Origin of the sequence: Dyella sp. BiH032 (genome assembly GCF_031954525.1) — a bacterium.
Classification (GTDB): domain Bacteria; phylum Pseudomonadota; class Gammaproteobacteria; order Xanthomonadales; family Rhodanobacteraceae; genus Dyella_D.
Window position 1 is genome coordinate 4,221,863 of sequence record NZ_CP134867.1, and the last position, 57,311, is coordinate 4,279,173.

51 protein-coding genes, 1 tRNA gene and 1 riboswitch (1 of these 53 cut by a window edge) are annotated in these 57,311 nt (G+C 67.8%); of the genes, 9 read left to right on the forward strand and 43 right to left on the reverse strand.

The features are described 5' to 3' along the window. From ribD to RKE25_RS18610, 5 genes are all read right to left on the reverse strand, one after another. Positions 1–167: the beginning of a bifunctional diaminohydroxyphosphoribosylaminopyrimidine deaminase/5-amino-6-(5-phosphoribosylamino)uracil reductase RibD gene (gene ribD, locus RKE25_RS18590; protein ID WP_311842431.1), read on the reverse strand. It extends 898 nt beyond the left edge of the window; 167 of the gene's 1,065 nt are visible here — the first part of the coding sequence; it begins with the start codon at positions 165–167; the stop codon falls past the left edge of the window. Between the two features lie 85 nt (positions 168–252). Continuing rightward, positions 253–1,017, reverse strand: a complete 765-nt coding sequence (locus tag RKE25_RS18595; protein ID WP_311839575.1) for a hypothetical protein — start codon at positions 1,015–1,017, stop codon at positions 253–255. Positions 1,018–1,066: 49 nt separating this feature from the next. Then, positions 1,067–1,582, reverse strand: a complete 516-nt coding sequence (nrdR, locus tag RKE25_RS18600) for a transcriptional regulator NrdR (protein WP_311839576.1) — start codon at positions 1,580–1,582, stop codon at positions 1,067–1,069. A 231-nt stretch (positions 1,583–1,813) separates the two neighbouring features. Further along, positions 1,814–3,067, reverse strand: a complete 1,254-nt coding sequence (glyA, locus tag RKE25_RS18605) for a serine hydroxymethyltransferase (RefSeq protein ID WP_311839577.1) — start codon at positions 3,065–3,067, stop codon at positions 1,814–1,816. A 162-nt stretch (positions 3,068–3,229) separates the two neighbouring features. After that, positions 3,230–4,102, reverse strand: a complete 873-nt coding sequence (locus RKE25_RS18610; protein WP_311839578.1) for a DUF817 domain-containing protein — start codon at positions 4,100–4,102, stop codon at positions 3,230–3,232. A 204-nt stretch (positions 4,103–4,306) separates the two neighbouring features. Here RKE25_RS18610 and ettA point away from each other — a divergent pair, with 204 nt between their 5' ends. The 3 genes from ettA (at position 4,307) to RKE25_RS18625 (ending at position 8,029) form a co-directional block, all read left to right on the forward strand. Then, the gene (ettA, locus tag RKE25_RS18615) at positions 4,307–5,974 is read left to right on the forward strand and encodes an energy-dependent translational throttle protein EttA (protein WP_311839579.1); all 1,668 of its coding nucleotides are present in this window, start codon (positions 4,307–4,309) and stop codon (positions 5,972–5,974) included. Positions 5,975–6,190: 216 nt separating this feature from the next. Then, the gene (gene pyrF / locus RKE25_RS18620) at positions 6,191–7,003 is read left to right on the forward strand and encodes an orotidine-5'-phosphate decarboxylase (protein WP_311839580.1); all 813 of its coding nucleotides are present in this window, start codon (positions 6,191–6,193) and stop codon (positions 7,001–7,003) included. Between the two features lie 63 nt (positions 7,004–7,066). Continuing rightward, the gene (locus RKE25_RS18625) at positions 7,067–8,029 is read left to right on the forward strand and encodes an MBL fold metallo-hydrolase (RefSeq protein WP_311839581.1); all 963 of its coding nucleotides are present in this window, start codon (positions 7,067–7,069) and stop codon (positions 8,027–8,029) included. Between the two features lie 6 nt (positions 8,030–8,035). On the opposite strand, the gene RKE25_RS18630 is transcribed toward RKE25_RS18625, so the two are convergent. From RKE25_RS18630 to RKE25_RS18655, 6 genes are all read right to left on the reverse strand, one after another. Then, on the reverse strand, positions 8,036–9,205 hold the full coding sequence (locus RKE25_RS18630; protein WP_311839582.1) for an acyltransferase: 1,170 nt from the start codon (positions 9,203–9,205) through the stop codon (positions 8,036–8,038). Continuing rightward, positions 9,177–10,337, reverse strand: coding sequence for an aminotransferase class I/II-fold pyridoxal phosphate-dependent enzyme (locus RKE25_RS18635; RefSeq protein ID WP_311839583.1), 1,161 nt, complete (start codon positions 10,335–10,337; stop codon positions 9,177–9,179). Before RKE25_RS18635 ends, RKE25_RS18630 begins: the two co-directional genes overlap by 29 nt. 117 nt (positions 10,338–10,454) lie before the next feature. Next, positions 10,455–11,243: an AcvB/VirJ family lysyl-phosphatidylglycerol hydrolase gene (locus RKE25_RS18640; protein ID WP_311839584.1), complete on the reverse strand. Its 789-nt coding sequence runs from the start codon at positions 11,241–11,243 to the stop codon at positions 10,455–10,457. Next, complete coding sequence (gene mprF / locus RKE25_RS18645; RefSeq protein ID WP_311839585.1) at positions 11,240–13,843, reverse strand: bifunctional lysylphosphatidylglycerol flippase/synthetase MprF; 2,604 nt, start codon at positions 13,841–13,843, stop codon at positions 11,240–11,242. Before mprF ends, RKE25_RS18640 begins: the two co-directional genes overlap by 4 nt. A 316-nt stretch (positions 13,844–14,159) precedes the next feature. Further along, a complete protein-coding gene (locus RKE25_RS18650) occupies positions 14,160–16,151 on the reverse strand; it encodes an oligopeptide transporter, OPT family (protein WP_311839586.1) in 1,992 nt (663 codons plus the stop codon). Between the two features lie 172 nt (positions 16,152–16,323). Then, entirely contained in the window at positions 16,324–16,860 is a 537-nt protein-coding gene (locus tag RKE25_RS18655; protein WP_311839587.1) for a hypothetical protein, read from the reverse strand. Positions 16,861–16,912: 52 nt separating this feature from the next. Between RKE25_RS18655 and RKE25_RS18660 the strand changes: the two genes are divergently transcribed. After that, positions 16,913–17,419, forward strand: coding sequence for a helix-turn-helix transcriptional regulator (locus RKE25_RS18660; RefSeq protein ID WP_311839588.1), 507 nt, complete (start codon positions 16,913–16,915; stop codon positions 17,417–17,419). Between the two features lie 74 nt (positions 17,420–17,493). Here the strand turns inward: RKE25_RS18660 and RKE25_RS18665 are convergent, their stop codons facing one another. From RKE25_RS18665 to RKE25_RS18760, 20 genes are all read right to left on the reverse strand, one after another. Continuing rightward, positions 17,494–17,841 (reverse strand): RcnB family protein, encoded by a 348-nt coding sequence (locus RKE25_RS18665; protein ID WP_311839589.1) that lies wholly within the window; start codon positions 17,839–17,841, stop codon positions 17,494–17,496. A 194-nt stretch (positions 17,842–18,035) separates the two neighbouring features. Further along, positions 18,036–18,111: transfer RNA gene (locus tag RKE25_RS18670), tRNA-Lys, on the reverse strand. Positions 18,112–18,208: 97 nt separating this feature from the next. Further along, positions 18,209–18,904, reverse strand: a complete 696-nt coding sequence (gene queC / locus RKE25_RS18675; protein ID WP_311839590.1) for a 7-cyano-7-deazaguanine synthase QueC — start codon at positions 18,902–18,904, stop codon at positions 18,209–18,211. 113 nt (positions 18,905–19,017) lie between these two features. Continuing rightward, positions 19,018–19,689 carry a 7-carboxy-7-deazaguanine synthase QueE gene (gene queE, locus RKE25_RS18680; protein WP_311842432.1) on the reverse strand — a complete coding sequence of 224 codons (672 nt, stop codon included), beginning with the start codon at positions 19,687–19,689 and terminating at the stop codon, positions 19,018–19,020. Positions 19,690–19,720: 31 nt separating this feature from the next. Continuing rightward, on the reverse strand, positions 19,721–20,596 hold the full coding sequence (gene ybgF, locus RKE25_RS18685) for a tol-pal system protein YbgF (RefSeq protein WP_311839591.1): 876 nt from the start codon (positions 20,594–20,596) through the stop codon (positions 19,721–19,723). 2 nt (positions 20,597–20,598) lie between these two features. Continuing rightward, on the reverse strand, positions 20,599–21,108 hold the full coding sequence (pal, locus tag RKE25_RS18690; protein WP_311839592.1) for a peptidoglycan-associated lipoprotein Pal: 510 nt from the start codon (positions 21,106–21,108) through the stop codon (positions 20,599–20,601). 246 nt (positions 21,109–21,354) lie between these two features. After that, complete coding sequence (gene tolB, locus RKE25_RS18695) at positions 21,355–22,671, reverse strand: Tol-Pal system beta propeller repeat protein TolB (RefSeq protein WP_311839593.1); 1,317 nt, start codon at positions 22,669–22,671, stop codon at positions 21,355–21,357. Between the two features lie 8 nt (positions 22,672–22,679). Beyond that, positions 22,680–23,618, reverse strand: coding sequence for a cell envelope integrity protein TolA (locus RKE25_RS18700; protein WP_311839594.1), 939 nt, complete (start codon positions 23,616–23,618; stop codon positions 22,680–22,682). Next, positions 23,605–24,051: a protein TolR gene (gene tolR, locus RKE25_RS18705; RefSeq protein ID WP_311839595.1), complete on the reverse strand. Its 447-nt coding sequence runs from the start codon at positions 24,049–24,051 to the stop codon at positions 23,605–23,607. The genes RKE25_RS18700 and tolR overlap by 14 nt, the downstream gene beginning before the upstream one ends. A 17-nt stretch (positions 24,052–24,068) precedes the next feature. Then, complete coding sequence (gene tolQ, locus RKE25_RS18710; RefSeq protein WP_311839596.1) at positions 24,069–24,755, reverse strand: protein TolQ; 687 nt, start codon at positions 24,753–24,755, stop codon at positions 24,069–24,071. A gap of 24 nt (positions 24,756–24,779) precedes the next feature. Further along, positions 24,780–25,214, reverse strand: a complete 435-nt coding sequence (gene ybgC, locus RKE25_RS18715) for a tol-pal system-associated acyl-CoA thioesterase (protein ID WP_311839597.1) — start codon at positions 25,212–25,214, stop codon at positions 24,780–24,782. Further along, positions 25,207–26,256 carry a Holliday junction branch migration DNA helicase RuvB gene (gene ruvB, locus RKE25_RS18720; protein ID WP_311839598.1) on the reverse strand — a complete coding sequence of 350 codons (1,050 nt, stop codon included), beginning with the start codon at positions 26,254–26,256 and terminating at the stop codon, positions 25,207–25,209. Before ruvB ends, ybgC begins: the two co-directional genes overlap by 8 nt. Positions 26,257–26,390: 134 nt before the next feature. Then, positions 26,391–28,292 (reverse strand): potassium transporter Kup, encoded by a 1,902-nt coding sequence (locus RKE25_RS18725; protein WP_311839599.1) that lies wholly within the window; start codon positions 28,290–28,292, stop codon positions 26,391–26,393. Positions 28,293–28,296: 4 nt separating this feature from the next. Continuing rightward, entirely contained in the window at positions 28,297–28,896 is a 600-nt protein-coding gene (gene ruvA / locus RKE25_RS18730) for a Holliday junction branch migration protein RuvA (protein WP_311839600.1), read from the reverse strand. Next, a complete protein-coding gene (ruvC, locus tag RKE25_RS18735; protein ID WP_311839601.1) occupies positions 28,893–29,414 on the reverse strand; it encodes a crossover junction endodeoxyribonuclease RuvC in 522 nt (173 codons plus the stop codon). Before ruvC ends, ruvA begins: the two co-directional genes overlap by 4 nt. 48 nt (positions 29,415–29,462) lie before the next feature. Next, on the reverse strand, positions 29,463–30,203 hold the full coding sequence (locus RKE25_RS18740) for a YebC/PmpR family DNA-binding transcriptional regulator (protein WP_311839602.1): 741 nt from the start codon (positions 30,201–30,203) through the stop codon (positions 29,463–29,465). Between the two features lie 123 nt (positions 30,204–30,326). Continuing rightward, a complete protein-coding gene (locus RKE25_RS18745) occupies positions 30,327–30,968 on the reverse strand; it encodes an alpha/beta hydrolase (RefSeq protein WP_311839603.1) in 642 nt (213 codons plus the stop codon). A 104-nt stretch (positions 30,969–31,072) separates the two neighbouring features. Further along, positions 31,073–32,842 (reverse strand): aspartate--tRNA ligase, encoded by a 1,770-nt coding sequence (gene aspS, locus RKE25_RS18750; protein WP_311839604.1) that lies wholly within the window; start codon positions 32,840–32,842, stop codon positions 31,073–31,075. A gap of 170 nt (positions 32,843–33,012) precedes the next feature. Further along, entirely contained in the window at positions 33,013–33,591 is a 579-nt protein-coding gene (locus RKE25_RS18755) for a DUF3011 domain-containing protein (protein ID WP_311839605.1), read from the reverse strand. 108 nt (positions 33,592–33,699) lie between these two features. After that, the gene (locus RKE25_RS18760; protein WP_311839606.1) at positions 33,700–33,975 is read right to left on the reverse strand and encodes a zinc ribbon domain-containing protein; all 276 of its coding nucleotides are present in this window, start codon (positions 33,973–33,975) and stop codon (positions 33,700–33,702) included. 250 nt (positions 33,976–34,225) lie between these two features. Here RKE25_RS18760 and RKE25_RS18765 point away from each other — a divergent pair, with 250 nt between their 5' ends. After that, on the forward strand, positions 34,226–36,652 hold the full coding sequence (locus RKE25_RS18765) for a TonB-dependent receptor (protein ID WP_311839607.1): 2,427 nt from the start codon (positions 34,226–34,228) through the stop codon (positions 36,650–36,652). A 36-nt stretch (positions 36,653–36,688) separates the two neighbouring features. Here the strand turns inward: RKE25_RS18765 and RKE25_RS18770 are convergent, their stop codons facing one another. Genes RKE25_RS18770 through btuB form a run of 11 tightly spaced genes read right to left on the reverse strand, consistent with a single transcriptional unit; the run spans position 36,689 to position 47,228 of the window. After that, the gene (locus RKE25_RS18770) at positions 36,689–37,408 is read right to left on the reverse strand and encodes an adenosylcobinamide-GDP ribazoletransferase (RefSeq protein WP_311839608.1); all 720 of its coding nucleotides are present in this window, start codon (positions 37,406–37,408) and stop codon (positions 36,689–36,691) included. Continuing rightward, on the reverse strand, positions 37,405–37,965 hold the full coding sequence (locus RKE25_RS18775; protein ID WP_311839609.1) for a histidine phosphatase family protein: 561 nt from the start codon (positions 37,963–37,965) through the stop codon (positions 37,405–37,407). The genes RKE25_RS18770 and RKE25_RS18775 overlap by 4 nt, the downstream gene beginning before the upstream one ends. Continuing rightward, on the reverse strand, positions 37,962–39,008 hold the full coding sequence (gene cobT, locus RKE25_RS18780; RefSeq protein ID WP_311839610.1) for a nicotinate-nucleotide--dimethylbenzimidazole phosphoribosyltransferase: 1,047 nt from the start codon (positions 39,006–39,008) through the stop codon (positions 37,962–37,964). The genes RKE25_RS18775 and cobT overlap by 4 nt, the downstream gene beginning before the upstream one ends. Continuing rightward, entirely contained in the window at positions 39,005–39,526 is a 522-nt protein-coding gene (gene cobU, locus RKE25_RS18785; protein ID WP_311839611.1) for a bifunctional adenosylcobinamide kinase/adenosylcobinamide-phosphate guanylyltransferase, read from the reverse strand. The genes cobT and cobU overlap by 4 nt, the downstream gene beginning before the upstream one ends. Then, the gene (locus tag RKE25_RS18790) at positions 39,514–40,989 is read right to left on the reverse strand and encodes a cobyric acid synthase (protein WP_311839612.1); all 1,476 of its coding nucleotides are present in this window, start codon (positions 40,987–40,989) and stop codon (positions 39,514–39,516) included. The genes cobU and RKE25_RS18790 overlap by 13 nt, the downstream gene beginning before the upstream one ends. Further along, positions 40,986–41,999 (reverse strand): threonine-phosphate decarboxylase CobD, encoded by a 1,014-nt coding sequence (cobD, locus tag RKE25_RS18795; protein WP_311839613.1) that lies wholly within the window; start codon positions 41,997–41,999, stop codon positions 40,986–40,988. Before cobD ends, RKE25_RS18790 begins: the two co-directional genes overlap by 4 nt. Then, positions 41,992–42,876, reverse strand: a complete 885-nt coding sequence (gene cbiB, locus RKE25_RS18800; protein WP_311842433.1) for an adenosylcobinamide-phosphate synthase CbiB — start codon at positions 42,874–42,876, stop codon at positions 41,992–41,994. The genes cobD and cbiB overlap by 8 nt, the downstream gene beginning before the upstream one ends. A 26-nt stretch (positions 42,877–42,902) precedes the next feature. Continuing rightward, a complete protein-coding gene (locus tag RKE25_RS18805; RefSeq protein ID WP_311839614.1) occupies positions 42,903–44,198 on the reverse strand; it encodes a cobyrinate a,c-diamide synthase in 1,296 nt (431 codons plus the stop codon). Next, a complete protein-coding gene (gene cobO / locus RKE25_RS18810; RefSeq protein ID WP_311839615.1) occupies positions 44,195–44,812 on the reverse strand; it encodes a cob(I)yrinic acid a,c-diamide adenosyltransferase in 618 nt (205 codons plus the stop codon). The genes RKE25_RS18805 and cobO overlap by 4 nt, the downstream gene beginning before the upstream one ends. Further along, positions 44,809–45,384 (reverse strand): hypothetical protein, encoded by a 576-nt coding sequence (locus tag RKE25_RS18815; RefSeq protein WP_311839616.1) that lies wholly within the window; start codon positions 45,382–45,384, stop codon positions 44,809–44,811. The genes cobO and RKE25_RS18815 overlap by 4 nt, the downstream gene beginning before the upstream one ends. A gap of 26 nt (positions 45,385–45,410) precedes the next feature. Beyond that, positions 45,411–47,228, reverse strand: a complete 1,818-nt coding sequence (gene btuB, locus RKE25_RS18820) for a TonB-dependent vitamin B12 receptor (protein ID WP_311842434.1) — start codon at positions 47,226–47,228, stop codon at positions 45,411–45,413. A 159-nt stretch (positions 47,229–47,387) separates the two neighbouring features. After that, positions 47,388–47,607: riboswitch (cobalamin riboswitch) on the reverse strand. A gap of 175 nt (positions 47,608–47,782) precedes the next feature. Between btuB and RKE25_RS18825 the strand changes: the two genes are divergently transcribed. Then, positions 47,783–49,795, forward strand: a complete 2,013-nt coding sequence (locus RKE25_RS18825) for a phospholipase C, phosphocholine-specific (RefSeq protein WP_311839617.1) — start codon at positions 47,783–47,785, stop codon at positions 49,793–49,795. 688 nt (positions 49,796–50,483) lie between these two features. On the opposite strand, the gene clpB is transcribed toward RKE25_RS18825, so the two are convergent. Further along, positions 50,484–53,072 carry an ATP-dependent chaperone ClpB gene (gene clpB / locus RKE25_RS18830; RefSeq protein ID WP_311839618.1) on the reverse strand — a complete coding sequence of 863 codons (2,589 nt, stop codon included), beginning with the start codon at positions 53,070–53,072 and terminating at the stop codon, positions 50,484–50,486. 226 nt (positions 53,073–53,298) lie between these two features. Between clpB and otsB the strand changes: the two genes are divergently transcribed. Genes otsB through RKE25_RS18845 form a run of 3 tightly spaced genes read left to right on the forward strand, consistent with a single transcriptional unit; the run spans position 53,299 to position 57,300 of the window. Next, positions 53,299–54,093 carry a trehalose-phosphatase gene (gene otsB / locus RKE25_RS18835; protein ID WP_311839619.1) on the forward strand — a complete coding sequence of 265 codons (795 nt, stop codon included), beginning with the start codon at positions 53,299–53,301 and terminating at the stop codon, positions 54,091–54,093. Further along, complete coding sequence (locus RKE25_RS18840; protein ID WP_311839620.1) at positions 54,086–55,918, forward strand: glycoside hydrolase family 15 protein; 1,833 nt, start codon at positions 54,086–54,088, stop codon at positions 55,916–55,918. The genes otsB and RKE25_RS18840 overlap by 8 nt, the downstream gene beginning before the upstream one ends. Before the next feature lie 53 nt (positions 55,919–55,971). After that, positions 55,972–57,300, forward strand: a complete 1,329-nt coding sequence (locus tag RKE25_RS18845; RefSeq protein WP_311839621.1) for a trehalose-6-phosphate synthase — start codon at positions 55,972–55,974, stop codon at positions 57,298–57,300. The last annotated feature ends 11 nt before the right edge of the window (positions 57,301–57,311 follow it).

A 57,311-nucleotide genomic window follows, 5' to 3' on the forward strand; every position in this document is an offset into this window, starting at 1 on the left:
CGCTCCCCGGCCGCGCGCAGGGCGAACACTTCGGCATGCGGCTCGCCCGCGCGTGGATGGAAGCCCTCGCCGACGACTTCTTCGCCATGCGCGATCACGCACCCGACGCGCGGGTTCGGCTGGGTGGTGAACAGCCCACGCTCGGCCAGGCGCAACGCGCGCGCCATCAGAAGGTGATCGAGAGCTGCGAAAGCGGGGCTGGACATCGACGTCCCCTTGGGAGTGGGACGGCAGAGTTTAGGGGAACGGCGCTCAGCGCCGCTCGTAGCGGCCGATCACGCCCTGCCCCAGGTTGGCGCTCAGCCGCCCCGGCCCCATCACCTCCAGCTCCATGCGCCGAAAGGCCGCCGATGCGGCGCGGCGATCCACGGCGGTATCCGTGTCGATCAGGAACAGGCGGCGCCCGGCCTCTTCGTTCGCGAACCATTGCACGGGGGCGTCCGGGCGGGAGCTACCCACGCCGACGCGGCGGACGGCCGGCATGCCGGTTCGTACAAAACGCGCGCGGCCGCCTTGGTCCACGGGAAGCGAGGTGCGCTGGCCGTCCGCGTACTCGACCCAGATCGACGCGCCTTCCGGCGCATGGCCCAGCGCCACGACGACGGTGTCGCCCTGCGCGCCCTCGTCGGGATCCGTGGGGGGAACCGGCTGGAGGCTCTCCGGGCTGCTGCTGCCGTCGACCGACACGCGCTTGAGCAACCGCAGGCCCGATTCGCCGGCCCGGGCCGTTTCCAGCACCACTTGCCGGTCGCTACGGCGCCAGCAGCCCTGGGCGCGGGCATCCGAGGCGCCATACGCCAGCAGGTATTCGAAACGGCCATCGGCGCGCAGCAGCAGTTCGGAGCCGACGTCATCGCCGTCGAGGTAATAGTGGCCGGCCAGTGCGGGATCGGCGGGGCCGCATCGCACGACGCCGGCGGCGGGTGCGTTGGCTGCCATGACGGTACCCAGCAGGAGCGCGCCGAACGAGAGTTTCGCCGCGGCCGCGGTCTTGGACCCGAATGCCTGGTGTCGCATGTGTTCCTCCTTGAATCGCGCCGCGGGCGACCCTGCCCGCGCTCATCCGTTATTTCTTGCGCCTGGCGCCGCCCTCGCCGAGCAGCGACAGCTGCAGGTTTTCCAGGCCGGGAAGATCGCGCTCGAGCTTCTCGATTTCCTCGCGGAACGCCTGCACGTCTTCGAACTTACGGTACACGGAGGCAAACCGCACATACGCGACCTGGTCGAGCTTCTTGAGCTCGCGCATCACCAGCTCGCCCACCTGCCGGGAGGGTATTTCGCGCTCCCCGCTCTTGCGCAAGTCGTTGACGATGGTGCGCACCGCCACGTCCACCGCGTCGCTCGCCACCGGACGCTTCTGCAGCGCGCGCTCGAAGCTCACGCGCAGCTTGCGCTCGTCGAAGCTCTCGCGCCGCTCGCCGCTCTTGACGATGGCCGGCAGTTTCAGCTCCGCGGTTTCGAAGGTATTGAAGCGCTCGCCGCATTGTGGGCATTCGCGCCGCCGACGCACCGTGGTGCCGTCGTCGGCCAGACGCGAATCGATCACGCGGGTGTCTTCATGCTGACAAAAAGGGCAATGCATGGGGCGCCATTAGACGTTCAGTCGGGCCGCACTACAACCCGGCGCCAATCGGGGGCTTGCCGCGGAGACTGCTTCCGAGGGCGAAAAAGGCCGCGAAGTGCAAAGGGGAATGGCCGCGCGGGGGGCGATCCATGTGAAGGCAGCGCCAAGCCTGGTGTGCTGCCGGCCCACCTGGGGCCGGCGTGCATGGCGCGGGCGTCCGCCGAAGAAACGCCCGCGCGATAGGGGCGATCAGCCGTAAACCGGGAACTTCCGGCACTGCGCCGTGACCTGGTCCCGCACGCGGGCGATCACCGCCTCGTCGTTCGGCGCGTCCAGCACGTCGCAGATCCAGCCGGCCAGCTCCACCACGTCCGCTTCCTGATAGCCGCGGGTGGTGACAGCCGGGGTGCCGATGCGCAGGCCGGAGGTGACGAAGGGCTTGCGCGGGTCGTTCGGCACGGCATTCTTGTTGACCGTGATGTGGGCCTTGCCCAGCGCCTCTTCGGCGTCCTTGCCGGTGACCTCGCGACCGATCAGGTCCACCAGCATCAGGTGATTCTCGGTGCCGCCGGAAACGATCTTGTAGCCGCGCTCGATGAAGGTCTTGGCCATGGCCTGAGCGTTCTTCACCACCTGCTGCTGGTAGGTCTTGAAGGACGGATCCAGCGCCTCCTTGAAGGCCACCGCCTTGGCGGCGATCACGTGCATCAGCGGGCCGCCCTGGATGCCGGGGAACACGATCGACTGCAGCTTCTTCTCGATCTCCTCACCGGCATCCTTGGCGAGGATGATGCCGCCGCGCGGGCCACGCAGGGTCTTGTGGGTGGTCGAGGTGACCACGTGCGCGTGCGGCAGCGGGCTGGGATACACGCCCGCGGCGATCAGGCCGGCGACGTGGGCCATGTCCACGAACAGGTAGGCGCCGACCTTGTCGGCGATGGCGCGGAAACGCGCCCAGTCCATCACCTGCGAGTAGGCGCTGAAGCCGGCCACGATCATCTTCGGCTTGTGCTCCAGGGCCAGGCGCTCGACTTCGTCGTAGTCGATCAGGCCCTGGTCGTTCACGCCGTACTGCACCGCGTTGAGGATCTTGCCGGAAAGGTTGACCTTGGCGCCGTGGGTCAGGTGGCCGCCGTGGGCCAGGCTCATGCCCAGGATGGTGTCGCCCGGATTGAGCAGCGCGAAGTACACCGCCTGGTTGGCCTGCGAGCCGGAATGCGGCTGCACGTTGGCGTAGGTGGCGCCGAACAGTTCCTTCAGGCGGTCGATGGCGAGGCGCTCGGCCACATCCACATATTCGCAGCCGCCGTAGTAGCGCTTGCCCGGATAACCCTCGGCGTACTTGTTGGTCAGGACGCTGCCCTGCGCTTCGAGCACGCGCGGGCTGGCGTAGTTCTCGGAGGCGATCAGCTCGACGTGGTCTTCCTGCCGGCGCGCCTCGTCGGCCATGGCCTTGGCCAGCTCATCGTCGAAGCCGGCGATCGTCTCGTTCTTGGCAAACATCCTGACCTCTGCGGGTGGCGGCGGGGGGAAGAAGCCCGAAATTGTAGCGCCCAGGGGGCATGGGGAGCCACCGCCGGACGGCCCGGAAAACCGCATACCGGCGCGTATCGGCCGCCCCTTCGCCCGCCGGACGGACGGCCGGAAAGGCCCGGAACGGCCGCCTCAGCGAGCACCGGGGCGACCGGCCCGCTTGGTCGCCGAGACGAGCACGTAGCTGATGATCATCAGCAGAAGCCAGGAGCCCAGCTTGCTCAACGGCACCACGCTCCAGCCGGCGCGCTGCGCCGGATAGCGCCACGCGGCGGCGAAGGTCCCCACGTTCTCGGCCAGCCAGATGAACAGAGCGACCAGCACGAAACCCAGCAGCAGCGGCATGCGCCGGTGTTCGTGGCGGATGCGGAAGAAAATCCAGGTGCAGCCGAATAACGCGGCGACCGCGGCAAACAGCAGCCAGCGCATGTCCGGCAGGAAGTGATGGGCGAAGAAGTTCACGTAGATCGCCAGCGCCAGCCATGCCGTGGCAACGAACGACGGGTGCCGCGTGAAGCGGAAATCGAACAACCGCCAGGCCCGAGCGATATAGCTGCCCACCGAGGCGTACATGAAACCGGTGAACAGCGGCACGCCGCCGATGCGCAGCACCGAGGCCTCCGGGTACTCCCACGAGCCCATCGCGGTCTTGAAGACCTCCATCGCCGTGCCGGTCAGGTGGAAGACCAGGATGACCACCGCTTCCTCGCGCGTCTCCAGGCGCAGGCCCACCAGCAGGCATTGCAGTGCGAGCGCTGCGAGTGTGAGGAAGTCGTAGCGCGCCAGCCACGCATCGCCCGGGTAGAACGCCCAGGTCAGCAGCAACAGCGCCAGCATGCAGGCCCCGAACAGGCAGGCCCAGGCCTGCTTGAGGCCGAAGCAGACGAACTCGTGCAGTGCGCGGGCCCAGGCGCCATGCCCTGCCGCCCAGCCGCCGGCCCATGCATCCAGGCGCCACAGCCCGCGCGGCGGCGGAACCGGCGCTGTCGATATCAGCAGATCCATCTCGGCGTTCCCCTCGAGGGCAGGAACGCGCAAGCCTGAAAGCACGGGATGGCCTCTCCGGAGATCCGGCATGGCGAACCCGGGGCACGGCGCGGGCCGTCACCGGGAAGACGCGCCGACCCGCTATAATCCCGGGTTTTCACCCAACACCCTGTGCCCCCGCCAGCCCCTCGGGCCGGCGGCGCGCACGTCTCCGGAGGCTCCATGAGCTCGCAGTACATCTACACCATGAACGGGGTCAGCAAGATCGTTCCCCCGAAGCGCCAGATCATCAAGGACATCTCGCTCAGCTTCTTCCCCGGCGCGAAGATCGGCCTGCTGGGCCTGAACGGCGCGGGCAAGTCCACGGTGCTGCGCATCATGGCCGGCGTGGATACCGATTTTCAGGGCGAGGCGCGCCCGCAGCCTGGCATCAAGGTCGGCTACCTGGCGCAGGAGCCGGAGCTCGATCCGGAGAAGACCGTGCGCGAAGCGGTGGAGGAAGGCGTCTCCGTCGTCCTCGACGCGCAGAAGCGCCTTGAAGAGGTTTACGCTGCCTATGCCGAGGAAGGCGCCGACTTCGACAAGCTGGCGAAAGAGCAGGAGCAACTGGAAAGCATCCTCGCCGTGAACGATGCCCATGCGCTGGAGCGCCAGCTCGAAGTGGCCGCCGACGCGCTGCGCCTGCCGCCGTGGGACGCCAAGATCGGCCCGCTGTCCGGCGGCGAGAAGCGCCGCGTCGCGCTGTGCCGCCTGCTGCTCTCCAAGCCCGACATGCTGCTGCTCGACGAGCCGACCAACCACTTGGACGCCGAGTCGGTGGACTGGCTGGAGCAGTTCCTGCAGAGCTACCCCGGCACCGTCGTGGCGGTCACCCATGACCGCTACTTCCTGGACAACGCCGCCGAGTGGATCCTCGAGCTGGATCGCGGCCGCGGCATCCCGTGGAAGGGCAACTACACCGAGTGGCTGGAGCAGAAGGATGCCCGCCTCAAGCAGGAAGCCCAGCAGGAGAAGTCGCGCCAGAAGGCGATCGAGAAGGAACTGGAGTGGGTGCGTTCGGCCGCCAAGGGCCGCCAGTCCAAGGGCAAGGCGCGCCTCAACCGCTTCGAGGAATTGAATTCGGTCGAGTACCAGCGCCGCAACGAGACGAACGAGATCTTCATTCCGCCGGGCGAGCGCCTGGGCCAGGAAGTGATCGAGTTCAAGAACGTCACCAAGTCGTTCGGCGACCGCGTGCTGATCGAGGACCTGTCGTTCAAGATCCCCCCGGGCGCCATCGTCGGCGTGATCGGCCCGAACGGCGCCGGCAAGTCCACCTTCATGAAGATGATCATGGGCAAGGAGCAGCCTGACTCCGGCGAAGTGAAGCTGGGCCATACGGTGAAGCTGGCCTACGTGGACCAGTCGCGCGACGCGCTCGATGCGAAGAACAACGTGTGGCAGGAAGTGTCCGGCGGTTCGGACATCCTCACCATCGGCAACTTCGAGATCCAGTCGCGCGCCTATATCGGCCGCTTCAACTTCAAGGGCACCGACCAGCAGAAGATCGTCGGCAACCTCTCCGGCGGCGAGCGCGGCCGACTGCACATGGCCAAGACCTTGCTGCAGGGTGGCAACGTGCTGCTGCTCGACGAGCCGTCGAACGACCTGGACGTCGAGACCCTGCGCGCTCTGGAAGATGCGCTGCTCGAATTCCCCGGCTGCGCCGTGGTCATCTCGCATGACCGCTGGTTCCTGGACCGCATCGCCACGCATATCATTGCGTTCGAGGGCAACTCGCACGTCGAGTTCTTCCCCGGCAACTACAACGAGTACGAGGCGGACAAGAAGCGCCGCCTGGGCGACGAAGCCGCCAAGCCGCACCGCGTGAAGTACAAGAAGCTGGCGTAACCGCTCCATGCTCCCTCTCCCTCCGGGGAGAGGGTTGGGATGAAGGACCGGGCGGAGCGATGAAGCAGCAGCAAGCAAGCCACGCCTTACTTTGCAGCGAACCCCCACCTTCAAAAGAAGCACGCTCCAAACAACCAGTCATCGCAAGACCCGCCCCTAACCCTGCCCTCTCCCCGAAGGGGGATGGGTGAAGGGGTGAGGCTAGGGAGTAAAGACATGCACTTCATGCAATCCCTGCAAGCCGCATGGCAGCGCAACCACTCCCTGGTCTGCGTCGGCCTCGACCCCGAGCCGGCGAAATTTCCCGCTCACCTGCGCGGCGATGCCGACGCCGTCTACCGATTCTGTGCCGCCATCGTGGACGCCACTTCGGACCTGGTGTGCGCGTACAAGCCGCAGATCGCCCACTTCGCCGCCCTGCGTGCGGAAGAGGCCCTGGAACGCCTGATCGCGCACGTCCACGAGCGCCATCCCCGCGTCCCGGTGATCCTCGACGCCAAGCGGGGCGACATCGGCAGCACGGCGCAGCACTACGTCACTGAAGCCTTCGAGCGCTACGGCGCGGATGCGGTGACGCTCAACCCCTATCTCGGCCGCGACTCGATCCAGCCGTTCCTGGATCGCGCCGACAAGGGCGTGATCTTGCTGTGCCACACCTCGAACCCCGGCGCTTCCGATCTGCAGGATCTCGACGTCGGCGGCCGCCCGCTGTACCAGCGCGTGGCCGAGATGGTCGCGCGCGACTGGAACGTGCACGGCAACTGCGCTCTGGTCACTGGCGCCACCTGGCCGGAGCAGCTGGCCGAAGTGCGCTCGCTGGTCGGCGACATGCCATTGCTGGTGCCGGGGATCGGCGCACAGGGCGGCGACGTGGCGGCCGTGGTGCAGCATGGCCGCACGCTGGCGGGTACCGGCCTGATGATCAGCTCGTCGCGCGCCATCCTTTATGCCGGTGACGGCGAGGATTTCGCCGAGAAGGCTCGCGAGGCCACGCAGGCGTTGCGCGACTCCATCAATCTGTATCGCTGAGCGCTTTCCCGGCGCCCGTTCGCGCGGCATAGTCGGGCGACTCCGCCTGCCCAGGAGCCGTGCATGCCGCGTTCCCATCTTGCCGATCCGAGCCGCCGCCGCTGGCTGCGCACTGCCAGCGTCGCGCTGGGCGCGGTCGCGACGGCACCACTCTCTTTCGCCGCGCCGAAGGCATCGCCATCGCGCACGCGGCTGATCCTGCTCGGCACCGCCGGCGGCCCGACGCCAAAGCCCGATCGCGCGGCGCCGGCAAACGCAGTGGTCGTGGACGGCGTGGTGTACGTCGTCGACTGCGGCAACGGGGTGGCCCGGCAGATGGTCAAGGCGGGGCTCGATCTGGGCGCCATCCGGCACGTCTTCCTCACCCACCAGCATTCCGATCACAACGCTGACTACGGCAACCTGCTGTGGCTGGCCTGGGCGGCGCGCCTGCATACCCGCGTAGATACCTGGGGCCCGCCGCCATTGGTCGCGATGACACGCGATTTCCTGCACATGAACGAGGCCGACATCCGCACCCGCATCGTCGATGAAGGCCGGCCGCCGCTCGCCCCGCTGATCGTGCCGCACGAATTGACCAAGCCTGGCGTGGTCATGCGCGACGAACGCGTCAAAGTCACTGCCGCGCTGGTCGCCCATCCGCCGGTCGCGCCGGCCTTTGCCTACCGCTTCGACACATCCGACCGTTCGATCGTGTTCTCCGGCGATACGCGTCCCACCTCCGCGCTGGTGGACCTGGCTCGCGGCGCCGACGTACTGGTGCATGAGGTGATGTACGAACCGGCGCTGGCGAAACTCATCGCCACCGAGCCGAACGCCGGGCGCCTGCGCGAACACCTGCTGGCCAGCCACACCACCACCGAGCAGGTCGGCCGGATCGCCACCGAAGCAGGCGTAAAGACATTGGTGCTGACGCACTTCGTGCCGGGCGGCGACGCGTCGCTGACGGACGAGGTCTGGCGCGGCGCGGTGGCGCCGCACTTCAACGGGCAGCTGGTGATCGGACGGGACCTGCTGGAGCTGTAGGCCGCATCAATCGGCGGCAATCGCCATGGACCCCAGCGCCGGCGCCGGACGCTGCAGCCGCGCGCGGAGCCAGCGCTCGCTGGGCGACGAAACGTAGCGCTCCACCATGGCCCCCAGCGCCCAGCACAGCGCGAGCACCGGCAGGTACCACAGCCAGCCGCGCGCCATGTCGCCACCGGCGGCGCGGAACAGCCGCACGGCGCCGTATACGACGAACATGTGCGTCAGGTAGATCTCGTAGCTGAGCTGTCCCCAGCGGCGCAGCCAACCGAAGCCCGGCAGCGGGTGGCGCAGGCCGGCCCGCTCGGCCTGGTCACAGGCCACCAGCGCGCACAGCGCCGCGAAGGTGAGCAGCAGCATCACGCCGTCCTGCAACCATCGCCACCACCACGGCATGGCGATGAACACGGCGAAAAGGCCGACGACACCCAGGCAGGCCAGCGCTCGCCGCGCCCAGCGCGGCGCCAGCCAGTGCGCCGATGCCAGCGCACCGAGCACGCCCATGGCGATCGCCGCCATGCCAGGCAGGTACGCCTTCTCCTTCCAGATCTCGCTGCCGCCATCCAGCGAGGACAACCACCATGGCAAGGCCATGGCGAACAGCAACAGCAGCGGCGCGAGCACGGCCTCGCGGCGCAACAGCAGGCAAGCCAGCGGAAAGCCCAGGTAGAACACTTCCTCGATGGACAGCGACCACAGCACGTCCCAGTTGCCCGGCAGGTAGCCGGTCTGCCCTTCGTACCAATTGAGGTGCAGGCCGAGCGCCGCGACGATCGCGCGCGGCAGCGACTGCCCTTCCCGGCCGATGACGTAGTCCGCCGCGCCGAGCAGGTGCAACACGCTCAGCACGCCCACCAGCGCCAGCAGGCAAGGCACGATGCGCGCGAAGCGCCGCGCGTAGAAATCGCGCACATCGATGCGCCCGAGCCCGCCCCAGCGCCGGATGGCATGGCTCGCGATCAGGAAGCCGGAGATCACGAAGAACACGAACACCGCTTCGTAACCATTGAAATTGAGCGCGCTCAGCAGGCGCGCCGGCAGCACCTCGGCCAGCGCGGTTTTCTTCAGCGGAATGCGCAGCCCGATGTGGTGCAGCACCACCAGCAGAATGGCGATGCCGCGCAGCAGATCGATGCCGGGATTGCGCTCAGGCGGCGAAGGCTTTGACGATGGCATCGGCGGGTTTGCGCAGCAGGGTTTCGTTGAAGGTGAGCGCGAGGCGTCCATCGCGCGGCTCGGCGATCATGACGCCGGCCTTCTCCAGGCGCTCGCGCAATCCTTGCCGCCGTTCTTCGGCGATCTGAAGAAAATGGATGTTGGTGCCATGCTCCACGCGCCGCACGGCATAGCCATCGACCTTGGCCAGCCCCTCCAGCAGACGATCGCCCGCTTCGCGCACCTTGGCGAAGCGCGCGGCGAAACCGTCGAGCCCATCCAGCGCGAGCAAGGCGGCCTGCCAGCCATGGAAGATCGTGCCGCCGAAGATGTGGCGCGTATCGCGCGCCTTGGCGACCGTGGCCTTGGTGCCTGCGAGGATCGCCCCGAACGGTGCGCCGAGGTACTTGTATAGCGAGACGTAAACCGTGTCGAACGGCGCCGCATACGCCTCTGCGGCAAAGCCTTCCGCCCCGCTGTTGAGCAGCAGGCGGGCGCCGTCCAGATGCATGCCGATGCCCTTGGCGCGAGCCCGCTCGGCGATCGCTTTCACGGTCTCCAGCGGCACCATGGCGCCATCGGCGCGGCGCACGGGGCTTTCGAGCGAGATCGCGCCGATCGGCAGCGGATACGCCGCCTTCTCGGATACGGCGATCGCCGCATCCACTTCATCCAGCGTCGGTGCTGCGCGGCCCGGCGCCAATGGCACTAGGTTGATCTCGCTCAGCGTGGTGACCGCGTCGCTTTCGTCGCAATAGACATGGCTCTCCTGCTGCACCAGCGCGCGCCGCTTCTCGCCGCAAAGCAGACGCAGCGCGACCTGGTTGGCCAGCGTGCCGGTGGGCATGAAGGCCGCATCCTCCTTGCCGAGCAGCTGGGCGAAGCGTTGTTCGAGCTCCTCCACCGCGCCGCGCTTGAGATAGACGTCCCCGGCTTTGTCCCGCGTCTGCAGGATCGCATCCATCCGGGCCAGGGCGTCGCGCCCGTAGCGGGGCACGTCGTCGCCCATCAGGATCACGGTGTGGCGGATATGCTGCGGGTCTTCCGGACTTTTGGGCGAAGACGCCGCCGATGCGGCCGGCGCGACAGCAGTGCCCAGCGCGGCAAGCGAACCCGCGTACAACGACGAACGAAGAAAGTCCCGACGGTCCATCACGCGTCCCCCGCTTGGCTGATTGTCCCGGCACCGTAGCACCGGCGCGCAAGCGGCTTATCGGCCGAAGGTCATGTCCGCCCGACGGCGCATCGGGTGCCCCGCCCAGGCGGCCGGCTAAGGCGTGGCTGCGGCCGCCGGGAGGTCGGCGATCATCTGGCGTGCCAGCCCTTCGTAGTTGTAGTCGAAGTGGTGGTCGCCGGGCTTCTGGTAGACCTTGATCCATGCCGGCAGACCCTGCGTGGCGCAGATCGTGTCGTCCTCGTCGTCCTTGCCGTAGTAGCACATTACCGGCGGGTGGCCATCGAGCGCCAGCAGCGGCGGGCGCGCATCGTAGTGCTTCACCGGATTGACCAACTGGAACAGGTTCTGCGTCTGCGTCTTGAACCAGCCCTCGACCATGTAGCCCTGCATCTCGATTTCGAAGCTGACGTCCTTGCTGGGCGACAGCAGCACGAGCTGCGCGACGCGGGCTCGGTTTTCCGGCTTCAAGTGCTCGATGACCGACGGCAGCACGTCCGCGCCGAACGAAAAACCGATCAGCCACACGCGCCGCTTGCCGAGCTTGGCCGTGTACTGGTCGATCAAGGCGTCGAGATCGGCAGCCGAGGCTTCAGCGGTGCTTTCCCGCCAGTAATACTTGAGCAGACTCACGCCGAGCACCGGCACGCCGTGGTCGGCGAGGATGCCGCCCAACTGCCGGTCGAGGTCGCGCCAGCCGCCATCGCCCGAATAGAAGATGGCGACCACGTCGTCGCGCCCCGCCATCGGCTTGACGCCCGGCTTGGCCGGTACGACGACGAGGGATTCGTCCATGCTGGCGTGATGCCAGGGACGCCAGGCCAGCACGCCGACGGCAGCAGCGGCGAGCGCCAGGCCGCCGATGATCTTGGTGATTCGCTTCATCGGCGCACCATACCGGATAGGCCGCCCGAAATGAGGCTGGCGATATTGGCCAGCACCAGCGGCAGCGCGATGCCCGCCGGCACGGCGAGATAGCGCGGTTCCCACTCGGGATCGAATTTGTCCTTGTACTTGTGCAGGCCACGGAAGTTGTAGAAGCGCTCGCCACGCCCGAACACAAGGGCGCCGAGCCGGCTCCACAACGGCGCGGTGCGCCGGTTCTGCAGGCCGGAGAACGGTGCCATGCCGAGATTGAACCAGCGATAGCCTTCCTGCCGCGCCCACTGCATCAGTCCGATGAACATGAAGTCCATGACACCCGAGGTTCCGTCAGGCAGATGCCGCATCAGGTCGACCGAGGCTTCTTCCTTGCTCTCGGTGAGGAACAGGTTGGCGAAGGCCACCAGCTCGTCGTCCTTCCACACCAGGGCCATGGGCGTGCGCGCCAGGTAGGCCGGGTCGAACGTGCCCAGCGAGAAGCCCTTTTCGCGCACGCCCTTGTCGCGCATCCAGGCATCGGAGATCGGCTTCAGGCGGGGAATCAGCGCGGGAACGCGCTCGGCGGGCACGATCTCCAGGCGCATGCCCTCGCGGGTGAGCTTGTTCATCGTGTTGCGAAGCACTTTCTTGGATTTGCCGTCGAGGTTGAAGCTTTCCAGCTTCACGCGAGCCTCCTCGCCGATCTTCAGCAGGTTCATGCCTACTTCCAGGTACAGATCCAGATCGTCCGGCCGTACCTGGTAGAACAACGGCCAGCCTCCGGCGCGTTCGCATTGCTCGCGGAAGGTCCACACCAGTTCGCGCCGGGCATCCTCGTCCTCGCCGACCGGATCGCCCATCGCGACCCAGCTGCGACCCTCCACGTCGTACATGATGAAGGCCCTGCTCTGCGGATCGAACAGCAGGGTCTTGTCGCCCATCAGCGCGAGGTGGGCCTGGGCAGAGGAATAGTGCTTGATCAGCGGCAACGCGCGCGCGAGCTCGGCTTCGTCCGGTAGCGTGAGATGCGGCCGGGCCGGACGGATCAGATTGGCGAGCGCGAACAGCATGCCCACCGCGGCAGCGCCGACCAGGGCGCGCAGCGCGCGCGGAGCGCCGCCGTGATAGAAACTGAATTCCCACCACAGGTTGGTGCTGTATTCCACGTGCTTGTAGCTGAAGGACACCAGCCATCCGGCGCAGCCGAGCACGGCGAGGATGGCAATGATCCAGCCCACCGAGAATGAGGCGCTGAACAGCGACGCGCGCCGGTAGAACAAGCGGTGCGCCGGCGCCAGGCACAGCGCCAGCAGCGAGAGCAGCGTCGCTTCCTCGTAATCGATGCCTTTGAGCAGCGACAGCACCGCGCCCAGCAACAACAGCACCAGGGTCAGCACGTAGGCCGCATCCAGCCGGCGCTGCAAGCCGCGCGCGAGGATCAGCAGCAGCATGCCGACCATGCTGGCGAAGAAATGGGATATCTCCAGCACCGGCAGCGGCAGCACGTGGCGCAGGATCTCCATACGCCCCGGCAGCGCGGAAGTGGCGCCGGAGAACAGCAGCACCGCCCCCGACACCAGCGTGAGCCCGGCGAAGAACGGCGGCAGCAGGCCGGTGAACCACGGCGCCAGCGGCACCTTGCCGGCCGCGCCGCGGGCCTCGCGCAGCAACACCACCACGGTGGCCGCACACAGCGGCAGGAAGTAGTAGATCAGGCGGTAAGCCGCCAGGGCGCCGAGGATCGGCGCTTCCAGCCCTTCGTTGCCGGTGGCGCCGAAGCCGGCCAGCATCACCGCTTCGAATACGCCCAGGCCGCCGGGCACGTGGCTGACCAGGCCGGCGATCTGCGCCAGCACGAAAATCGCCATGAAGTGACCGAAGCCGGTGTCCACCTCGTTCGGCATCAGCAGGTAGAGCACCCACGCCGCCAGGCCCCAGTCCACCGCGCCGGTGAGGATCTGCCGCGCCGCCGTCGCCGGCGACGGCCAGCTCAGCCGCCAGCGCCACAACTTCAGCGGTTGCCGCAAGACCCGGCTGCCCGCCACCCATAGCAGCGGGATCGCCGTGAGCACGATCGCAACCGGAAGGCGCAGCGCGGCCAGCGGAACCGTGGGCGGCACCGGCACCAGCAGCAAGGTGATGCCGGTGAGCGCGAACAGGCCCAGCCAGAAGCTGGCCGTGCAGTACAGCACGACTCTCGCCACCTCCGCGGTGGATAGGCCGGCCTGGATGTAGAAGCGGTAGCGGATCGAGCCGGAAATCAGCAGGGCCATGCCCAGCGCATTGCTGAAGGCGTAGCTGATGAAGGAGATCAGGGTGACCTGCGCGCGCGGCAGCCGGCGGCCGATCGAGGCGAGACCGAACCAGTCGTAGAGGGTCATCACGCCGTAGCTGGCCGCGGTAAGCAGCACGGCGAGCACGATGCGGTGGTTCTCCAGACCGTGTACGTAGCGCGCGACCTCGCGGTAGCTCACCTGGCTGGCCAGCGAGTGCAGCGCCCACAAGGCCAGGCAGAGCATGCCCACGGACAGCAGGGGGCCGGCGAGCCGGCGCAGCCACGCCCAGCGAGGGCGCGTCAGGGCTTCTCCCGGATCCGGAGCCTCCGCCCCTCTCTGCTCCACCACTCGACCACGGCCTCCACGACACGATTCAGGACATGCGGCGCACGCCGGGCGTTTCCCGCCCCCGCCTTGCAGACCCCACACGCACCGGGCGGACACGAGCGCACGCTCGGCCGCGCCACGGCAGCGGTAAAGCATAGCGTGTCGACCGGCCTCGGTCCGCCGTCAGTTCGCATTCCCCTGCCCGGCAACCGGAGCAGCCTGCGCGATCGAAAAAAACGCGGGCCCGATCGACGGGCCCGCGCAGTGTAGGACGGATGGCGGCGCCGCAGGTGACACCGCCATGGCAGCCGCCGGCCCCGTCGACGTTCGTGCTCGCTCAGGCGTTGCGGCGCGCCAGGCGGGCGACCCAGCGGTACAGCACCGCGATGACCGCGATGAAAGCGACGCCACCCAGCACTTCCGCGGCATTGGCGAACGACGGCGGCACCAGCGCCAGGGGTGTGCCCTTGCCCGAGAACGCCACGATCGCAGCGATCACCACGCCGATGATGCTCTCGCCGACGATCAGGCCCGAGGCGAGCAACACGCCGAGCTGCTTGGTGGCCTCCGGCTTCGGACCGCGATCGGCACGGCGATCGAAGAACCAGCCCACCACCGAGCCGACCACCACCATCAGCGTGCTCGCCGTGGGCAGGTAGATGCCCAGGCCCACCGCCAGCGGCGGGATGCGCATCTTGGTGGTACGCGCCAGAACCTCGTCGATGACGATCAGGCAGACGCCAATCCCGATGCCGACCTCGATGAGGCTCCAGTCGATGTTGTTGGTGATCACGCCCTGCGCCAGGGCCGAGATCAGCCCCGCCTGGGGCGCCGGCAGCGCGGCGGGCCCCACGCCGGGAACGCCGGCGAATCCGTAAGCCTTGTTGAGCAGGTCCAGCACCGGCGGGATCACCGCTGCGCCCGCGACCACGCCGATCACCAGCGCCACCTGCTGGCGCCACGGCGTGGCGTCGACCAGCTGGCCGGTCTTGAGGTCCTGCAGATTGTTGTTGGCGATGGCCGCCACGGTGAAGATCACCGCGGTAGTGAACAGGGCAAAAGCGACCAGCGCCTTGCCGGCCTCGGCCGGCACGTAGGGCTTCACGCCGGCCACCAACAGCAGCGCGGCGCCGATCACCACCAGGATGCCCACGCCCGACAGCGGACTGTTGGACGAGCCGATCAGGCCGGCCATGTAGCCGCACACCGTGGACACGAAGAAGCCCATCAGCACCACGTAGGCCACACCGCCCACAGCCAGCACGGCCAGGTGATCGCCCAGGCCGCTGGTATTGGCGAAATACCCGAGCAGCCACGCGATCGGCACGAAGCAAGCCAGGGTGATCAGGCCGACGATGCCGATCGGGATGTCCTGTTCGGTACGCGGCAGCGTGTCCGCCTTGCCCGCCTTGCGCACGCGCGAGGCGGCCATCGCCGAGGTCAGGCCGCTGATCACGGGCTTGACCAGCTTGGCCAGCGTCCAGATCGCGGAGACGCCGATCGCGCCGGCGCCGACGAAGCGCACCTTGTGGCTCCAGGTGGCCTGGGCCAGCTCCGCCACACCGCCGGCGACCTGCTCGAACGGCGAATAGAACGGCACGCCCCAGCCCCAGCCGATCAGCGCACCGATCAGCATGGCGATGCCTACCGAGAGGCCGACCAGGTGGCCAATGGCAAACAGCGCGAAGGAAAGATTGAAGTCGAAGCCACTGACCGAGCCCTTGCTGCCGACACGGAAGTAGCTGATCACGTCGGCCGCGAACACCTGGGTCGCCACCACCACCGCAAACACCGCCGAAGTGATCGACCCCCACAGCACCGCCATCAGGCCGGCCCTGCCCTCTTCCACGCTGCCGGCGGCCTCGTGTTCGTCGGCGCTGCCCACCTTGAGCACTTCGGCGCAGGCGATGCCTTCGGGGTAAGGCAGGTCGGAATTGGTGACCAGCGCGCGCCGCAGTGGAATGGAATACATCACGCCGAGCACGCCGCCGAGCGCACACACGGCGAACGAGGTCCAGAACGGGAAGCCGGTCCACCAGCCGATCATGATCATGCCGGGCAGCACGAAGATGATCGAGGACAACGTGCCCGCCGCCGAGGCGATGGTCTGGACGACGTTGTTCTCCTGGATGGTCGAACCCTTGAAGTTGCGCAGGATCGCCATCGAGATCACCGCCGCCGGAATCGACGTGGCGAAGGTGAGGCCGGCCTTCAGGCCGAAGAAGACGTTGGCCGCGGTGAACAGCAGCGTGATGACCACGCCGATGACCACGCCGCGGACCGTCAGCTCCTTGCGCGCATCGGCACCGGTCGCGAGATGGGCGCTCACGAGTGCGTTCCTTTCATGATGAAGTCTCCCCGTAGGTTGTGCTGTGGGCGGCATTGGAATGAGACAGCGGCCGCTCGCCAATCGATGACCTGAATCGCCCTAGATTTGCCACACTTTCGTCCCGGAGCAAAGGGCCAGTGCGGCAAGAGCCATGGGACTCGGCTCGGCGCCGTCAGCGGGCGATGGGCCCGCCCCTCGCGCGACGGCTGGCACGGCGCCGTTTTTTCGGGGCCGCGTTATTGTCACCGGCCTTCGATGCCAGGCTCTCGGCGTGATCGCCTTTGCGGGCCCTCGCCAACCAGCTGCGCGCATGCAGCCTGGCCAGCCGCGGATACGCAAGGTACCGAGCCGCGTATTCGGCCAGCTGCCGCCATCGGCGCGCCTCCCGCCGCAGCTGCACGAGGTGCTCGCGCAGCACGCTGCCGGCCGGAACGTTCCGCCAGCCGTCGGCCGCCCAGGCGCGCATGGCCTGCCGCACCGCCGCTGCGGCGATGAGGGCAGCGGCGGCCTGCGCCAGGGCGTCCGCGCGGATCCGGCGCAACCGGGGCCGGTCGAACCGGGCGAGTCCCTCGTCCTCGAACATGAGGGAGCTGTTGCCCTGAAGGTCGTTCAACAACCGATCGAGATGCGTGGACGGATAAATCCACAGCGGTGTTTCCGCGCCCTTGCGCATCTCTCTGAAATCCGTCCTTTTTGCCTTGTCTTCCATGTTTCTATGCACTACCCGAAAAGCCAGTCCACACAACGAAATGCAACCATAAGTGGACTGCTTAAACAATTCGAAATTGCCTACCTTCCCGATCAGATCAACAACAATGAAGACTCCAGTTTTCGATCCACGCGGACCGCGCCGCACCGGCCGTCCGCCGCACAGCGAGAAGGAGTCTCCCTTGGCAATGAATGGGTTTTCGCAGCGCCTGCATCTGGCTATGGATCTGATCGGCATGAGCAAGGGGCGCGGACGCGCGACCAAGCTTGCCGACATGTTCGGCGTATCGCGCGAGACCGCGCGCAAATGGCTCAACGAGATGGCCAGGCCGGAAACCAAACGCTTGACCGAGATCGCGGGGCGCTTCGGCGTGAGTTTCGAGTGGCTCGCCACTGGCCGTGGCGAGCCGAAGGGCTTCATGAAGGTCCAGGACGCCACCGCGCCCTATCGGGTCGACAACCGCGAGCAGGCCCGGCTTTTCGGCATGATCAGCCGACTCACGCGCGAACAGCGGCGCGCCCTGCTGGTGATCCTCGAGCAGATGGTTCGCAAGGACTGAGGCTCAGTCCCATGCAGAGCAAGAAAAAGCCCGCTCGAGAGCGGGCTTTTTTTCTACGCAACGGCGCGAGTCGCTCAGTTGCCGAGCATGATGTCGACGATCAGGCCCGTAGCCACGGCCGTCAGGAAGATCTGGCCATCGTCGCTGCGGATGTAGCGATAGCCCGGTTCCGGCCGGCGCAGGTGATAACGCTCGTAGTCGGTGACGTAGTAGTCGCGCGTGTAGAAGCGATCCGGCAGACGCTCGCCGCGTCGATAAGCCTGCTTCTCCCAGCCGCGGTGCTTGCCGTTGTCGTGGCGCCCCTGGGCCTTGGGGTTGTTGCCCGGACCGTTGTCCCAGTCGTGATCCTTGGGCGCCGCCCATGCGGTTGCGCTTGCTGCCGTCAGCGCCGCGGTCACGGCCAAAGCCAGTAGACGTTTCATGGAGACCTCCAAACCCCGGCGGGGGTAGTCGATGAATCAGGTGACGGGCAGCCCGGCATGCATGCCCTGCAGCGATGCTAGCGGCCGTAAGCGCACTTTCCGCTTAGGTGGATGGCGTAGGAATCGGACTATTCCTACGCTCTGTGCCGCGGTTGGCAAAAAATAAGGACCCGCGTCGCCGCGGATCCTTCGTTTGGTGGGCCGTGACAGATTCGAACTGTCGACCAACGGATTAAAAGTCCGCTGCTCTACCGGCTGAGCTAACGGCCCTGGCATTCAAGCCAAGCGGGCGATTTTAAGGTGAGCGCGCCCGTGGCACAAGCAAAGCATCTTTTCGGCCGATCTTCCCGCTCCTGCGGAACGACGTTCAAACGTAACGCGTGGGATCGGGCAGCCCCGCCTCGCGGAACCCCTGCGCGCGCAGGCGGCACGCATCGCAATGCCCGCAGGCGCGGCCCTGCGCATCGGCCTGATAGCAGCTCACGGTCTCGCCGAAGTCCACGCCCAGGCGATCGCCCTCGCGCGCGATATCGGCCTTGCCCATGCGCATGAGCGGCGCGTGGATGCGAATGCCCGCGCCCTCCACGCCCGCCTTGGTCGCTACGTTGGCAAGGCGCTCGAAGGCCTCGATGAACGCCGGCCGGCAATCGGGATAGCCGGAGTAATCGACCGCGTTGACGCCGCACCAGATGTCACTCGACCCGAGCACTTCGGCCCAGCCCAGCGCGATCGACAGCATGATGGTGTTGCGGGCGGGCACGTAGGTCACTGGAATGCCGCCGGACTCGCCATGCAGGTCCGCATCGAGCGGTACGTCGATGTCGGCCGTGAGCGCCGAGCCGCCGATGGAGCGAAGGTCGACGTGCACCGTCTTGTGCTCGACCGCGCCGAGCATCCGCGCGACGCGCGCGGATGCCTCAAGTTCGGAACTGTGGCGCTGGCCGTAGGCCACGCTCAAGGCGTGCACCTGATAGCCCTGTTCACGCGCGATGGCGATGGTGACGGCGGAATCCATGCCGCCGGAAACGAGCACGACGGCCTTGCGGGGAGAGGTTTCGGACATGATGTCATCCACTCAGGGTCTGGCCGGTCACCGGCCGGAAAACGCCACCGGCGACACAAGCCGGCGCGCGGAAAACCGTCTGCGTCAGCGCGCCAGCCGGCGCGGTGCGCGACTCAATGCCCCGGCTCGTCGTTCCACAGCAGCTTGTGCAGCTGGAGCTGGAACCGCACCGGGAGCTTATCCTCGATGATCCATTCGGCGAGCTCGCGCGGATTGACCTTGCCGTGCACGGGCGAGAACAGCACCATGCAGCGCCGATCGATCGCATGCGAAGCCACCGCCTCGCGCGCCCACTCGTAGTCGGCGCGGCTGGCAATGACGATCTTCACCTGGTCGTGCGGCAGCAGGTGTTCCAGGTTCGACCAGAGATTGCGCTTGCTTTCGCCGGAGTCCGGCGCCTTCAGGTCCATTACCTTGCGCACGCGCGGATCGACCGGTGCCACGTCCAGGGCGCCGGAGGTCTCCAACGACACTTCGTAGCCCGCATCGCAAAGGCGCTCGAGCAGGATCAGGCAGCGCTTCTGCGCCAACGGCTCGCCGCCGGTTACGCACACATGGTGGACACCATGCGAAGCCACCTCGGCCAGGATGTCGTCGATTGCGCGCCAGTCGCCGCCGTAGAACGAATACTCGGTATCACACCACACGCAGCGCAGCGGACAGCCGGTGAGCCGCACGAACACCGTGCGCCAGCCGAGCGCATCGGCCTCGCCCTGGATCGAATGGAAGATCTCGGTGACGCGCAGGCGCTCGGCCACGGCCGGCGTCGACGTGGTGGGCACCACGTTTGCGTTGCCCTCGTTCACCGCCGGAACCTCAGTTGGCCGGCTGCGATTGCAGGCGGCGCAGGCGTTCCTGGGCGAGGCCGGCAGCCTTCGAGCCCGGATACTTGGCGGTGACCGACTTCAGCGTCGCCTTGCCGGCGTCGCCCTGCTTGAGCTCCAGCTGGCTGTAGCCGAGCTTGAGCATCGCGTCCGGCGCCTTGTCGCTCTGCGGGAACTGGGAAAGCAGGCGCTGGAAGGCCTCGAGCGCGACCGGATAGTTCATGGTCACGTAGTAGGACTCGCCCAGCCAGTAATACGCATTTGGCGTCAGCGGGCTGTCCGGATACTGCTGGATGAAGGTGCGGAAGCCGCGCGAAGCCTGCACGTAGTCGCCGCCGCGCAGCGCCTTGAAGGCCGTGTCGTAGGCAGCCTGGGCCGCTGCCTGGTCGCCCGGCGAAGCGGCGGGTGCGGCAGTGGCCTCCTTTCCTTTGCCCTTTGCATCGGCAGCCGCATTGGCTGCCACGGGAGCGGGCGTGCCGGCGCTGCTGCCTGCAGCTGCGGGAGCGCTCGCGCCGCCGGCTGCCGCGGCCTGGCCGCCCGCACCGTGCTGCTCAAGGCGCCCGATACGCGAATCGAGATCGGTGTACTGCGCCTTGTTGGAATCCTTGAGTTCCTGCAGCTGGTGCTGCAGCTCCTCGATCTGGCCTTGCATCTGCCGCATCTGCGATTGCAGCGCCTGCATCTGATTGACCATGCCGACGCCACCCTGGTCCTGGTTCTGCGCCTGCTGCTCGAGCCGCGCGACGCGGTCGGCAAGACTGAGGCGGGAATCCTGCGCCAGTGCCGGGACGGCAAAAAGCATGGCGGACGCAAATGCGCCCGCCATGCTGAGCCTGGCCGTGAAACGATTAGCCAGTGGCTGCTTCATGCTTACTTGGCCGTGTAGACGATCTCGACGCGGCGGTTCTTGCCCCAGCAGTCCTCGTTGTGCTCACGGCACACCGGCTTCTCCTTGCCGTAGCTGACCACGTTCAGCTGGCTGGCCGAGCCGCCGGCGGCGGTCAGGGCGCTGGAAACGGCATTGCCGCGGCGCTCGCCGAGGCCCAGGTTGTACTCGCGCGTGCCGCGCTCGTCGGTGTTGCCTTCCAGGCGGATCTGGGCGGTCGGGCGATCCTGCAGGTACTTGGCGTGGCACGCCATGATCTGCTGGAACTCCGGCTTGATCTCATCCTTGTCGAAATCGAAGTACACGACGCGCTGACGCAGGCACGCGTCACGATCGAGGTCTTCCGGGGTGTACTTGCCCGAGGTCGACGGCTGGGTGGTAGCCACCGGGGTCTGGTCAACCGGCTGCTGCGGCTTGACTTCCTGCTTCTTCGAGCATGCGGCCGCGCCAACGCAGAGCAGGGCGACCAGGGCGACGCGAACGGTCTTCTTCATGGTGAACGTTCCTTCAAACGGGTTTGAGTTCCGACAGTCAATAGCGATTGCGGTTACAGGACAGTGATCGCCGGTGGACCGGCTGTTATTGTGACACCTTGATACCGGCGCCGACGGTTAGCCGCCTCGCCGGCCACCCGCCAGGCCTGTAGCCCGATGGGCGACCGGGCCGGCGAAAGGACTCAAGCCCTTGCGCCGACCCTGATCCTAAAGGCCGCCGCGCCCAAGAGCGCGACGGCCGGGAATTCAACGCTGCCGGTACGGTCCCCAGGAGGGTTCGCGCACGTCGCCGTCGGCAAGCACGAGGCGCTGGCGAACCTGTCCATCGGCCGAAACGGCATACAGCACGCCGCGCCGTCCCTCGGTAGCGGCATACAGCAGCATGCTGGCGTTGGGCGCGAAGCTCGGGGACTCATCGATCGGGCCCGGCGAGAGGAAACGCACCTGCCCACCCAGACTGCGGTCCATGACCGCAATACGATACACGTTCCCGTTGCCCTGCACCATGGCGACCTGCTTGCCGTCGTAGCTGACGTCGGCGCTCAGGTTGTTCTGGCCCTGGAAGCTGATGCGGTTGGCGCCGCCGCCCGAGGCCGGCATCTGGTAGATCTGCGGCCGGCCGGAGCGGTCGGAGGTGAAGTAGATGCTCTGGCCGTCCGGGGACCACACCGGCTCGGTATTGATCGACAGGGTCTTGGTCAGGCGGGTCTCCTGGCGGCTGGCCACGTCCATGACGTAGATCTCGGGGTTGCCCGAGTAGGACAGGGAGATCGCCAGCTTGCTGCCGTCCGGGGACCAGGCCGGCGCGCTGTTGATGCCGCGGGGACGGGCCGATACCAGCTGGCGCTGGCCGGTGGTGATGTCCTGCACGTAGATGGCCGAGTTGCCGCTCTCGAACGACACGTAGGCGATCTTCTTGCCGTCCGGCGACCAGTGCGGCGACAGCAGGGACTCGCGGGAGCGAGCCACCACCTGCGGATTGAAGCCATCCGAATCGGCCACGATCAGCGAATAGGTTGTGTTATTGCCCAGCCCCACGGCCGTGATGTAGGCGATGCGCGTCCAGAAGGCGCCACGGACGCCGGTGATCTTCTCGTAGATCTGGTCGGCGATCTGGTGGGCCACGCCGCGCAGGTCGCCGGCCGGGGCGGTGAAGGCCTGGGCCAGCAGGCTCTGCTGCTTGTTGACGTCCCACAGTTCGTACTCGACGCGGAGCATGCCGCCGCCGGCGTCGCTGATGCGGCCGATGGTGAGGAAGTCCTGCTTGAGCAGGCGCCAGGTCGGGAACTTGATGTCCGCGCCCTTGGACGGCGTTTCCACGATTTCGCTCTTGGCCAGCGAACGGAACTTGCCCGACCGGTTGAAATCGTTGCGGATCACGTCGGCGACGTCGGTCGGCAGCGGTGCCCCGCCCTGCTGGGCGAACGGGACCACGGCGATCGGGGTGGCGGTCTTCAAGCCACCGACGATGTCGACGTTGAGCGACTGGGCTGCGGCCTGGCCGGCGAATAGGCCGGTCACTGCCAGCAGGACGAAGGCGAAAGCTGAGCTCAATTTGCGCATGGGCTTGATCACTGCGGCCTGAAGGTGAAATCAATGTTCCGTTTGAACACGCTCTCGAACCCCTTGTACGGCAAGGGCTGGGCGCGGAGGACGGCGTTCTCGATGGAGCGCTTGCCCGCCTCGTCATAAGGACAGGAGGAGTCGACTTTGGCACTCATCACATCGCCGCCCGGCAGCTGCACGATGTGCACGACGCACGGAATGCTCGGCATGTTATCCGGGCGGAGCCAATTCTGAGTGACGGCGTTCTGAATCGCCGCCTGGTACTGGGCCAGCAGGCTGTTGTCGGGGCCACTCTGGCCGGTCTGGCGTTGGTCGGCCTTGGGTAGATTGGCCTCGCCGTCGTCCTTGGCGTCCTTCAGGTCGTCCAGCTGCTGCTTGGCCTGCTTGGCCTTGTTTTCCAGCTTCTGGCGCGCCTGCTCGGCCTTGTCCATCTGGGCGAACAAGTCGTCCAGCTTCTTCTTTTCTTCCTTCTGCTTGGCCGCCTGGGCGTCCAATTCCGCCTGCCGCTGCCGCTCGCGCTGTTCCTGCTCGCGCTTGGCGTCCTCGGCCTTCTGCAGCGCATCGGCCACCACTTTCTCCTGATCCTTGATGTCAGGATGCTCAGGCGGCGGCGGCAAGGTCTTCACCACCGGCGCCTGCTCCTGCGGGGTCGGCGGCGGCACCGTCGGGGGCGGCGGCGTGGTGTCGGGTATCGGCTTGGCCTTCTGGGCCTTCGGCGGCGGAGCCCCCGTGGGGCCGATCAGAGTCGCTTCGATGATCTGCCCCGGCAGCTGCAGCGGCTTGGCGCAGGCGATCGGGTTCCAGTCCGCCGGCAGGTGCAGGGTCTCGAACAGGCTTTCGTAGAACGAGCAGGGCACGATCGCGAGGGCCAGGAAGCCCACGATGCCCAGGTGCAGGATGGCGGAGAGAACGACCGCCTTGGGCGTGCCCTTACGGTCGTCCATGCTTCCCGCTCGACTCGGGCTGGCTCATCAGGCCGATCTTGGACACGCCCGCTTCCTGCAGGATCGGCAGGATCAGGTACACCTTGCCATAGTTGGCGCGCTGGTCACCCGCCACCAGTACCTGCAGGTCCGGGTTCTCTTTCTGGAAGGCCGTGATCTTCGCCTTGAACTCGTCAGCGCTCACTGCCTCGCGCTTGGACCCCTGGGTACTCAGGTAGATCTGGCCGTTCTCGTCGACCGAGACCACGATCGGGTCCTTCTTGTCCTGCAGCGACTTGGCCTGGGTCTGCGGCAGCTGGATGTCCACGCCGAGATTCATCATCGGCGCGGTCACCATGAAGATGATCAGCAGCACGAGCATCACGTCGATGTAAGGCACGACGTTGATCTCGGACTTGAGCTTGAAGCGCTTGTGGCGCGCGGAACTACGCATGGCTTCGGACCCCCGCCTCAGGCGGCTTCGTCGGTCTGGATCTGACGCTGCAGGACGGAGGAGAACTCCTCCTGGAATACCTCGTAGCGCGACGCCACGCGATCGACCTTGTTGGCGAAGCGGTTGTAGGCCCACACCGCCGGGATCGCCGCGAACAGGCCCATGGCGGTGGCGATCAGCGCCTCGGAGATGTGCGGCGCCACCACGGCGATGGTCACGTCCTTCACTTCGCCCAGGCCCTGGAAGGCGCCCATGATGCCGATGACGGTGCCGAACAGGCCCACGTAGGGACTGATCGAACCGACGTTGGCGAGGAACTCCAGATTGCGTTCCAGGCGGCCGATCTCGCGGGTACCCGCCACGCGCATCGCGCGCTCGGTGCCCTCGATCACTACGCGCATCTCGTGCGTGCGGCGCTGGCGCTGGCGGGCGAACTCGCGGAAGCCCGACTCGAAGACGGTCTCCATGCCGCCGTTCTTGGTGCCGCGTCCGCTCACCTCGCGGAACAGCTGGGCCAGGTCGGCACCGGACCAGAAGCGCTCCTCGAAGCTCTCCGCTTCGTCCATCGCGGACTTCAGCTGCTGGTGCTTGCGGATGATGATCACCCACGACAGGAAGGAGAACACCAGCAGCACGAGCATCACGAGCTGCACCAGGAGGCTCGCTTCCGCGACGAGCTTGAAAATGTTCAGTCCACCGTTCATTGCTTGAGCGTTCTCCGCCGCGGGTTACTTGATTGGGGGTAGGCCGGGAATCAGGTCGGCCGGGATCTTGGCCGGGCGCATGTGGTGGAGGTCCACGCATGCCACGCGCACCTGCGCCTGGATCAGCGGGATACCGTCCGCCCGGCTTATCGTCTGGCCGAACAGGATACTGGCTGCACGGCGCTCTTTGACCTCGACCGTCACGCTCAGTTCATCGTCCAGCACGGCGGCGCGCAGGAAGTCGATGTGCATGTCGCGCACCAGGAAGGCCAGCCCGGTAGCCTCCTTGACCGCCGACTGGTCGATGCCCTGGCCGCGCAGCCATTCGGTGCGGGCCCTTTCCATGAAGCGCAGATAGCTGGCGTGGTAGACCACGCCGCCGGCGTCCGTGTCCTCCCAATAGACGCGGACCGGCCAGCGGAAGCTGCCCGGGGAGGGTTCGAGCTCGGCATCAGACATCGGTATCGCCCGTGGAGAACAGATCGGCCGGCAGCGGCTGGCGCGGCGGCGGGGTAAGGCCCAGGTGGCGCCATGCCTTGGCGCTTGCCATGCGGCCGCGGGCGGTGCGCACCAAGAAGCCTTGCTGGATGAGGTAGGGCTCGACCACGTCCTCGAGGGTGCCGCGGTCCTCGCTGAGCGCTGCCGCCAGGGACTCCACCCCAACCGGGCCGCCATCGAAGTTCTCGATGATGGTGGCCAGCAGGCGCCGATCCAGCTCGTCGAAGCCCTCGGCATCGACCTTCAGCATGTCCATCGCAGCCTGGGCGGCCGCATAGGTGATCTGGCCGCCCGCGCGCACTTCGGCGTAGTCGCGCACGCGGCGCAGCAGGCGGTTGGCGATGCGCGGGGTGCCGCGCGACCGACGGGCGATCTCCTGGGCGCCTTCCACGTCGCAGGGGATGCCCAGGATGCGCGCCGAGCGACGCACGATCGCGGTCAGCTCGTCGGGCGTATAGAACTCCAGGCGGTGCACGATGCCGAAGCGGTCGCGCAGCGGCGCCGTCAGCAGGCCGGCGCGGGTGGTCGCGCCGATCAGGGTGAAAGGCGGCAGGTCCAGCTTGATCGAGCGGGCGGCGGGCCCCTCGCCGATCATGATGTCGATCTGGAAGTCCTCCATCGCCGGGTAGAGCACTTCCTCCACCACGGGGGAAAGGCGATGGATCTCGTCCACGAACAGCACGTCGTGCGGCTCGAGGTTGGTCAGCAGCGCAGCCAGGTCGCCCGCACGCTCCAGCACCGGCCCGGAAGTGGACCGCACGTTGACCCCCAGCTCATTGGCGATCACGTGCGACAGCGTCGTCTTGCCCAGGCCCGGCGGCCCGAAGATCAGCACATGGTCCAGCGCTGCGCCCCGCTTGCGGGCGGCTTCGATGTAGATCGACAGCTGCTCGCGCACCGCCTGCTGGCCGAGGTATTCCGCCAGCCGCTTGGGGCGGATCGAGGCTTCCAGGGCCTCGTCGTCCAGCTGGGCGGCGGACGTGATGATGCGGTGGTCGGCCATGCGGGCGGATGGACTCGGAGGGCGGAATCGGGGGCGCTCGGCGCCGTCGCGGCATTCTACCCGTTCCCACCCCTATTCCCTACCTGACCGGCTCCGGCCCATGGCGGCCGGAGCGCGCCGATCGGTCGCGCGGCTTAAATCTCGACCTGCGCGCCCAGCTCGATCAGCCGGTTGCCGGGAATCTGGAAGAACGCCGTCGCCGGCAGCGCGTTGCGCGCCATGAAGGCGAACAGCTTGTCCCGCCACAGGGCCATGCCCGGGCGGCGCTCGTCGGCGATGATCGTTTCGCGCGAGAGGAAGAACGTCGTGTCCATCATGTCGAAGGCCAGCCCAGCCTTCGAGCAGCGCGACAGCGCCTGCGGGATGTTCGGGTCCTCGGCGAAGCCGAAGCGCAACTCGAGCCCGTAGAAGTCGCCGCCCAGCGAAGTGATGTGGATGCGCTCGTCGGCATCCGCCACCGGCGTCTCCAGCATCTCCACCGTCAACAGCACGTTGCGTTCGTGCAGCACCTTGTTGTGCTTGAGGTTGTGCAGCAGCGCGTGCGGCACCGCGTTCTGGTTGGCGGTGAGGAATACCGCCGTCCCCGGCACGCGCAGCGGCGGATGCTCGCCCACGTTCTCGATGAAGGGTTCCAACGCCAGGCCGGACTGCTTGATCTCGCGCACCACCAGCTCGCGACCGCGCCGCCAGGTGGTCATCACGATGAACACGCCCACGCCAAGTACCAGCGGGAACCAGCCGCCGTACTCGATCTTGATCACGTTGGCGCTCAGGAACGAAAGGTCGATGGCCAGCAGCAGCAAGCCGGCGAACGCCACGGTGAGCCGGCTCCAGTGCCACTGGTAGCGCGCCACCACCAGCGCGAGGATGGTGGTGACCGTCATGGTGCCGGTCACCGCGATGCCGTAGGCCGCGCTCAGGTTCTCCGAACTGCGGAAGCCCAGCACCGCGATCAGCACCATCACCAGCAGGAAGGTGTTCACCCACGGCACGAAGATCTGGCCGGACATCTCGCGCGAGGTATGCACGATCGGCATGCGCAGCGAGTAGCCCAGCGACATCGCCTCGCGGGTCATGGAGAAGGCACCCGAGATGACCGCCTGCGACGCGATCACCGTCGCGATCGTCGCCAGGCCGATCATCGGGTACAGCATCACCTTGGGCACCAGCTTGAAGAACGGATTATCGATGGCGTCCGGATGGTCCAGCAGCAGTGCACCCTGGCCGAAGTAATTGAGCATCAGCGCCGGCAGCACGAAACCGAACCAGGCCAGTCGGATGGGTTTCTTGCCGAAGTGCCCCATGTCCGCATACAGCGCCTCGGCGCCGGTCAACGCCAGCACGACGCCGCCCAACGCAATGAAAGCCTGCATGCCATGGCTCATGAAGAACTTCACGCCATACATCGGGTTCAGCGCCAGCAGCACGTGCGGGTTCTGGGCGATCATCTGCACGCCCAGCCCGGCGATCACCACGAACCAGATCACCATCACCGGCCCGAACAGCTTGCCCACCCGTTCGGTACCGTGGCGCTGCAAGGCGAACAGCAGGAACAGGATCACCACCGACGTCACCGGAATCACCCAGTGCGGCAGGTCCGGCACGGCCACTTTCATACCTTCGACCGCGGACAGCACCGAAATGGCTGGGGTAATCACGCCATCGCCGTAGAACAACGCCGCGCCGAAAATACCGAGGATGGCCAGGATCCAGCGCATCCGCGCATCGCCCCTGGCGCTGCGCAGCGCCAGCGCGAGCAGCGCCATGATGCCGCCCTCGCCCTTGTTGTCGGCGCGCATGATGAAGACCACGTACTTGAGCGAGACCACGATGATCTCCGCCCAGAAGATCAGCGACAGCACGCCGAAGATGCTTTCCGGCGTCGGCTTCATGCCGTCGTGGCTCAGTGTCGTCTGCAGGGTGTACAGCGGGCTGGTGCCGATGTCGCCGTACACCACACCGATCGCACCCAGCGCGAGGGCGGCGAGGCGGCGCTTGATGTCGGCGTCGGTGCCGTGCAGGTTGTCCTGGCTCACGAGCTCAGCTCCCTAATGCGGCGCGCAGCGCCTTGCGGATGATCGCTTCGGCGTTGTCCCCATCCGCCGCCACTTTCTGGACCAGCCGCGTGACTTCGGCCGGCTTGTAGCCCAACTGCTGCAGAGCCACCGTCGCCTCACCGGCCGGATCCAGCGGTGCGCCAGCCCCCTTGCCCATGGCGCCCGGCAGGCTCACCGCGAGGCCGTCGACACGGTCGCGCAGCTCCACCACCATGCGTTCGGCGGTCTTCTTGCCGATACCGGGGATCTTGGTGAGCGCGACCACGTCGCCCGCCTGCACCAGGCGCGCGAAATCGTTGGTGGAGACACCGGAAAGCACGGACAGCGCGATCTTCGCGCCGATCCCGCTGACTTTCTGCAGATTGCGGAACAGCGCGCGCTCGGCCTCGTGCATGAAACCGTAGAGCGCCACGCTGTCTTCTTTCACCGCATAGTGGGTGAGCAGCGTGACTTCCTTGCCGGTGGAGGGAAGGTCGTAGATGGTGGACATCGGCGCCTCGAGCTCGTAGCCCACACCGCCCACTTCGATCATCAGCCAAGGCGGCTGCTTGGACACCAGGATGCCGCGAAGCCGGCCGATCATCGACGGCGCCTCCATGCGGTGCGGGGAATGCCTACGCGGGCGAGGCTTGCGCGCGTATGCGCGTGGGCCACGGCGATCGCCAGCGCGTCCGCGGCATCCGCCTGCAAGGGGCCCTTCAGGCCCAGCAATACGCCGATCATGTGTTGCACCTGGGTCTTGTCGCCACGGCCGCTGCCGACCACCGACTGCTTCACTTCCGTCGCCGCATATTCGTGCACCGCGATCCCCCGGCTGACCACCGCGCAGATCGCGGCCCCCCTCGCCTGCCCAAGCTTCAGCGCCGAATCGGCGTTGCGCGCCATGAACACCCGCTCGATGCCGCACTCGTCCGGCCGATGCTTGGCGATGATGTCACACAGCTCGTCAAATATGCGTTTCAGGCGCAGCGGGAACGCGGCCTCGCCGGCCACCATCAGGGCGCCGTGGAACACGTGCGACAACTTGCCCGCGGCGTCCACGTCGATGATGCCCACGCCAGTGCGCTGGCTGCCCGGATCGATGCCGATGATGCGCGTCATGACTGCGAAGGGCCGCCAGCGATGAAGGAGCGGAAGGCCCGGCGGGCCTTACGCGTCCTGGGCCGGCAGCACGGCGTTGTGGTAGACCTCGTCGACGTCGTCGAGGCTGTTGAGGCGTTCGAGCAGCTTCTCGAACTGCTCCAGCGCGTCGCCGGTCGGCGTCACCAGCGGACCGTTCGGGCGCATCACCACGTCCGAGCCGTCCACTTCGAAGCCCGCGGCCACCAGCGCCTTGCGCATGGCTTCCACGGCGATGGGGTCGGCGGCGAGCAGCACGGTGCCGACGCCGTTCTCGATCACGATGTCCTCGGCGTTGTTCTCGATCGCCGATTCTTCCAGCTTCGCCTCGACGTCCCCGTCACCGCCGGTGTGCACCACCACCTGGCCCACGCGGGTGAACTGGAACGCCACCGAATTGGTGGTGCCCATGTTGCCGCCATTCTTGTTGAGCGCGGCGCGCACGTCGGCCACGGTGCGGGTCTGGTTGTCGGTGACGCAGTCGATGATCAGCGCGGTGCCGGCGGGACCGTAGCCCTCGTAGCGCACCTCGTGCATGTCCGCGCCGCCCTCGGCACCGGAGCCGCGCTTGATCGCGCGCTCGATGGTGTCCTTGGTCATGTTGGCCGCCAGCGCCTTGTCGACCGCCGCGCGCAGGCGCGGATTGGCCGCCGGGTCGGGCGCGCCGCCGCGGGTGGCGATGGTGATTTCGCGGATCAGCTTGGTGAACACCTTGGCGCGCTTGGCGTCTTCGGCGTTCTTGCGACCTTCGATGGACGGGCCTCTACCCATGGCGTATTCCTGGCGTGCTGCGTGCGGAAAGGGGCGAATTTTATCCCCTCCGCACGCCAGCCTGGCAAGGCGGCACCCCGAAACTGCCCTGCCGCGACGAAAAAGCGCATGGGAATGCGCCTTTCAGGGCAGCGCGCGATCGAAACGCCCCTGGCGCAGGAAGCCGGCCACCTGCCGTCCGGTCTCCACGGAGAACAGCAGGCCCGTGTGATTGGCCTCCACCACGCAATGGTCGGCGATGCCGGGCAGCTCGGTCTCCGCGACGGCCACGGTACCGTCATGCTCGCCATCGAACTGGCCGAGCACGCGCCCCAGCCCGATCGGCATGCGGCCGGCGATCACACCTACCTCGCGGGTGCCCGTCCACTGGTCGAAGCCATATTCGAGAAGCGCCCGGTTGTGCCCGAGCAGCGCGCCGCCGCCCCGGCCGCCGAGATTGGCGAAAGCGCGCGCCGCGGCGCTGCCCTTGAGCGGAGAACCCAGGCAGACGATCCGCCCCCTGGGCAGTTCGCGATCGTCAAGGCAGGCGCGCAGGGCCAGCAACCCGCCCAGGCTGTGGCCTACCAGGTGCACCGAGCCGTTCTCCGAGGCCAGGGCGCGCATGCGCGCGTGCAGGCGGCCGATGGTCTGCTCCTGCGTCGCCGCCACACTCATGTAGTCGAAGCGATGCACGCGGAATCCCGCTTCCATCAGGCGGCGGTGCAGCATGAGCAGCGCGAAGCCGCGCATCCACAGGCCGTGCAGCAGGATCACATGGTCGGTCATCGGCGACAGCGGGCATCCGGAGCAAAGAAAGCAACGATAGAACGGGCCAGCCCCAGCGGGCTGACCCGTCCGTCACACATCCCGCCGTTGGACCGCGGAAACGCTCAGCCGTTCGACGGCTCCGCCGCCACGCGCACGTGGAGCTCCTTGAGCTGGACTTCCGGCACGGCCGACGGCGCGTCGGTCATCAAGTCCTGCGCGCTGGTGGTCTTGGGGAAGGCGATCACGTCGCGGATCGACTCCGTACCGGCCATCAGCGCGGCGATGCGGTCGATGCCGAAGGCCAGGCCGCCGTGGGGCGGCGCGCCGAACTTCAGCGCCTTCAGCAGGAAGCCGAACTTCGCCTCCGCCTCCTCCGGGCCGATGCCGAGCAAGTCGAATACCGCGCTCTGCATGTCGGGGCGATGGATACGGATGGAGCCGCCGCCAATCTCGTTGCCGTTGAGCACCATGTCGTAGCCGCGGCTTACCGCGATGGCGGCATTGGCGCGCAGGTCGGCGATATCGTCCACCTTCGGCGCGGTGAACGGATGGTGCAGGGCCACGAAGCGCTGCTCCTCGTCGTCGTACTCGAACATCGGGAAGTCGGTGACCCACAGCGGTTTCCAGGCGTTCTCCACCAGGCCCCGGTCCTTGCCCACCTTCAGGCGCAGCGCGCCCATGAAGTCGGTCACCGTCTTCCACCTGCCCGCACCGACGAACACCATGTCGCCGGACTGCGCGCCCGTCGCCTTGAGCAAGGCGCTCAGCGTGGCGTCGTCGAGGAACTTGGCTACCGGCGAGTTGATGCCATCGCGGCCCTTGTCCAGGTCGTCCACGCGCAGCCAGGCCAAGCCCTTGGCGCCGTACTTGGCGACGTATTCGCTGAGCTGGTCGATCTCCTTGCGCGTCATGCTGCCGCCCGACGGTACGCGCAGCGCGGCGACGCGGCCGGCGGGATCGTTGGCCGGCTCGGCGAATACCTTGAATTCCACTTGCTTGAGCAGCTCGGCTACGTCGACCAGCTCCAGCGCGATGCGCAGGTCCGGCTTGTCCGAACCGAAGCGGCGCATCGCCTCGGCCCAGGTCATGCGCGGGAAGGTGGCATCCAGCTCGACGCCCTGCACTTCCTTGAACACGTGGCGGATCAACTCCTCCACGAAGTCCTGCACGTCCTTCTCCTCGACGAAGGCGAACTCCAGGTCGAGCTGAGTGAACTCCGGCTGGCGGTCGGCGCGCAGGTCCTCGTCGCGGAAGCAGCGGGCGATCTGATAGTAGCGGTCGAAACCGGCCATCATCAGGATCTGCTTGAACAGCTGCGGCGACTGCGGCAGCGCATAGAACTGGCCCGGGTGCACGCGGCTGGGCACTAGGTAATCGCGCGCACCTTCCGGCGTGGCCTTGGTCAGGATCGGCGTCTCGATGTCCTGGAAGCCGCGCGCATCGAGATAACGGCGCAGCGCCTGCACCAGCTTGATGCGGGTGCGCAGCATGCGCTGCATGTCCGGGCGGCGCAGGTCGAGGTAGCGGTAGGTCATCCGCATGTCCTCGTTGGGATTCTCGTGCAGCGCGAACGGCAGGTCCTTCGCGGCGTTGAGGATCTCCACCTTGTCCGCCAGCAGCTCCACCGTGCCGGTCTTGAGCTTGTCGTTGGCGGACAGGCGCTTGCGGATGGTGCCGGTCACGCGCAGGCAGTACTCGTAGCCGATCTCGCCGGCCACCGCGAACGCTTCGGCGTTGTCGCGCTCCACCACCACCTGGGCGATGCCCTCATGGTCGCGCAGGTCCACGAAGGCGACGTGGCTCTGCAGGCGGAGGGTGTTGACCCAGCCGCACAGGGTGACGGTCTGGCCGACCAGCGCCTCGTCGATGAGGCCGCAGTAATGCGTGCGCATGCGCTTGAAACTCCGGGCCGCCGCGGCGGCGTGAGACGTGGAAAAGACTTGGGATGTTAACAGGGCAGGCCTGCCGGAGGGGCTGCGGAGGCGCCGGGGCGCCTGACGCCACCCCGAAAAACGACGGGGCCGGGACCCGCCAAGCGGACCCCGGCCCCGTCGCCGATGGCTCACCAGCGGCGATCGACCTGGAAGATCGCGCGGCAGCCGTTGTTCACCCAGATGCCGCGGCGGTCCCAGCCCCAGCTCTCGCCTTCATTGCAGCGCGAGTCCGAGAGGCGGCGGATCAGCCTGACGCGGCCGCCCCGGCCCAGATCCACCGGACAGTACTGCAGGCGGTTTCCGTTGCTGTCGCAGCGGACCTGCACGGGACGGTCGTCGCCCCAGCCGGGACGATCGTCATCCCAGCCGGGCCGGTCACCGCCCCAACCCGGCCGGTCGCCGCCCCAGCCGCCACCCCAGCCACCGCCGCGCGCCGGTTCGAAGTTGGCGCGGCAGCCCTTGTCGACCCACACGCTGCCGCGGTCGTTGCCCCAGGTCTGGCCGTAGATGCATCGCGTGTCGGAGACCTGCTTGGACAGCTGCGACTGCGGCCACGGCGTGCGGCAGCGGACGAAACGCCCGTTGTCGCTCGCGCAATAGACGGTTCCCTCGCGGTCCCACTGGGCATGCGCGGTCGGCGCCGCCAGCGAAGCCATTCCTGCAGCGAAGGCGACCGCCGCCCACATCCCCCTGCCGATAGCGCTCATCGAATTTCACCCGGTGTTGAAGGTGAGGCCAAGCTACCTCAGCCAGGGCAACCGCGATTGAATATCTTGCGAACCGGCCGCCGTAACTTGCGGCCGGTCGCCGACGGTTCAGTCGCCCGAAGCCGGGGCCGGCGCGGGTGCAGGCGCAGGGGCCGGCGCGGCCGCGCTATCGCCGGCCAGGTTGCGCTTCTTGTCGCCGTCCTTCTTGAAGTCGGTCTCGTACCAGCCGCCGCCGGCCAGGCGGAACTGGGGCGCGCTTAGGCGGCGATGCACCTGCCCGTCCGCCGCGCATTGCGGGCAGGCCGAGGGGTCGGGGTCGGAAAGCTTCTGCAGGCGGTCGAAACGATGGCCGCAGCCGCCGCATTCGAATTCATAGATAGGCATGGTCGCTCCGTCTTTCGGACCGGCGCAGGCGCCGGCAGCCGGTCATTATCGAGTCGGTTCGCGGGATTTCAATGTCCCGCCCGGCCATGCAGGCTACGACCCCAGGGAGGGACGGCGCCCGCGCCGCGAGCCGCGCTAAGGCGGCGCAAACGGGCATATGGACGTCTAGACGGCTATTGACGCCGCGCCGATGCGGGGTCTAGCCTGCGATTGCTGCGTCACAGCAAAACATTCGAAGAGGGAAATCCAGATGCACCAGCGATACCACAAGCTCGCGTCCGCACTGCTGCTGGCCCTGTCCGCCGGCGGCGCCGTGGCTCAGGACGCCACGCCCGCGCCAGCCCCCGACAAGGCCAAGAACCTCGGCACGGTGATCGTCACCGGCACGCGCGCCGACAATCGCACCGAAAGCAGTTCGCTGACACCGATCGACGTGGTCTCGGCCAAGGTGTTGCAGCAGACCGGCACCGCCGAGCTGTCCACCGCGCTGGCGCGCATCATTCCGTCGCTCACCTTCCCGCGCCCCGCCGCCGCCGATACGGCGGACTCACAGCGCCCCGCCCAGCTGCGAGGCCTATCGCCGGACCAGGTGCTGGTGCTGGTCAACGGCAAGCGCTGGCACCCCGGCGCGATCCTGCTCACCAACGGCGTACTCGGCCGCGGATCGCAGGCGGTGGACCTCAACACCATCCCGATGGCCGCGATCGACCACATCGAAGTGCTGCGCGACGGCGCCTCGGCGCAATACGGCTCCGACGCCATCGCCGGCGTGATCAATATCGTGCTCAAGGGCGGCGCCGACGGCGGCGCGGTCGAACTCTCCGGCGGCCAGTACTCGGCCGGCGACGGCCGCCAGTGGCAGGGTTCGGCCAACTTCGGCCTGCCGCTGAACAACGACCAGGGCTGGCTGCGCTTCACCCTGCAGAATGGTCACCAGGACTACAGCAACCGCGCCGGCCCCAATCGCACCCGTGCGTGGGAGGGCACCACGCAGCGCTTCGGCGATCCGGAGGTGGGCGACCACAATCTGTTCCTCAACGGCCAGTACAAACTGGGCGTCTCCGCCGAGCTGTACGCGTTCGGCCACGTCGGCAAGCGCGACAGCACCTCTCCGGCGTTCTTCCGCAACCTCGCCAACAGCAACTCGGTGCCGTCGCTCTACCCCAACGGCTACCTGCCGCTGGAGAACTCGGATTCGCTGGACCAGTCGCTGGTGTTCGGCGTGCGCGGCAAGACCGCCGGCGGCTGGCGCTGGGACGTGAGCGCCAACTACGGCGGCAACCGCGTGTCGTACGGCACGCAGAACAGCGTCAACCGCGCCTTCCTGCATGATTTCGGCTACAGCCCGACGAGCTTCCATGATGGCATCCTGTCCGCCTCGCAGCAGGCCTTCGACGTGGACATCGCCAAGGAGTTCTCGACCGGCTGGCTGCCGAATCCGGTGACGCTCGCCTTCGGCGCGGAATACCTGCGCCAGGCGTACAAGATCGACGCCGGCGACCTCGCTTCGTACTACACCGGCACCTCCGGCGTCTCCGGCGGCGCGCAAGGCTTCGGCGGCTTCCAGCCGGCCAACGCCGGCTCGCATTCGCGCCACGACGTGGCGGAATACATCAGCCTGGAGACCAACCTCACCGACAAGCTCGGCAGCTCGCTCGCCGTGCGCCACGAGGACTACAGCGACTTCGGCACCACCACCTCCGGCGCGCTGGCCCTGCGCTACGACTTCACCGACCGCTTCGCCCTGCGCGGCAGTGCCTCCACCGGCTTCCGCGCGCCTTCGCTGGCCCAGCAGTACTACTCGTATGTGTCGTCGCTGTACTACGGCGCCGGCAATTCGCTGGGGCTGCCGGCCGGCATCTACAACACCGGCATCGTGCCCTCCACCAGCCCGGTGGCGCGCCTGCTCGGCGGCGAACCGCTGAAGCCGGAGAAGTCGCGCAACTTCACCGTCGGCGCGGTGTGGAACCCGATCGACGCGCTCAACCTGAGCGTGGATCTCTACCAGATCACCATCGACAACCGCATCGTGCTGTCCAGCAACCTGTCCACCAGCAAGCCCGCGGTGCAGAGCTACCTGGCCGCCAACGGCATCACCGGCCTCAACTACAGCGGCATCGCCTACTTCACCAATGCGGTGAACACGCGCACGCGCGGCGTGGACCTGGTCACCAGCTATCTGTTCGACCTCGGCAACGCCGGCACGCTGCAGACCACGCTCAGCTATAACTACAACAAGAACAAGGTCACCGACGTCAAGGCAAACCCCGCGGCACTCGACGCGCTAGGACTCAACCTGAAGCGCATCGACCGCCGCGACCAGTACGGCCTGCTCGCCGATACCACGCCGCGCAGCAAGCTCATCCTCAGCGGCCTCTACAACATCGATCGCTGGAGCGTCAGCGGCACGGTGACGCGCTACGGCAAGTTCACCTCGTACAACTCGACCAATCCCGCGCTGGACCAGACCTTCGCCAGCAAGTGGCTGCTCGACTTGGCGCTGAACTACAACCTGGACCGCTGGACGTTCACGCTCGGTGCGGACAACGTGTTCGACACCTATCCGGACCGGGTGATCCCGGCCAACGACAACAACGGCACGCTTCCCTACTCCGTGTTCTCGCCGTTCGGCTTCAACGGCGCGTACGTCTACGGCAAGGTGGCCTACCGCTGGTGATCGATCCCGGTCGCGTAGGCCGGAAACGCTCCCGGCCTACGCGACCGCCACCGCGACGAGCACTGCGGCCTCGGTCAGTTCCGCCAGCGCACCGCAGGTATCGCCGGTCATGCCGCCCAGGCGGCGCAGACAGGCGCGGCGCCAGATCGCGAATACCACGAGCGTAGCCGTCAACGACGCGACGCCTGGTCCGCCCAGGCACAGACATCCCACCGCGGCGAGGACGACCATCGACAGGCATGACGCGCGCGGCGCGCCACGCAATCCCTCGCCGATGCCGCCGGCTCGCACATAAGGCACGACGAGGAAGGCAACAGTCAGCGCCGTCCGCCCCAGCAGCGGTGCCAGCAAGAGGCCAGGCCACGACGGCGCGCTCGCCAGCGCGGCGAACTTCAGCAGCAGCACGAGCACCACCGCCACCACGCCGCCGGGGCCGGAGCGCGGGTCTTTCATGATCGCCAGCGTGCGCTCGCGATCGCCCAGGCCGCCGATCCACGCATCCGCGCTGTCGGCCAGGCCGTCCAGGTGCAAAGCGCCGGTCAGCGCCACCCACGCCGCGAGCGTGGCCGCGGCGGCGAGCATCGGCGGCCACGCGCGGATCGCCCATGCGAAGACGCACAGCAACGTGCCGAGCAGCAGTCCGACGGCTGGATACCAGCACAGCGAACGTGTCCGCGCGCTGGCATCGGCGAAGGCTTGCCGCGGCACGGGGATACGCGTAAGAAAACCGATCGCGACCAGCAGGCCAGCGATCACGCTCCGGTCTCCGCCGTGCGCCATACCAGCCGATGTAGCGACGCATGCGGTACCTCGATACCCGCCATGTCGCCATAGCCGCGGCCTTCGGCCCAGCACCGCAGCAACCGGATCGCGCCGCCGTGCGTGACCACCAGAACGTCGCGGCCACGCGCTTCGTCCGCGACGTCGTCGAGCGCGGCGCCCAGCCTCTGCCGGAACTGCGTGAATGTCTCGGCGCCCGGCGGCGGATGGGCGACGGGGTCGGCCCAGAACCGCGCCAGCGCCTCTCCCTGTGTTTCCGCCAGCGCCTCGACCGGCACGCCCTGCCACGCCCCGAAATGGTATTCGGCCAGGCGCGGATCGATCCTGCACGGCAACCGGCGCGATGCCGCCAGTTCCTGCGCGAACTCGGCGCACCGCCGCAGCGACGACGACACCACCAGCTCCCAATGCCGTCCTTCCACGGCTGCACGCAACTGCGCCCAACCCAGATCGCTCAATGGATCGTCGAGCTGACCGCGATAGCTGCGCTGCCCCGTATCGCCGTGGCGAAGCAGATCGATCATCGCGCTCATGCCTCGGACACTCCTGCTTCCGCGAATGTCGCCATGCCGCCGTGCAGGGCACAGGCCAGGCGCAGCAGCGGCACCGCCAGCGCGGCACCGCTGGCTTCGCCCAGGCGCAGCCCCAGGTCGAGCAGCGGTTCTGCCTCCAGCGCCGCCAGCAGGCGTGCGTGTCCACGCTCGTGCGAACAGTGCGAGAACATCATCCATGCGCGGCATCCCGGCTGCACGCGCACCGCCGCCAGCGCCGCCGCGGTAGCGATGAAGCCATCCACCAGTACGGGCAGGCCGCATTGCGCCGCCGCCACGTAGGCACCGGCCAGGGCGGCGATCTCGAAACCGCCGACGCGGCGCAGCCATTCCAAGGGCGTGGCCGCCTCCCGATGCAGGGCAAGCGCGCGCTGCACCACCGCGGCCTTCCGGACGATGCCGGGGCCGTCCAAGCCGGTGCCGGCACCGGCAAGCAGGTCCGGAGCCACGTCGAGCAGGCCGCAGGCCAGCGCCGCTGCCGCGGTGGTATTGCCGATGCCCATCTCGCCGCCGACGAACAGATTCGCTCCCGCGGCGCGCGCCGCATGCACGCTGTCGTGGCCCGCCTGCAGCGCGGCTTCGAACTGTGCCGGCGTCATGGCCGGTGCCAGCGTCGCATTCGCCGTCTGCGCGGCGATGTATGCGCGCCGCACGCCGTCCAGCGGACCGGGGTCGTTCACCGTGCCCAGGTTCACCACTTCCAGCGTGGCGTCCAACTCCCGCGCCAACACACTGATCGCGGCGCCGCCCCGCGCGAAGTTGCGCAGCATCTCGCCGGTCACCGCCTGCGGGAACGCCGAGACGCCCTCCTCCGCCACACCGTGGTCGCCGGCGAACACGCTGATCCATACGCGCCCCAGCGAAGGACGTTCTGCACCCTGCAATCCCGCCAGCGTCACCGCCGCTGTCTCCAGCGCGCCGAGCGAACCGGGCGGCTTGGTCAGGCATGCCTGGCGCGCCCGCGCCGCAGCTGCGCTGCCGGCGTCCGGCAAGCGACAGGGATCATGCAGCCAGTCGATATTCAAGGTCGTTCCCCTTTCAGCGCCAGCGGCAGGCCGGCGGTCACCCACAACACTTGTTCGCACTGCGCGGCCAGCGCCTGGTGCAAACGTCCGGCCTCGTCGACGAAACGCCGGCTCAGCTCCCCCATCGGCACCACGCCCGAGCCGACCTCGTTGCTCACCAGCAGAAGGATCCCGGGCAGGGTCGGCACCGCATCGAGCAGCGCCGCGCGTTCATGCGCGAAGCGTTTCGTGTCCTCGTCACCCAGCAGATTGCTCAGCCACAACGTTAGGCAATCCACCAGCACGCACCGGTCGGGGCGCGCCTGAGCGCGGAGGGTGGCGGCGAGCGCCAGCGGCTCCTCCACGCTCAACCAGCCGATAGGACGGCGCGCGCGATGATGGGCAATCCGCGCCGCCATCTCGTCGTCCCGCGGCTGCGCGGTGGCGACGTAGACCACCTCCACCCCGATGGCGATGGCCATACGTTCGGCCAGCGCGCTCTTGCCCGAACGGGCACCACCCAGGATCAGGCTGCGCATGCCGCCTCCACGCCGAGCAGCGCCGCCAGGCGGGCGACGTCCAGGTGCGCGTCGATCGCGTCGGCAAGGCGCTCCAAGCTGGCCTCGCGCAGCGCATGCACATCGAGCGGCGCGGGCGCGTCCAGCCCGGCCCAGCACAGCCAGGCCTGCAATGCGGCGGGCTGGTCGAACAGGCCATGCAGATACGAACCGATCACCTGCCCGTCGGCCGACATCGCGCCATCGCGCCGGCCATCGTCGAACACGCACGCCGGCGTGGCCAGGGCCGGGCCCTCGCTGCGTCCGCAGTGGATTTCATAGCCAGCGACGGCCGCATCGTCCAGCACCAGCCGGCCGGTCGCATGCCGCAGCTGCTTGCCGGGCTCCAGCACGGTTTCCATGTCCAGCCAACCCAGGCCTTCGCTGGAACCGGGCGGGCCTTCGATGCCGAGTGGGTCATGCACGGCGCGTCCCAGCATCTGGAAGCCGCCGCAGATGCCGATCACCTTGCCGCCATAGCGCAGATGCCGCGCGATCGCCTCCGGCCATCCGTTCGCGCGCAGCCAGGCCAGATCGGCGCGCGTCGACTTGGATCCTGGCAGCACGATCAGATCGCAGGGCGGCGGCGCATCGCCCGGCCCGGCCAGCATCAGTTCCACCTGCGGATGCGCGCGCAGCGCATCGAGATCGGTGTGGTTGCTGATGCGCGGCAGCGCCGGCACGGCAACGCGCAGCGCGCCGGCGCCGCGCGGAAGAACATCGCGCGGCAAGGCGTCCTCGGCCTCCAGGTGCAGGCCGTGCATATAGGGCAGCACGCCCAGCACCGGCTTGCCGGTTTCCCGTTCCAGCCACGCCAGGCCCGGCTGCAGCAATGCGATGTCGCCGCGGAAGCGATTGATGACGAACCCGGCGATCCGCGCGCGCTCGCTATCCGACAGTAGCGCCAGCGTGCCGACCAGGTGCGCGAACACGCCGCCGCGATCGATGTCGGCCACCAGCACGACCGGGCAATCCACCGCCTCGGCGTAGCCCATGTTGGCGATGTCGCGGTCGCGCAGGTTGATCTCGGCAGGGCTTCCCGCGCCTTCCACCACGACGGCCGCGTAGCGCTCGGTCAATCGCGCGTGGGAGGCCAGCACCGCATCCATCGCGACTCGTTTGTAGGCGTGATAGTCCAGTGCATCCATATTGCCCACCGCGCGCCCGTGCACGATCACCTGCGCACCGACATCCGAGTTGGGCTTGAGCAGCACTGGATTGAAGTCGGTATGCGGCGGCACGCCGGCCGCCTGCGCCTGCACGGCCTGGGCGCGGCCGATCTCGCCGCCGTCCTCGGTCACCGCCGAATTCAGCGCCATGTTCTGCGGCTTGAACGGCGCCACCGCCACGCCGCGGCGACGCAGCCAGCGGCACAGCGCGGCAACCAGCGTGCTCTTGCCCGCATCGGACGTGCAGCCCTGCACCATCAGTACCCGAGCGCTCATGGCGCGACCTCTTGGATGTCATCAAGCATGGCGCGGCAACTCGCCAGCGCCTCCTCCAGCCGCGCGAACGCGGCCTCGTCGCCCGGCAGCCCGAAGCGCAGGCTGGCCGGATGTTCGAACAGGCGGACCCATACGCCGCGCCGCGCGAGCGCGCCCTGCAGCGCTGCGGCCCGCGCTATGCGGCACCACTGGAAGAACGCGCACCCGGCGTCGGGCATCAATCCATGGCGCGCGAGCAAGGCCGCCAGGCGCTCGCTCGCCGATTGCAGGCGCTGACGCTGCGCCGCCTGCCACGCGCTATCGCGCAGCGCCAGCTTCACCGCATGGCGCGCCGGGCCGCCCAGGCTCCATGGCCCCAGCCGCTCATGCAGCTGCGCCAGCAGCGAAGGTTCGGCCATGACGAAACCGGCGCGCGCGCCCGCGAGCCCGAAGAACTTGCCGACCGAGCGCAGCACGATCAGGCCGGGCCGCGCAGTCCCCATGCAGAGGCTTTGCTCGGGCGTGGCGTCGATGAAGGCTTCGTCCACCAGCAGCCAGCCGCCGCGGCGCGACAACTGCGCGTGCAATGCCAGCAGCGCCTCGCGTTCGAAGCGCTCGCCGCCGGGATTGTTGGGGTGGATGAGCACGACCACGTCGTAGCGGTGCGCCTGCGCGAACAGCGCCGCGGCGTCGAGGCGGTCCACCGCGTGCCCTGCGCGCTCCCATGCCTGCGCATGTTCCGCATAGCCCGGCGCCAGCACGCCAACACGCGAATGCCCGCGCAAGGCCGGCAAGGCCTGGATCGCCGCCTGCGAACCGTGGACCGGCAGCAGCGACGCTTGCCCGTAGTACGCGCGCGCCGCGTCGAGCAGACCGTCGTCTTCTTCGGGTAGGCGATGCCAGACCGCTGCAGGCATTAAGGGCACCGGCCAAGCGAACGGGCTGATGCCAGTGGAAAGGTCGAGCCACGCTTCCGGCGCGATGCCGTACTCGCGCGACGCGCGGAGAAGCTGTCCGCCGTGTTCAAGCATGGCAAGGCTCCCACACCAGCGTCGCCGCCCACGCAACGGCCAGCCAGAGCAGCACGCCGCGGCGCACCAGCGCCAGCGCGGCCCGCACGCTTGCCGCGCCGGGATCGCCACCTTCGCCGAGGACGGGCCGGTGCTCCCACACGCCTTCATAGGGCGCCGGGCCGCCCAGGCGCACCCCCAGCGCGCCCGCGCCGGCCGCCATCACCGGGCCGGCATTCGGACTGTCCCACTGCGCCGCCTGTCGGCGCCAGCAACGCCATGCGGGCGCACCGCCGAACAGCGCGTAGGTCGATGCCGTGAGGCGTGCAGGCAGCCAGTTGAGCACGTCGTCGGCGCGGGCCGCGGCCCAGCCGAAGTGGCCGTACCGCGCGTTGCGATAACCCCACATGGCATCCAGCGTGTTCGCCAGCCGATACAGCACCGCGCCAGGCGCGCCCAGCAGCGCGAACCAGAACAAGGCGGCGAACACCGCATCGCTGCCGTTCTCCAGCACCGACTCGGTCGCCGCTGCCGCGACCTCGCATGCGTCCAGCGCCGCGGTGTCGCGGCTTACCATGCGTCCGACGCGCGTGCGCGCGGCATCGAGGTCGCCGCGCTCCAGCGCGTCGGCGACGGGACGCGCGTGCTCGACCAGGCTGCGATGGCCCACCGCCAGGTAAAGCACCGCCACGCCGAAGGCGATTCCCGCGAACCCGCGCAGCTGTGACTGCGCGACACCCGCGAGGCCGACCAGCGGCAGCACCGCCAGCGCCCAGGCCAGCACGCCGGCACGGCGCGCGTCGCGGTAGAGCTTCTGCTCGATCCATCGCGCGGCACGCCCGAATCCCACCAGCGGATGCGCCCGGCGCGGTTCGCCCAACAGCCAGTCGCAGGCCATCGCCAGCGTGAGCGCAAGCGCCACGCTCACGGCAGGAACAACCGCAATGCCGCTTCCGGTGCGGACGGAAAGTAGAAGTGGACGAAGCTCGCGGTCAGTCTTTCGCGCCGGTAGATCGCTTCGCGCGCGGGGCCGCCGTCGGGATTCGTCGCGTGCGCCAGCGGCGGCTCGGCGATGTCCGCATGGGCGTAATGGAAGGTATGCCCGCGCAGCATGCCTTCGGGCAACGCGGCCGATTGCATGCCCAGTCCCCCCAGCCGCTCGCGCACCACTGCCCAGCCGCGCAGCAATCCGGCCATGGCGTAGGCATCGCCCTCGCTGGCAGCCAGTGCATCGAGCAGGCTCAGCATGCCGCCGCATTCGGCCAACAGCGGCTTGCCGGCATCCACGTGCGCGCGCAGCGCCGCGTGCAGGTCCGCGCGGCCAGACAGCCGCGGCAGATGCAGCTCGGGATAACCGCCTGGGAGCCACGCCGCATCGCAGTCGGGCAGCGCATCGCCCGCCAGCGGCGAGAACCACTGCAATGTGGCGCCCGCGCGTTCGAGCAGGTCGACGTTCGCCGGATAGAGAAAACAGAACGCATCGTCGCGCGCGACCGCAATGCGCCGCCCGGCGAGCAGTCGCGGCACCTCAAGCCCGGTGGCCTCGGCGAAGGCCACCGCTGGAGGCAGCGCGAGCTCCGCGTGCGCCTCGAGCGCGTCGGCCAAGGCGTCCAGGCGCCCGTCCAGCTCGGCCAGCTCGCCCGCGGCCACCAGCCCCAGATGCCGCTCCGGCAAGGCCAGCGCCGGATCGCGGGGCAAGGCACCAAACCAATGCAGATCGGCCGGCAGGCTGCCTGCAAGCAACTGCGCGTGATAGCTGCCGCCGATGCGGTTGGCGGCCACGCCGTGCACGCGCAGTCCATCGCGGTAGCGGGCCAATCCGGTCGCGACGGCACCGAAGGTCTGTGCCATCGCCGAACCATCGATCACCGCCAGCACCGGCAGGCCGAAACGCTGCGCGAGGTCCGCACTGGACGTGCCGCCGTCGAACAGGCCCATCACGCCCTCGACCAGAATCAGATCGGCTTCGCCCGCGGCGTCGTACAAGCGGGCGCGCGCATCGTCCTCGCCGGTCATCCAGAGATCGAGCTGATACACCGCTGCGCCGCTGGCGCGGGCCAGCACCATCGGGTCGAGAAAATCCGGGCCGGTCTTGAACACCCGCACGCGCCGGCCGCGCCGCGCATGCGCGCGCGCCAGCGCGGCAGTGAACGAGGTCTTGCCCTGACCGGAGGCCGGCGCGGACACCAGCAGCGCGGGCACGTGGCGCACGCCGCTCACAGTTCGATCCCCTTCTGTGCGCGGATGCCCGCCTCGAACGCGTGCTTGACCACGCGCATCTCGGTCACCGTGTCGGCCATCGCCACCAGTGCATCGGGCGCGCCGCGGCCGGTCACCACCACGTGCTGGTCCGCCGGTCGCGCGGCCAGCGCCGGCAGGACCTGTTCCAAAGTCACGTATTGCTTGACCAGGGCGATGTTGAGTTCGTCCAGCAGCACGAAACGATAGCGCTCGTCGGCGAGCATGCGCGCCGCCACGTTCCACGCCGCCTGCGCCGCCGAGATGTCGCGCGCCTTGTCCTGCGTTTCCCAGGTGAAGCCTTCGCCCATCACGTGATAGTCCAGCATGTCGGGAAAGCGGCGGAAGAAGGCCTCCTCGCCGGTCGAGAAACTGCCTTTGATGAATTGCACCACGCCGCAGCGATAGCCATGCCCCAGCGAGCGCGCCAGCATGCCGAAGCCGGAGGAGCTCTTGCCCTTGCCGTTGCCGGTGTTCACCACCAGCACGCCGCGGTCGATCGTGGCGCGGGCGACCTTGCGGTCGACCAGCGCCTTCTTCCGCTGCATGCGTTCGCGGTGGCGTGCATCCTCGGGTGTTTGTTCCGGTCCGCTCATGCCCGCGCCCCTTCGTCCTGCGTGCGCGTCAGCCTCGCCAGCACGGCGTAGCCGGCCAGCGCGACTGCGACGTAGGCGAACGTCGTGCGCACGAACAGCGGACCCCATTGCCACAGGCGCGCCAGATACTCGCTGAGGTTCGGATGCGCATAACGACCGCCCAGCCAATAGAACGAACCGTTGGAAATGGCGAACGACACCGACGCGGCCGCCAGCGCGACCGCGAAGGCGCCGGCAAGCGCAGCGGGCGTGGCCGACATCCGCGCGGACCACGCCCGCCCGGCGTACCACAGCACGGCATAGGCCGGCAGCAAGAAGGCATAGGCGGGCGTCACGCAGAAGTTGCTCACGCCCGCATACGAGACCGAGATCCAGTCCAGCCCCACCGCCAGCGCCATGAACACGACGAAGGCGAGGTGCCGGCGCAGCCACAGACCACCCAGGAAGAACAGCGCCATCGACGCATCCGGGAGATGCAACGCCGTGCCGAAATGGTGGAAGCGCGTGGCGATCATCAAGGCGGCCATGGCGGCGGCGAACGGAAAGTGGAAGCGTGATGGCATGGCGTTCATGCGGCGATCCTCCTGGCGAATGGGTGTCACGGCGCGGGCCGGTAGCTCACACTGAGCATGGCCGTGCGACCTGGCTGGTTGTAGAAGGCGACGGTCTCGTAGTGCTTGTCGAGCGCATTGCGCACGCTCAGCTGCACCTGCCATACACGGTCGAGCGCGTAGGCCAGGCGCAGATCGGCCAAGGCGTAACCGCCCAGCCGCCGCGTGTTGGCAAGGTCGTCATAGCGTCTTGCGGCAGCATAGAGACTGGCACCCACGCTGAAGGCACCGAAGCTGCGGTCGGCATCGACGCGCGCACTGCGTCCGGCGCGCCGGGGCAGCAGCTTGTCGCGGTTGGCCGCGCTCTCGTTGCGCGGATCCAGCCAAGTGGCAGTGCCGCGCAGCGCCCATCCGGCCAACGTGGTCGATGCCACCGCTTCCGCGCCGCGGATGCGCGCGCGCTCCACATTGCCGGGCAAGCCGACAGAGGCGTCGTAGGCGATCAGGTCGCGGATGCGGTTCTCGAAGGCGTTCAACGACCACAGGCCCCACGCCGGAGTCCCGCGCAGGCCGAGCTCGTAGTTGCGCGAACTCTCCGGGCGCAGCGTCGGACTGCCATAGCCCGGGTAGTAGAGCTCGTTGAAGGTGGGCGCCTTGTAGGCCGAGCCCGCGCTGGCGGTGAGGCGCAGCGTGCTGGCGAAGTCCCAGCCCCACAGCAGGCTGCCGGTGGCCTTGCCGCCGAACTGCTGGTTGTCGTCGCGACGCGCGGAGGCCTGCAGCGACTGCGTGCCGAAGGTCTGCTGCCATTGCGCGAACACGCCGCGGTTGAGGCGGCGGTCGTGCGCGTAGTCCGTGCTTCCGTCTACTCGATCGCGCTGCCAATCGTAGCCCAGGCTCCACAAGCCGCCGCCGAGGGCGAGGTCGCCTTGCAGCGAACCGAGATCGCGGTGCGTGTCGAAGGTGCCGGCATAGGCGCCGTTCCAATAGTCGTCGCTAAGGTCCGCGCTCTGCCCGGCGCTCAGGGCCAGCGTGACCGTGCGATTCGGCCGCCAGCGCACGCGCGCACCGGCCACCTGCTGCACCACGTCGGACTGGTTGCTGCTGGAGCCGTCGTACTCGTTGTAGCCCCAGCTGCGCAGCCAGTGCGCATCGGCGTCCCACTCCTCGTTGAAGCGATAACCGCCCTTGAGCGATACGGAGCTGTCGCGAAAACCGTCGCGGTCCGGTTCGTCGACGAAGCACCCCGCCCCGCGCGGCGAAGGCTTGCCGCGGCAGGCGTTGATGCCGTCGGTGTTCTCGTGAGTGGCCTCGACCGCATACCAGCCATCGCCCACCTTGCCGCCTAGTCCGGCCGCGCCACGGAAACTCGCGTTGCTGCCGTAGCCCAGGCTGAGGCTGGGCTCGAAGGCTCCACGCGGACGCCGGGTGAAGATCTGGATCACACCGCCGAGTGCTTCGGAACCGTAGAGGCTGGAGAAAGGCCCGCGCACGATCTCGATGCGCTCGACCTGATCCACCGGGATGTTCTGGATGGACGGCTGGCCGAGCGTGGCCGAGCCGATCTTCACGCCGTCGACCAGCACGAGCACGTGGTCGGCCTCGGTGCCGCGCAGGAACAGCGACGTCGCCTTGCCGGGGCCGCCGTTGTTGGCCAGCGACAGGCCAGGCGTGCCCTGTAGCAGATCCGCGACGGACTGCGGCTGCAGACGCTCGATCTCGCTGCGGTCGATCACGGTGACGGCCGCCAGCGTGCCGGCCTGCGACTGCTCGGTGCGGGTGGCGGTGACCACGACGCCGCCGAGATCGCTCGCCGGCTCGTCGGCCAAGGCAAGGGAAGGACCAGCAAGGGAAGAGAAGGCAAACAGGGACGCAACCGCAAACGCGGGCCTGCGCGACAAGGGGAAACGCAATGACACTGGTGGCTCCTAGACCGCGCCTGCCCGCGCGGATCGCTGGGGATCGGGACAGGCGGAAGGAGCGCTGACGGACGCACGGATGCGGCTCGCCAGGAGCACGCCCACCGCATGTCCGGTTCGCCTCGAGGCCGGTCTCCGGGCTCGCGAGCGAAGGTCGGGGACCTTCCGGCGCGGCGCCTTCCCGTGCATGTCTGCACAGTGGCATTGGCCGCGCTTGTGCTCGCCTACCGTTGCGGGGGCAGCTCCGGCATAGCCGTAAAGACGGCGCACCGGATTCCCGTTTCAACCACCGGCCAAGCCGGCGGTCACCTCAGGCGAGGGCGATAGTAGGGCTTGTTCACGCCGTTCGCCTAGTCCGGACTGCCGTGGCGGACCGTCGCGAGCCATGCGCCTGTTCGCCGATCCGGCCGTTGTCGTCTTGCTGACGCATGCCTGGCAAGCGCTTGCAACATCGCCCCGCTTAGCTACGGCCGCCTGCGACAGGCGGACCGAGCGAACTCACCATGAGCGACATCGATACCCGGCGGCGCCGTTTCCTGCAGATGGCCACCGCGTCGGCGGGCGGCCTGGCCGCCCTCTCCCTGCTGCCGGAGCCCTTGCGCCAAGCCCTGGCGGCGCCCGCGCCGGGCGGATCCGGCGACCTCACCGACGTGAAGCACGTGGTGATCTTCATGCAGGAGAACCGCTCGTTCGATCACTACTACGGCAGCCTGCGCGGCGTGCGCGGCTTCGGCGACCGCGTACCGGCACCGCTACCCGGCGGCGCGCGCGACGTGTGGCACCAGCCCTATGCGGGCAACGCCGACGGTTACCTGCTGCCGTTCCGCATGGACACGGCCACCACCAGCGCCATCTGCGCCAATGCGCCTGCGATGAACTACCCGGTGGACACGGCGATCTTCAACAAGGGCAAGTTCGATGCCTGGAACACGGCCCGCGCGGCGGGGTTGGGCATGGGGCACTTCGAGCGCGCCGACCTGCCGTTCTATTACCAGCTCGCCGATGCGTTCACCATCTGCGACCACTACTTCGCCTCCACGCTGACCCAGACCAACCCCAATCGCCTGCACGCGATGACCGGCAGCAATGGCCTGTCCGCAGGGCAATCCGCGGTACTCGACAACACCGAGCCGGCCGCCGGCTTCGCCTGGACCACCTATGCCGAGCGCCTGGAACAGGCCGGCGTGAGCTGGAAGGTCTACCAGGAGAGCAACAACTTCGACGACAACGCGCTGGCCTGGTTCAAGACCTTCAAGCAGGCCAAGCAGGGCACGCCACTGCACGACAAGGGCATGGCCACCGTGCCGGACCTGGTCGCCGCCTTCGCGCAGGACGTGGCCGCGGATGCCTTGCCGCAGGTGTCGTGGATTGTCGCGGCCGACTATCTTTCCGAGCACGCCAGCTACAAGCCGGCCTACGGCGAAGATCTCAGCGCGCGCCTGCTGGCGGCGCTGGCGGCGAACCCCGCCGTATGGGCGAAGACGGTATTCATCCTCAACTACGACGAGAACGGCGGCTTCTTCGATCACGTGCCACCACCCACGCCTCCGGCATCCGCCGCCGACGGCCTGTCCACGGTGAGCGTCGCGGGCGAGATCGCGAACGGGCTGCCGATCGGCCTGGGCTTCCGCGTGCCGCTGCTGATCGTGTCGCCGTGGACGCGCGGCGGCTGGGTGTGCTCGGAAGTGTTCGACCACACCTCGGTGCTGCGCTTCCTGGAACGCCGCTTCGGCGTGCGCGAGCCCAACATCAGCGCGTGGCGCCGCGCCGTCTGCGGCGACCTGCTCAGCGCCTTCGACTTTGCCAGCGCAAACACCGCCTGGCCAACCCTGCCTTCCACCAGCGGCTACACCGCCGAAGCAGACCTGCAGTGCAAGAGCCTGCCGGCCCCGTCGATTCCCGCCATGCAGGCCATGCCCGCGCAGGAATCAGGCACACGCCCCGCACGCGCCCTGCCCTACGTACTGCGCGCGGAAGGTCGCATCGATGCCACCGCAGGCCGGTTCTGGATCGATTTCCGCAACGATGGCGCCACTGGCGCGGTGTTCCAGGTCTACGCGGCCAATCGCGACGATGGCCCTTGGCGCTACACCGTAGAAGCAGGCAAACAGCTGTCCGATTACTGGAGCGCTGCACGCTACACGCAAGGCGTCTACGACCTGGAAGCGCACGGCCCGAACGGTTTCCTGCGGCAGTGGCGCGGCAGCGTAGCCACCGGCATGGGCCCGGCACCGGAGATCGCCGCCACCTACGAGCCATCCGGCGGAAGGCTGCGACTCACCCTGAGCAACCATGGCGGTGCGAGCTGCACCGTCACCGTGAAGAACGGCTATCTCGACGGCGACGTGCGGATCTATGCCTTGGCGGCAGGCGCGAGCGTCGCCGATACGTGGGCGCTGGATGGACACGCCCATTGGTATGACCTCAGCGCGACCGTGGCGGAATTGCCAGGCTTCTGGCGCAGGCTCGCCGGGCATGTGGAAGATGGGCAGGCGAGTTGGAGTGAGCCTAGGTAGGGTGGCTTCGGCGACCTTCACGCATGCCGTTTCGAGCTCGCTGTACTCGAGGGAGTCTGGATTCGGCAATAGTTGCGTTTTGGCAAGCACCCGCCCCTCATCCCGCCTTCTCCCCGGAGGGGAGAAAGAGAAGTGCAGTACCGCGGCAAGCAAGAACAAAAACAAGAGCGAGCGAAGCGACGCTCCGTACCGCTCTTGATCTCCCGGGTTCCCTTCGCGGCGGTGAGGGCTGGACGATCAGGCCGCCGAAGGCGGGCGGGGACAGGACGTCCCCGCCTTTTTGATCAGGGCAGGGATGCCCTGTCGAAAAGCCCGGCCAGCCCTCAACGCACCCGCAGCAGCGAAGGCTGCGGAGGGCGCCGCGCAGGGTGCCCTTCTTCTTGGTTACTTCTTCTTGGGCAAGCAAGAAGAAGTAACTCGCTCTCCGGCAGGAGAGCGAAACCCTCGCCCCGGAGGGGCGAGACCAGACTGGCGATCACCTCTCACCGGTTCCCGGCTTGCGCCGGAATGACGAGAATGGGAGGGCGAGGTGATCGTCAGCGCCCGACGTTGAGGGTTCGCAAGCTCACCCCAACCTACGCAGCATCGCGCCTATTGCCACACGCCACGCCACGCACCCAAACGCCCCACCCCCACGCAAAAAAAGAGGCGCCCCCAAAGGCGCCTCCTCCATCCACAAACGACAAGCTCAGTGTTTCTTGCGAAACACCAGATGCCCACCCTGGGCATCCACCTCGATCACATCCCCTGGCGCGAAGCGCCCCTCCAAAATCTCCTTCGCCAGCGGATTCTCCAGCTGCTGCTGCACCGCGCGCTTCAAAGGGCGCGCGCCATACACCGGATCGAAGCCCACATTGCCCAGCAGGTCGAGCGCCTGCTCGCCGATGTTCAGCGAAAGCTGGCGTTCCGCCAGGCGCTTCTCCAGATAGGCGAGCTGGATACGCGCGATTGCGCGGATCTGCTTCTTCTCCAGCGGCCGGAACACCACCAGCTCGTCGAGGCGGTTGATGAACTCGGGACGGAAGTGCGCCTGCACCACGCCCAGCACCGCCGCCTTCATCTTGGTATAGCCCTCGTCGCCGCCATCGCCGTCCAGCTCCTGGATCAGCTGCGAGCCGAGGTTGGAGGTCATCACGATCACGGTGTTGCGGAAATCCACCGTGCGGCCCTGGCCATCGGTCAGGCGCCCGTCGTCCAGCACCTGCAGCAGGATGTTGAACACGTCCGGATGGGCCTTCTCTACCTCGTCCAGCAGGATCACGCTGTACGGACGGCGGCGCACCGCCTCGGTGAGGTAACCGCCTTCCTCATAGCCGACGTAGCCCGGAGGTGCGCCGATCAGACGGCTCACGGAGTGCTTCTCCATGAACTCGCTCATGTCGATGCGCACCATGGCGTCCTGCGTGTCGAACAGGAATTCGGCCAGTGCCTTGCAAAGCTCCGTCTTGCCCACGCCGGTGGGACCCAGGAACAGGAACGAACCGTATGGGCGGTTCGGGTCGGACAGGCCGGCACGCGCGCGGCGGATCGCATCGGACACGGCGCGCACCGCCTCGTCCTGGCCCACCACGCGCTTGTGCAGCGCATCTTCCATGTGCAGCAGCTTCTCGCGCTCGCCTTCGAGCATCTTGCTCACCGGAATACCGGTCCAGCGCGACACGACTTCGGCGATCTCCTCGTCGGTCACGCGATCCTGCACCAGCTTGAACTCGTGCTTCTCGGCGGCCTGCGCGGCTTCGAGCTGCTTCTCCAGTTCCGGCAAGCGGCCGTACTGGATCTCGCTCATGCGGGCGTAGTCCTGACGGCGCTGCGCGGCTTCCAGGTCCACGCGGGCCTGCTCGATCTGCTCCTTGATCTTGGTCGCGCCCTGCAACAGCGCCTTCTCCGACTTCCACACTTCGTTGAGGTCGGAGAACTCGCGCTCCAGTTTCTCGATGTCGCTCTCCAGGTCGGCGAGGCGCTTCTTAGACGCCTCGTCCGTTTCCTTGCGCAGCATTTCGCGCTGGATCTTCAGCTGGATCAGGCGGCGCTCCAGGCGGTCCAGTTCTTCCGGCTTGGAATCGATCTCCATGCGGATGCGGCTGGCGGCCTCGTCCATCAGGTCGATGGCCTTGTCCGGGAGCTGGCGGTCGGTGATGTAGCGGTTGGACAGCGTGGCCGCGGCGACGATGGCCGGGTCGGTGATCTCCACGCCGTGGTGCACCGAGTAGCGCTCCTTCAGGCCGCGCAGGATGGCGATGGTGTCTTCCACGCTCGGCTCGCCCACGAACACCTTCTGGAAGCGGCGCTCCAGCGCGGCGTCCTTCTCGATGTATTTGCGGTACTCGTCCAGCGTGGTGGCGCCGATGCAATGCAGCTCGCCGCGCGCCAGCGCGGGCTTGAGCATGTTGCCCGCGTCCATGGCGCCCTCGGCCTTGCCGGCTCCGACCATGGTGTGCAGTTCGTCGATGAACAGGATGACGCGGCCTTCCTGCTTGGCGAGGTCGTTGAGCACGCCCTTGAGGCGCTCCTCGAACTCGCCGCGGAACTTCGCGCCGGCGATCAGCGCGCCCATGTCCAGCGCGAGCACGCGGCGGTCGCGCAGGCCCTCGGGCACTTCGCCCTTGACGATGCGCTGGGCCAGGCCTTCGACGATCGCGGTCTTGCCCACGCCGGGCTCGCCGATCAGCACGGGGTTGTTCTTGGTGCGCCGCTGCAGCACCTGGATGGTGCGGCGGATTTCTTCGTCGCGCCCGATCACCGGATCGAGCTTGCCGCTTTCGGCGCGCGCGGTGAGGTCGATGCAGTACTTCTCCAGCGCCTGGCGCTGGTCTTCCGCGTTCTCGCTCTGCACCTTCTCGCCGCCGCGGATCTTTTCGATCGCCTGCTCGAGATTCGCCTTGGTGGCACCGGCGGCCTTCAGCGCGGCGCCGAGGTCGCCCTTGTCGTCCAGCGCGGCCAGCACGAAAAGCTCGCTGGCGATGAACTGGTCGCCGCGCTGCTGCGCGAGCTTGTCGGTGAGGTTGAGCAGGCGCGTGAGGTCGTTGCCCACGTGCACGTTGCCTTCCTGCCCGCTCACGCGCGGCAGGCGGTCGACGGCTTCGGCCACGCGCTGGCGCAGCGTGGGCACATTGACCTGGGCCTGGGTCAGCAGCGGCGCGGTCGTGCCGCCCTGCTGGTCGAGCAGCGCCATCATCACGTGCACTGGCTCGAGCATGTTGTTGTCGCGACCGACCGCGAGCGATTGCGCATCGGCCAGCGCCTGTTGGAAACGGGACGTCAGTTTGTCCATCCGCATTGGTGGGGTTCCCCGCAAGAAAAAGGATCGGCGGCCGGGGCCGCTCACTGCACGGCGAGATGCGGTCCAGCATGAACCGATTCAAGCGCCGCTCAGTTGTTTCACATCAAGGAATCCCCATCCCATGGGGATCGTTCACTCAGACTCATCCAAAGCTGATCTTCACATTCGCCCTGATAGGCTCCCCTCGATGTCTCTGTCTCTAGCCTCTTCCCGCATGCCTGCCATGCCGACGCTGCCGGCCCCACCCCTGCCGGGTACCGACGACCGCTGGGCGCTGTTCCTCGACGTGGACGGCACCCTGCTGGATTTCGCCGATCGCCCGGACGATGTGCGCGTCGAACCCTCCCTGTACGGCCTGCTGGCCGAACTCTACGCCTATCTGGACGGCGCGCTGGCCCTGGTCAGCGGCCGCAGCCTGGCCAATCTCGACACGCTGTTCGGCGCACCGCCGTGGGCCATGGCCGGCCTGCACGGGCTGCAGCTGCGGCATGCCGACGGCGAGCGGCGCGAAACCCGCGTCAGCGGCAGCCGGCGCACCCTGGTGCTGCACGCGGCGGAATCGCTCGCGCGTGAATTTCCGGGCGTGCTGGTCGAGAACAAGGACCTGGCCGTGGCCCTGCACTGCCGCACCGCGCCGGCACATTTCGATGTGCTCCAGGAGGCCCTGCACGGACTGATGCCCGGCCTGCCCGGCTATGAGCTGCAGGCCGGAAACCTGGTGCTGGAACTGAAGCCGACCGGAATGGACAAGGGCAAGGCGGTGACCGAGCTGCTCGAACGCGCGCCGTTCGCCGGACGCCTGCCCGTGTATCTCGGCGACGACCTCACCGACGAGCATGGCTTCGCCGCCGCCAACCTGGAGAACGGGATCAGCGTGCGCGTCGGCGACCGCGAACCCAGCCTCGCCCAATACACCCTTCCGGGTCCGTCGTCGGCGCAGGCCTGGCTGCAACGTGTCTTGAATGTGCTGAAGCAAGGAGTCGAACCTCATGCCCATGCCTTTGGAGGGAATGCCTGAACGGACCAGGCCCGACGACACCGGGCCTGGCGAGACCAGAGCGGCGACGCGGGACCTCGCCCTGGGAGTGATCGGCAACGGCAGCATCGCCGCGCTGATCGACGGCACCGGCCGCATCGTCTGGGGCTGCCTGCCGCGCTTCGACAGCGACGCCAGCTTCTGCGCGTTGCTCTCGCCGGCCTGCGAAGGCGGCGACTGGGCCATCGAGCTCGAGCACATGGCCCGGGCCGAGCAGGAGTACCTGCCCAATACGGCCGTGCTGGTCACGCGCCTCTACGACCGCCACGACAACGCCATCGAAATCGTGGACTTCGCCCCGCGCCACCGCACGCGCGGCCGCTTCTACCACCCCGTGATGCTGGCCCGCCGCGTGCGCCCCCTGCATGGCAATCCGCGCATCCGCGTGCTGATCCGCCCGCTGTGCGACTACGGCGCGCGTCAGCCGGTCACCAGTTCCGGCAGCAATCACATCCGCTTCCTGCTCAGCGACGTGGTGCAGCGCCTGACCACCGACGTGGCCGTGCCGCTGGTCGAGCGGCAACTGTTCTTCCATCTGGACCGGCCGGCGCATTTCGTGTTCGGGCCGGACGAAACGCTCAACACCAGCCCGGCCGATTTCATCCATGGCACGCTGGAATACACCATCGCCTATTGGCGCGACTGGGTGCGCTACCTGTCCATCCCCTACGAATGGCAGGAGGCGGTGATCCGCGCCGCGATCACCTTGAAGCTGTGCCAGTACGAAGCCACGGGCGCCATCGTCGCCGCCCTGACCACGTCCATACCCGAGGCACCCCGCACCAGCCGCAACTGGGACTACCGCTACTGCTGGCTGCGCGACGCCGCCTTCGTAGTGCGCGCGCTCAATCGATTGGGCGCGACGCGCACCATGGAGGAATACATCCGCTACGTGTTCAACATCGTCTCCTCGGAGGGCGACCAGGAGATCGGCCCAGTGTTCGGCATCACCTTCGAGCACGAACTGCTGGAACGCGAAGCGCCCGGCCTGGCGGGCTACCGCGGCATGGGGCCGGTGCGCATCGGCAACGACGCGTGGCGACAGCGGCAGAACGATGTGTACGGCTCGGTGGTGGTCGCTTCCGCGCAGCTGTTCTTCGACCGCCGCCTGGAGAATCCGGGCGATGCACGCGCCTTCCAGCGGCTGGAAAGCATGGGCCGCATGGCCTTGCGCATGGCCGAGGAACCGGATGCCGGCCTGTGGGAATTCCGCGGACGCGCCGCGGTGCATACCTACTCGGCCGCCATGTGCTGGGCGGCTTGCGACCGTCTCGCGCATATCGCCACCGAGCTGGGCCTGCGCGACCGCGCGCGCTATTGGCACGACGAAGCCGTGGCGTTGCACGAGCGCATCTCCGCGCGTATCTGGAACGAACGCCTGGGCCATTTCGTCGATGCGTTCGATGGCGAGCACCTGGATGCCAGCCTGTTGTTGCTGGCCGACATCGGCTTCGTCCGCGCCAGGGACCCGCGCTTCATCGCCACGGTCGATGCGATCGGCCGGGCGCTGGGGCGCGGCGACTACCTGTTCCGCTACATCGCACCCGACGATTTCGGCACGCCGGAGACCAGCTTCAACATCTGCACGTTCTGGTACATCGAGGCGCTGGCCGCCACCGGGCGCAAGCGGCGCGCGCGGCTTATGTTTGAGCACATGCTGGCCAAGCGCAATCCGCTGGGCCTGCTCTCGGAAGACATCGCGCCCAGTTCCGGCGAGCACTGGGGTAACTACCCGCAGACCTATTCGCTGGTGGGCCTCATCCAGACCGCGATGCGACTGTCGCGCCGCTGGGAGGACGAACTATGAGTGTGGTCCCGGCACGTACCGGGCGCCTCATCGTGGTTTCCAATCGAGTCGCCATGCCCAAGCAGACCGCCACCGGCGGCCTGGCCTCGGCGATGCGCGCCGCGTTGCAGGAAGCCGGCGGGCTATGGTTCGGCTGGAGCGGCAAGATCGCCGGCGAGACGGCGGCCACGGTGCACCACCTCTACGACGGACCGGTGCATTACGCCACGATCGACCTGTCGCGCGGCGACCATGACCACTTCTACGACGGCTTCGCCAACCGCACGCTGTGGCCGCTGCTGCACTACCGTCCCGACTTGGTGGACTACAGCCGCGGTCATCTGGACGGCTATCTGCGGGTAAACGACGTGTTCGCCGAACGGCTGGCCGCACTGATCGAGCCCGACGATACGATCTGGGTGAACGACTATCACCTGATCCCGCTGGCGTCGATGCTGCGCCAGCGCGGCGTGCGCAACCGCATCGGCTTCTTCCTGCACACGCCGCTGCCCGCGGCGGGACTGCTGATTGCGCTGCCGCGACACCGCGAGCTGCTGGAGACGCTTTCCGCCTACGACCTGATCGGCGTTCACACCACGCGCGACCTGCGTTCCCTCGAGGACTATTTCGTGCACGAGACCGGTGCCCGCCTGCGCCGCGGCCATAGGCTGCGTGCAAGCAACCGGCGCCGCTTCCGCGCCGGCGTGTTTCCCATCGGCATCGATACACGGCACGTCGCTGAGGCGGCCGAGCGCTCCGCGTCGCTGGAAGAGATCGAGCACCTGCGCGCCAGCCTGGAAGGACGCGCGCTGATCATCGGTGTGGACCGGCTCGACTATTCCAAGGGGCTGCCGCAGCGTTTCGATGCCTATGCGCGCCTGCTCGAACGCGTGCCGGATCTGCACCGCAAGGTCAGCTTCCTGCAGATCGCGCCGCCGTCGCGCAGCACCGTACCGGAGTACCGGCAGATCCGCCGCGAGCTGGAGCGCAAGGCGGGGCACATCAATGGCCTTTATGCGGCGCCGGACTGGGTGCCGATCCGCTACGTCAACAACTCGTTCCCGCACAGCGTGCTGAGCGGCTATTACCGCTATGCCAAGGTGGGGCTCGTCACGCCGATGCGCGACGGCATGAACCTGGTCGCCAAGGAATACGTGGCCAGCCAGGACCCGGACGATCCGGGCGTGCTGGTGCTGTCGCGCTTCGCCGGCGCCGCGCAGGAACTGCACGAGGCACTGCTGGTGAACCCGGCCGACACCGAGGAAGTAGCCGACGCGCTGGAGACGGCGCTGGCGATGCCGCTGGAAGAACGCCGCGCCCGCTGGCGCGCGATGATGGATGTGCTGGAACGCCAGGACATCACGGCGTGGCGGCGGAGTTTCATCGCTGCGTTGAAGGAGTGACGCGGCGGAAG

Coding starts and splice junctions, on each gene's coding strand:
- RKE25_RS18595 (WP_311839575.1), bottom strand. CDS start 1,017: ATGCGACACCAGGCATTCGGGTCCAAGACCGCGGCCGCGGCGAAACTC.
- nrdR (WP_311839576.1), bottom strand. CDS start 1,582: ATGCATTGCCCTTTTTGTCAGCATGAAGACACCCGCGTGATCGATTCG.
- glyA (WP_311839577.1), bottom strand. CDS start 3,067: ATGTTTGCCAAGAACGAGACGATCGCCGGCTTCGACGATGAGCTGGCC.
- RKE25_RS18610 (WP_311839578.1), bottom strand. CDS start 4,102: ATGGATCTGCTGATATCGACAGCGCCGGTTCCGCCGCCGCGCGGGCTG.
- ettA (WP_311839579.1), top strand. CDS start 4,307: ATGAGCTCGCAGTACATCTACACCATGAACGGGGTCAGCAAGATCGTT.
- pyrF (WP_311839580.1), top strand. CDS start 6,191: ATGCACTTCATGCAATCCCTGCAAGCCGCATGGCAGCGCAACCACTCC.
- RKE25_RS18625 (WP_311839581.1), top strand. CDS start 7,067: ATGCCGCGTTCCCATCTTGCCGATCCGAGCCGCCGCCGCTGGCTGCGC.
- RKE25_RS18630 (WP_311839582.1), bottom strand. CDS start 9,205: ATGCCATCGTCAAAGCCTTCGCCGCCTGAGCGCAATCCCGGCATCGAT.
- RKE25_RS18635 (WP_311839583.1), bottom strand. CDS start 10,337: ATGGACCGTCGGGACTTTCTTCGTTCGTCGTTGTACGCGGGTTCGCTT.
- RKE25_RS18640 (WP_311839584.1), bottom strand. CDS start 11,243: ATGAAGCGAATCACCAAGATCATCGGCGGCCTGGCGCTCGCCGCTGCT.
- RKE25_RS18655 (WP_311839587.1), bottom strand. CDS start 16,860: ATGGAAGACAAGGCAAAAAGGACGGATTTCAGAGAGATGCGCAAGGGC.
- RKE25_RS18665 (WP_311839589.1), bottom strand. CDS start 17,841: ATGAAACGTCTACTGGCTTTGGCCGTGACCGCGGCGCTGACGGCAGCA.
- queC (WP_311839590.1), bottom strand. CDS start 18,904: ATGTCCGAAACCTCTCCCCGCAAGGCCGTCGTGCTCGTTTCCGGCGGC.
- ybgF (WP_311839591.1), bottom strand. CDS start 20,596: ATGAAGCAGCCACTGGCTAATCGTTTCACGGCCAGGCTCAGCATGGCG.
- pal (WP_311839592.1), bottom strand. CDS start 21,108: ATGAAGAAGACCGTTCGCGTCGCCCTGGTCGCCCTGCTCTGCGTTGGC.
- tolB (WP_311839593.1), bottom strand. CDS start 22,671: ATGCGCAAATTGAGCTCAGCTTTCGCCTTCGTCCTGCTGGCAGTGACC.
- RKE25_RS18700 (WP_311839594.1), bottom strand. CDS start 23,618: ATGGACGACCGTAAGGGCACGCCCAAGGCGGTCGTTCTCTCCGCCATC.
- tolR (WP_311839595.1), bottom strand. CDS start 24,051: ATGCGTAGTTCCGCGCGCCACAAGCGCTTCAAGCTCAAGTCCGAGATC.
- tolQ (WP_311839596.1), bottom strand. CDS start 24,755: ATGAACGGTGGACTGAACATTTTCAAGCTCGTCGCGGAAGCGAGCCTC.
- ybgC (WP_311839597.1), bottom strand. CDS start 25,214: ATGTCTGATGCCGAGCTCGAACCCTCCCCGGGCAGCTTCCGCTGGCCG.
- ruvB (WP_311839598.1), bottom strand. CDS start 26,256: ATGGCCGACCACCGCATCATCACGTCCGCCGCCCAGCTGGACGACGAG.
- ruvA (WP_311839600.1), bottom strand. CDS start 28,896: ATGATCGGCCGGCTTCGCGGCATCCTGGTGTCCAAGCAGCCGCCTTGG.
- ruvC (WP_311839601.1), bottom strand. CDS start 29,414: ATGACGCGCATCATCGGCATCGATCCGGGCAGCCAGCGCACTGGCGTG.
- RKE25_RS18740 (WP_311839602.1), bottom strand. CDS start 30,203: ATGGGTAGAGGCCCGTCCATCGAAGGTCGCAAGAACGCCGAAGACGCC.
- RKE25_RS18745 (WP_311839603.1), bottom strand. CDS start 30,968: ATGACCGACCATGTGATCCTGCTGCACGGCCTGTGGATGCGCGGCTTC.
- aspS (WP_311839604.1), bottom strand. CDS start 32,842: ATGCGCACGCATTACTGCGGCCTCATCGACGAGGCGCTGGTCGGCCAG.
- RKE25_RS18755 (WP_311839605.1), bottom strand. CDS start 33,591: ATGAGCGCTATCGGCAGGGGGATGTGGGCGGCGGTCGCCTTCGCTGCA.
- RKE25_RS18760 (WP_311839606.1), bottom strand. CDS start 33,975: ATGCCTATCTATGAATTCGAATGCGGCGGCTGCGGCCATCGTTTCGAC.
- RKE25_RS18765 (WP_311839607.1), top strand. CDS start 34,226: ATGCACCAGCGATACCACAAGCTCGCGTCCGCACTGCTGCTGGCCCTG.
- RKE25_RS18775 (WP_311839609.1), bottom strand. CDS start 37,965: ATGAGCGCGATGATCGATCTGCTTCGCCACGGCGATACGGGGCAGCGC.
- cobU (WP_311839611.1), bottom strand. CDS start 39,526: ATGCGCAGCCTGATCCTGGGTGGTGCCCGTTCGGGCAAGAGCGCGCTG.
- RKE25_RS18790 (WP_311839612.1), bottom strand. CDS start 40,989: ATGAGCGCTCGGGTACTGATGGTGCAGGGCTGCACGTCCGATGCGGGC.
- cobD (WP_311839613.1), bottom strand. CDS start 41,999: ATGCTTGAACACGGCGGACAGCTTCTCCGCGCGTCGCGCGAGTACGGC.
- cbiB (WP_311842433.1), bottom strand. CDS start 42,876: ATGGCCTGCGACTGGCTGTTGGGCGAACCGCGCCGGGCGCATCCGCTG.
- cobO (WP_311839615.1), bottom strand. CDS start 44,812: ATGAGCGGACCGGAACAAACACCCGAGGATGCACGCCACCGCGAACGC.
- RKE25_RS18815 (WP_311839616.1), bottom strand. CDS start 45,384: ATGAACGCCATGCCATCACGCTTCCACTTTCCGTTCGCCGCCGCCATG.
- RKE25_RS18825 (WP_311839617.1), top strand. CDS start 47,783: ATGAGCGACATCGATACCCGGCGGCGCCGTTTCCTGCAGATGGCCACC.
- clpB (WP_311839618.1), bottom strand. CDS start 53,072: ATGCGGATGGACAAACTGACGTCCCGTTTCCAACAGGCGCTGGCCGAT.
- otsB (WP_311839619.1), top strand. CDS start 53,299: ATGCCGACGCTGCCGGCCCCACCCCTGCCGGGTACCGACGACCGCTGG.
- RKE25_RS18840 (WP_311839620.1), top strand. CDS start 54,086: ATGCCTGAACGGACCAGGCCCGACGACACCGGGCCTGGCGAGACCAGA.
- RKE25_RS18845 (WP_311839621.1), top strand. CDS start 55,972: ATGCCCAAGCAGACCGCCACCGGCGGCCTGGCCTCGGCGATGCGCGCC.